At 40.9% G+C, this 57,671-nt stretch carries 56 protein-coding genes, 2 tRNA genes and 1 rRNA gene (1 of these 59 running past the window's edge); 10 read left to right on the top strand and 49 right to left on the bottom strand.

The annotated features are described in order from the left end of the window. The 9 genes from H569_RS0109200 to H569_RS0109160 all read right to left on the bottom strand — a co-directional run. Window positions 1–751 carry the 5' portion of an NAD-dependent epimerase/dehydratase family protein gene (locus H569_RS0109200; RefSeq protein ID WP_027364765.1) on the bottom strand. The gene continues 185 nt to the left of window position 1, outside the view, so 751 of the gene's 936 nt are visible here — the first part of the coding sequence; its start codon is at window positions 749–751; its stop codon lies off the left edge, out of view. A 125-nt stretch (window positions 752–876) separates the two neighbouring features. Beyond that, a complete protein-coding gene (locus H569_RS0109195) occupies window positions 877–1,503 on the bottom strand; it encodes a sugar transferase (RefSeq protein WP_027364764.1) in 627 nt (208 codons plus the stop codon). Window positions 1,504–1,505: 2 nt separating this feature from the next. Next, a complete protein-coding gene (locus H569_RS0109190) occupies window positions 1,506–2,564 on the bottom strand; it encodes a GNAT family N-acetyltransferase (protein ID WP_051273515.1) in 1,059 nt (352 codons plus the stop codon). A gap of 28 nt (window positions 2,565–2,592) precedes the next feature. Further along, window positions 2,593–3,084 carry a YdcF family protein gene (locus H569_RS21305; protein ID WP_157833494.1) on the bottom strand — a complete coding sequence of 164 codons (492 nt, stop codon included), beginning with the start codon at window positions 3,082–3,084 and terminating at the stop codon, window positions 2,593–2,595. Window positions 3,085–3,223: 139 nt separating this feature from the next. Next, complete coding sequence (locus H569_RS0109180) at window positions 3,224–4,441, bottom strand: glycosyltransferase family 4 protein (protein ID WP_034630107.1); 1,218 nt, start codon at window positions 4,439–4,441, stop codon at window positions 3,224–3,226. Between the two features lie 183 nt (window positions 4,442–4,624). Further along, window positions 4,625–5,566, bottom strand: a complete 942-nt coding sequence (locus H569_RS0109175; RefSeq protein ID WP_081410949.1) for an SDR family oxidoreductase — start codon at window positions 5,564–5,566, stop codon at window positions 4,625–4,627. 90 nt (window positions 5,567–5,656) lie between these two features. After that, window positions 5,657–6,289 carry a YveK family protein gene (locus tag H569_RS19840; RefSeq protein WP_051273512.1) on the bottom strand — a complete coding sequence of 211 codons (633 nt, stop codon included), beginning with the start codon at window positions 6,287–6,289 and terminating at the stop codon, window positions 5,657–5,659. A 48-nt stretch (window positions 6,290–6,337) separates the two neighbouring features. Continuing rightward, window positions 6,338–6,910 (bottom strand): SH3 domain-containing protein, encoded by a 573-nt coding sequence (locus H569_RS0109165; RefSeq protein ID WP_027364760.1) that lies wholly within the window; start codon window positions 6,908–6,910, stop codon window positions 6,338–6,340. A 361-nt stretch (window positions 6,911–7,271) separates the two neighbouring features. Further along, complete coding sequence (locus tag H569_RS0109160; RefSeq protein WP_027364759.1) at window positions 7,272–8,537, bottom strand: S-layer homology domain-containing protein; 1,266 nt, start codon at window positions 8,535–8,537, stop codon at window positions 7,272–7,274. 169 nt (window positions 8,538–8,706) lie between these two features. Here H569_RS0109160 and H569_RS0109155 point away from each other — a divergent pair, with 169 nt between their 5' ends. Then, window positions 8,707–9,621 carry a sulfurtransferase gene (locus H569_RS0109155; RefSeq protein WP_027364758.1) on the top strand — a complete coding sequence of 305 codons (915 nt, stop codon included), beginning with the start codon at window positions 8,707–8,709 and terminating at the stop codon, window positions 9,619–9,621. A 71-nt stretch (window positions 9,622–9,692) separates the two neighbouring features. On the opposite strand, the gene H569_RS21300 is transcribed toward H569_RS0109155, so the two are convergent. Further along, on the bottom strand, window positions 9,693–10,700 hold the full coding sequence (locus H569_RS21300) for a glycosyltransferase family 2 protein (protein ID WP_157833493.1): 1,008 nt from the start codon (window positions 10,698–10,700) through the stop codon (window positions 9,693–9,695). A 67-nt stretch (window positions 10,701–10,767) separates the two neighbouring features. After that, window positions 10,768–11,547 (bottom strand): class I SAM-dependent methyltransferase, encoded by a 780-nt coding sequence (locus tag H569_RS0109145; RefSeq protein WP_114679280.1) that lies wholly within the window; start codon window positions 11,545–11,547, stop codon window positions 10,768–10,770. A 255-nt stretch (window positions 11,548–11,802) separates the two neighbouring features. Here H569_RS0109145 and H569_RS0109140 point away from each other — a divergent pair, with 255 nt between their 5' ends. After that, window positions 11,803–13,287: an O-antigen translocase gene (locus tag H569_RS0109140; protein WP_157833492.1), complete on the top strand. Its 1,485-nt coding sequence runs from the start codon at window positions 11,803–11,805 to the stop codon at window positions 13,285–13,287. A gap of 19 nt (window positions 13,288–13,306) precedes the next feature. Here H569_RS0109140 and H569_RS0109135 read toward each other — a convergent pair whose 3' ends face one another. The 25 genes from H569_RS0109135 to H569_RS22490 form a co-directional block, all read right to left on the bottom strand. Then, a complete protein-coding gene (locus H569_RS0109135) occupies window positions 13,307–14,353 on the bottom strand; it encodes a class I SAM-dependent methyltransferase (protein ID WP_051273508.1) in 1,047 nt (348 codons plus the stop codon). 74 nt (window positions 14,354–14,427) lie between these two features. Beyond that, a complete protein-coding gene (locus H569_RS0109130) occupies window positions 14,428–15,345 on the bottom strand; it encodes a glycosyltransferase family 4 protein (protein ID WP_238492512.1) in 918 nt (305 codons plus the stop codon). A gap of 164 nt (window positions 15,346–15,509) precedes the next feature. Then, the gene (gene rfbB, locus H569_RS0109125; protein ID WP_027364753.1) at window positions 15,510–16,517 is read right to left on the bottom strand and encodes a dTDP-glucose 4,6-dehydratase; all 1,008 of its coding nucleotides are present in this window, start codon (window positions 16,515–16,517) and stop codon (window positions 15,510–15,512) included. After that, entirely contained in the window at window positions 16,514–17,368 is an 855-nt protein-coding gene (gene rfbD, locus H569_RS0109120) for a dTDP-4-dehydrorhamnose reductase (protein ID WP_027364752.1), read from the bottom strand. Before rfbD ends, rfbB begins: the two co-directional genes overlap by 4 nt. Continuing rightward, window positions 17,365–17,826: a dTDP-4-dehydrorhamnose 3,5-epimerase family protein gene (locus H569_RS0109115; protein ID WP_027364751.1), complete on the bottom strand. Its 462-nt coding sequence runs from the start codon at window positions 17,824–17,826 to the stop codon at window positions 17,365–17,367. The genes rfbD and H569_RS0109115 overlap by 4 nt, the downstream gene beginning before the upstream one ends. Window positions 17,827–17,854: 28 nt before the next feature. Then, the gene (locus H569_RS0109110; protein WP_027364750.1) at window positions 17,855–18,922 is read right to left on the bottom strand and encodes a glucose-1-phosphate thymidylyltransferase; all 1,068 of its coding nucleotides are present in this window, start codon (window positions 18,920–18,922) and stop codon (window positions 17,855–17,857) included. Next, entirely contained in the window at window positions 18,919–20,028 is a 1,110-nt protein-coding gene (locus tag H569_RS0109105) for a glycosyltransferase family 4 protein (protein WP_114679279.1), read from the bottom strand. Before H569_RS0109105 ends, H569_RS0109110 begins: the two co-directional genes overlap by 4 nt. Beyond that, window positions 20,025–21,320: a glycosyltransferase family protein gene (locus H569_RS19830; RefSeq protein WP_034630134.1), complete on the bottom strand. Its 1,296-nt coding sequence runs from the start codon at window positions 21,318–21,320 to the stop codon at window positions 20,025–20,027. Before H569_RS19830 ends, H569_RS0109105 begins: the two co-directional genes overlap by 4 nt. 48 nt (window positions 21,321–21,368) lie before the next feature. Then, on the bottom strand, window positions 21,369–22,706 hold the full coding sequence (locus H569_RS0109095) for a nucleotide sugar dehydrogenase (RefSeq protein WP_027364748.1): 1,338 nt from the start codon (window positions 22,704–22,706) through the stop codon (window positions 21,369–21,371). A gap of 17 nt (window positions 22,707–22,723) precedes the next feature. Next, window positions 22,724–24,136: a polysaccharide biosynthesis protein gene (locus H569_RS19825; protein ID WP_051273506.1), complete on the bottom strand. Its 1,413-nt coding sequence runs from the start codon at window positions 24,134–24,136 to the stop codon at window positions 22,724–22,726. 158 nt (window positions 24,137–24,294) lie between these two features. Continuing rightward, window positions 24,295–24,370 (bottom strand) — tRNA-Glu (locus H569_RS0109085). A gap of 40 nt (window positions 24,371–24,410) precedes the next feature. Further along, window positions 24,411–24,486 (bottom strand) — tRNA-Lys (locus tag H569_RS0109080). 128 nt (window positions 24,487–24,614) lie between these two features. Continuing rightward, the gene (locus H569_RS0109075; RefSeq protein ID WP_027364747.1) at window positions 24,615–25,901 is read right to left on the bottom strand and encodes an adenylosuccinate synthase; all 1,287 of its coding nucleotides are present in this window, start codon (window positions 25,899–25,901) and stop codon (window positions 24,615–24,617) included. An 11-nt stretch (window positions 25,902–25,912) separates the two neighbouring features. Further along, complete coding sequence (locus H569_RS0109070; protein WP_027364746.1) at window positions 25,913–27,301, bottom strand: NAD(P)/FAD-dependent oxidoreductase; 1,389 nt, start codon at window positions 27,299–27,301, stop codon at window positions 25,913–25,915. A 296-nt stretch (window positions 27,302–27,597) separates the two neighbouring features. Further along, window positions 27,598–28,929 (bottom strand): replicative DNA helicase, encoded by a 1,332-nt coding sequence (gene dnaB, locus H569_RS0109065; RefSeq protein ID WP_027364745.1) that lies wholly within the window; start codon window positions 28,927–28,929, stop codon window positions 27,598–27,600. A gap of 170 nt (window positions 28,930–29,099) precedes the next feature. Further along, entirely contained in the window at window positions 29,100–31,016 is a 1,917-nt protein-coding gene (gene lonC, locus H569_RS0109060) for a Lon family ATP-dependent protease (RefSeq protein WP_027364744.1), read from the bottom strand. Window positions 31,017–31,063: 47 nt separating this feature from the next. Continuing rightward, window positions 31,064–31,510: a 50S ribosomal protein L9 gene (gene rplI / locus H569_RS0109055; protein ID WP_027364743.1), complete on the bottom strand. Its 447-nt coding sequence runs from the start codon at window positions 31,508–31,510 to the stop codon at window positions 31,064–31,066. 3 nt (window positions 31,511–31,513) lie between these two features. Then, window positions 31,514–32,497: a DUF2232 domain-containing protein gene (locus H569_RS0109050; protein WP_027364742.1), complete on the bottom strand. Its 984-nt coding sequence runs from the start codon at window positions 32,495–32,497 to the stop codon at window positions 31,514–31,516. A gap of 214 nt (window positions 32,498–32,711) precedes the next feature. Then, window positions 32,712–32,942 (bottom strand): 30S ribosomal protein S18, encoded by a 231-nt coding sequence (rpsR, locus tag H569_RS0109045; RefSeq protein ID WP_027364741.1) that lies wholly within the window; start codon window positions 32,940–32,942, stop codon window positions 32,712–32,714. Between the two features lie 12 nt (window positions 32,943–32,954). Continuing rightward, window positions 32,955–33,371 carry a single-stranded DNA-binding protein gene (locus tag H569_RS0109040; protein ID WP_027364740.1) on the bottom strand — a complete coding sequence of 139 codons (417 nt, stop codon included), beginning with the start codon at window positions 33,369–33,371 and terminating at the stop codon, window positions 32,955–32,957. A 33-nt stretch (window positions 33,372–33,404) separates the two neighbouring features. Beyond that, the gene (rpsF, locus tag H569_RS0109035) at window positions 33,405–33,701 is read right to left on the bottom strand and encodes a 30S ribosomal protein S6 (protein ID WP_027364739.1); all 297 of its coding nucleotides are present in this window, start codon (window positions 33,699–33,701) and stop codon (window positions 33,405–33,407) included. 201 nt (window positions 33,702–33,902) lie between these two features. After that, a complete protein-coding gene (locus tag H569_RS0109030; protein WP_027364738.1) occupies window positions 33,903–34,088 on the bottom strand; it encodes a DUF951 domain-containing protein in 186 nt (61 codons plus the stop codon). A 25-nt stretch (window positions 34,089–34,113) separates the two neighbouring features. Beyond that, window positions 34,114–35,508: an aminopeptidase gene (locus H569_RS0109025; protein ID WP_034630103.1), complete on the bottom strand. Its 1,395-nt coding sequence runs from the start codon at window positions 35,506–35,508 to the stop codon at window positions 34,114–34,116. A 51-nt stretch (window positions 35,509–35,559) separates the two neighbouring features. Next, window positions 35,560–36,255 carry a CvpA family protein gene (locus tag H569_RS0109020; RefSeq protein ID WP_027364736.1) on the bottom strand — a complete coding sequence of 232 codons (696 nt, stop codon included), beginning with the start codon at window positions 36,253–36,255 and terminating at the stop codon, window positions 35,560–35,562. Between the two features lie 59 nt (window positions 36,256–36,314). Beyond that, window positions 36,315–36,752 carry a hypothetical protein gene (locus tag H569_RS22490; protein ID WP_157833491.1) on the bottom strand — a complete coding sequence of 146 codons (438 nt, stop codon included), beginning with the start codon at window positions 36,750–36,752 and terminating at the stop codon, window positions 36,315–36,317. Between the two features lie 752 nt (window positions 36,753–37,504). Between H569_RS22490 and yyaC the strand changes: the two genes are divergently transcribed. Next, window positions 37,505–38,098 (top strand): spore protease YyaC, encoded by a 594-nt coding sequence (yyaC, locus tag H569_RS0109010; protein ID WP_027364734.1) that lies wholly within the window; start codon window positions 37,505–37,507, stop codon window positions 38,096–38,098. Window positions 38,099–38,167: 69 nt separating this feature from the next. Here the strand turns inward: yyaC and H569_RS0109005 are convergent, their stop codons facing one another. The 13 genes from H569_RS0109005 to rpmH all read right to left on the bottom strand — a co-directional run bounded on the left by H569_RS0109005 (window position 38,168) and on the right by rpmH (window position 48,213). Beyond that, window positions 38,168–38,398, bottom strand: coding sequence for a YkuS family protein (locus H569_RS0109005; RefSeq protein ID WP_034630101.1), 231 nt, complete (start codon window positions 38,396–38,398; stop codon window positions 38,168–38,170). 17 nt (window positions 38,399–38,415) lie between these two features. After that, window positions 38,416–39,075 (bottom strand): phosphoribosyltransferase, encoded by a 660-nt coding sequence (locus tag H569_RS0109000; protein WP_027364732.1) that lies wholly within the window; start codon window positions 39,073–39,075, stop codon window positions 38,416–38,418. A 428-nt stretch (window positions 39,076–39,503) separates the two neighbouring features. Continuing rightward, a complete protein-coding gene (locus H569_RS0108995; protein WP_027364731.1) occupies window positions 39,504–40,196 on the bottom strand; it encodes a DUF554 domain-containing protein in 693 nt (230 codons plus the stop codon). Window positions 40,197–40,228: 32 nt separating this feature from the next. Further along, a complete protein-coding gene (locus tag H569_RS0108990; protein WP_027364730.1) occupies window positions 40,229–41,098 on the bottom strand; it encodes a ParB/RepB/Spo0J family partition protein in 870 nt (289 codons plus the stop codon). Then, entirely contained in the window at window positions 41,091–41,852 is a 762-nt protein-coding gene (locus H569_RS0108985; protein ID WP_027364729.1) for a ParA family protein, read from the bottom strand. Before H569_RS0108985 ends, H569_RS0108990 begins: the two co-directional genes overlap by 8 nt. Before the next feature lie 133 nt (window positions 41,853–41,985). Continuing rightward, a complete protein-coding gene (gene rsmG, locus H569_RS0108980) occupies window positions 41,986–42,702 on the bottom strand; it encodes a 16S rRNA (guanine(527)-N(7))-methyltransferase RsmG (RefSeq protein WP_027364728.1) in 717 nt (238 codons plus the stop codon). A gap of 5 nt (window positions 42,703–42,707) precedes the next feature. Then, window positions 42,708–44,597 (bottom strand): tRNA uridine-5-carboxymethylaminomethyl(34) synthesis enzyme MnmG, encoded by a 1,890-nt coding sequence (gene mnmG / locus H569_RS0108975; RefSeq protein ID WP_027364727.1) that lies wholly within the window; start codon window positions 44,595–44,597, stop codon window positions 42,708–42,710. 9 nt (window positions 44,598–44,606) lie between these two features. Further along, on the bottom strand, window positions 44,607–46,007 hold the full coding sequence (gene mnmE, locus H569_RS0108970) for a tRNA uridine-5-carboxymethylaminomethyl(34) synthesis GTPase MnmE (protein ID WP_027364726.1): 1,401 nt from the start codon (window positions 46,005–46,007) through the stop codon (window positions 44,607–44,609). Between the two features lie 86 nt (window positions 46,008–46,093). Next, window positions 46,094–46,714: an RNA-binding cell elongation regulator Jag/EloR gene (gene jag, locus H569_RS0108965; RefSeq protein ID WP_027364725.1), complete on the bottom strand. Its 621-nt coding sequence runs from the start codon at window positions 46,712–46,714 to the stop codon at window positions 46,094–46,096. Next, complete coding sequence (locus tag H569_RS0108960) at window positions 46,711–47,427, bottom strand: YidC/Oxa1 family membrane protein insertase (protein ID WP_051273501.1); 717 nt, start codon at window positions 47,425–47,427, stop codon at window positions 46,711–46,713. The genes jag and H569_RS0108960 overlap by 4 nt, the downstream gene beginning before the upstream one ends. A gap of 41 nt (window positions 47,428–47,468) precedes the next feature. Further along, complete coding sequence (yidD, locus tag H569_RS0108955) at window positions 47,469–47,675, bottom strand: membrane protein insertion efficiency factor YidD (RefSeq protein WP_027364723.1); 207 nt, start codon at window positions 47,673–47,675, stop codon at window positions 47,469–47,471. 3 nt (window positions 47,676–47,678) lie between these two features. After that, complete coding sequence (gene rnpA, locus H569_RS0108950) at window positions 47,679–48,026, bottom strand: ribonuclease P protein component (RefSeq protein WP_027364722.1); 348 nt, start codon at window positions 48,024–48,026, stop codon at window positions 47,679–47,681. A gap of 52 nt (window positions 48,027–48,078) precedes the next feature. Next, window positions 48,079–48,213, bottom strand: coding sequence for a 50S ribosomal protein L34 (rpmH, locus tag H569_RS0108945; RefSeq protein WP_027364721.1), 135 nt, complete (start codon window positions 48,211–48,213; stop codon window positions 48,079–48,081). Between the two features lie 288 nt (window positions 48,214–48,501). Here rpmH and dnaA point away from each other — a divergent pair, with 288 nt between their 5' ends. From dnaA to H569_RS0108910, 7 genes are all read left to right on the top strand, one after another. After that, entirely contained in the window at window positions 48,502–49,830 is a 1,329-nt protein-coding gene (gene dnaA, locus H569_RS0108940) for a chromosomal replication initiator protein DnaA (RefSeq protein ID WP_027364720.1), read from the top strand. 191 nt (window positions 49,831–50,021) lie between these two features. Beyond that, the gene (gene dnaN / locus H569_RS19820) at window positions 50,022–51,125 is read left to right on the top strand and encodes a DNA polymerase III subunit beta (protein WP_051273499.1); all 1,104 of its coding nucleotides are present in this window, start codon (window positions 50,022–50,024) and stop codon (window positions 51,123–51,125) included. 37 nt (window positions 51,126–51,162) lie between these two features. Then, complete coding sequence (gene recF / locus H569_RS19815) at window positions 51,163–52,299, top strand: DNA replication/repair protein RecF (RefSeq protein ID WP_051273497.1); 1,137 nt, start codon at window positions 51,163–51,165, stop codon at window positions 52,297–52,299. A 3-nt stretch (window positions 52,300–52,302) separates the two neighbouring features. Next, window positions 52,303–52,557 (top strand): extracellular matrix regulator RemB, encoded by a 255-nt coding sequence (gene remB / locus H569_RS0108925; RefSeq protein ID WP_027364719.1) that lies wholly within the window; start codon window positions 52,303–52,305, stop codon window positions 52,555–52,557. 26 nt (window positions 52,558–52,583) lie between these two features. Continuing rightward, window positions 52,584–54,482, top strand: coding sequence for a DNA topoisomerase (ATP-hydrolyzing) subunit B (gene gyrB, locus H569_RS0108920; RefSeq protein ID WP_027364718.1), 1,899 nt, complete (start codon window positions 52,584–52,586; stop codon window positions 54,480–54,482). 131 nt (window positions 54,483–54,613) lie between these two features. Next, entirely contained in the window at window positions 54,614–57,052 is a 2,439-nt protein-coding gene (gene gyrA, locus H569_RS0108915) for a DNA gyrase subunit A (protein ID WP_027364717.1), read from the top strand. Window positions 57,053–57,508: 456 nt separating this feature from the next. Further along, window positions 57,509–57,671, top strand: a 16S ribosomal RNA gene (locus H569_RS0108910); the annotation flags it as partial.

Below are 57,671 nucleotides of genomic sequence, written 5' to 3'. Positions count from 1 at the left end.
CAAGAGCCAATTGGTGCATGGAAACACATTCATCGCCACTTATATTAAAAATCTCACCGATAGCCCCGGGGCGAAGCAAACTCATAACCACTGCTTCAGAAAAATCATCAATAAATGTATAGGTTCGACTGTCAGACCCGTCTCCATAAACGGTTATAGGTTCGTCTCGTATTGCCTGAAGCAAAAATTTGATCGGTACGCTTACCCTGGTATTCCTCGGCCCGTAGATATCAGCCACCCTTAATATAACCACCCTAAACCCGTGACTTCTTGACAGAGTGGCGCAAAGGTTTTCGCCGGCCAGTTTAACCGCGCCATGGATGAGTACCGGTTCCAAGGGATGGTTTTCATCAATGGGAGTATATTTCCCATTGCCGTAAACAGCAATGGATGAAATATAGACCAGCAAGGCGTTATGGCGTAGGGCAGCTTGAATTAAGTTCAACAGCCCGGCCAAGGCAGCTATTACCGCCCGGTTTTCCATTGATTGGCGGCGTAATTCCATGGGAAAAGCCAGATGGACAATTGTATCGACATCCTTTACGGCCTTGGCCACCGTATCTTCGGAGGATACGTCGCCATACACAAGATCAACCTGTTTAAAAATCCCGCTCAGGTTGGCTTTTCTGCCGGAAGATAAAATATCAAGTCCCCGAACCCAGGAACCCTCTTTCAACAACTTTTCGCAAAGATGGGAGCCTAGAAAACCGGCAGCTCCGGTTACCAGCACCTTGCGTCCTTTTAATCTCATTTTTTATATCCCTCATATTATTCAGGTATTCAGAATTCAGTAGTCAGAATTCAGAATTCTAAAATACTTCGAAATGATAAACCATTCTCTCATTCTGACTACTGACTCCTGACTTCTGACTCCTATTAAAATTTCATAAATGGATCATTCTCTTTTCGATCTGCTTTGGCAGTGCCACCACGGCGAAACAGCACCACTGCAACCGTTATTACCAGTATTTTCAAATCTAGCCAAACTGAATAATTATCGATATACCATAGATCCAATTCAATACGCTGCGGCCAGTAAAGGGCCAAACGTCCCTTTACCTGAGCCCATCCGGTAATGCCCGGTTTAACGGTTAACCTTTTTTTCTGCCTTTCATCGTATAGTTTAAGATGGTGCAATGGAGCGGGCCGGGGGCCAACTAGACTCATCTCGCCGCGCAGGATGTTTAATAACTGGGGGAGTTCGTCAATACTGGTTTTTCTAAGGAGCTTGCCAACGGCTGTGATCCGCGGATCATCTTTTTCAACGAACATCCCGGACCCCATATTCACAGCGTTGGGAACCATGCTCCGGAACTTATACATCCAAAAGATTTTGCCATCTAAACCCAAACGCATCTGCTTAAAAAGGACGGCGCCTGGCGAAGTAATTTTTATAGCCAACGCAATCATTATCAATAAAGGGCTAAGAAGCAACAGTATAAACAGCGAACATACCAGGTCAAATACCCTTTTAAAGGCCTGGTTAATTTTTGTAACTGACATATTTAATACCTCCGGTAACCGGGGAAATAACCTTCATTTTCCCGAGGTTTTTTCGAAGCCATGATTTCTTCCAACCTGCTTACAGCCCCGTGGTTGTGTACCTTTTTCCCAACGTAAAAATCCAATACCCCGTTACTGGCAAACGATAATTTATAACGAAAAATGCCATCTTCATCCTGATAGCCGCCACCAAGTAAGAAATATTTAATTCCTTTGCTTTTTGCCCACTTGATTACTTCATGTTTCAAAATATTATTGGGGCGATATTCATAAAATTGTTCCAAAGTCCCCCCAAGAAAAGAATGGATATAAGATTCGTTGTATAGCAGCAGCTCTGTGGATATCACCCGCCCATTCATTAATGTGTGGGCGTATAAAAAATTACCTCTTAACTCCCTGTGCAGGTATTCATAAAATTCGGTATTGAAGTAATAAAAATTTCCAGCTTGGCGCCTGGTAAGGGTATGGTGATAAATAGCTAAAAAATCAGTAAAATGCGCCGGTGCTTCCTCCAATATCACCTCCAACCCTTCCCGGTAAGCTTTGTTAATGTTTTTACGGTTGTTGCGCTGGTATCCCGACCAAATTTCCTCAACTGAACCCCTAAGATCGACACATACTACCGAGGATACTCTTTCAACTTCCACATGATTTTTCATTAAGCGGTGGTTGCCCAATACGGGATGAAACCGGATGAACTCCGTGATGATGTGTTGACTGTTACAGTATTTTGCAAAACACCGGTAAAAGTTGCTTAATACATTATCGCCGGCTGTCGGAGTGGCCAGTGGTCCCCCGTAGCCGTAAGCACTGGTTATGTCATACAGATCCAGCGGCAGTTTATCTGTAAGTCCGGGAATTAAATTGACCTTTCTTAAAAAAAATGGATAAATAACTGTTTCCGTTCCTTCGTGGTAGATAAATAAACGTGCCTCTCCCATGCTGCCAAACAATGCCAAGTATTTAGGCTGGTAATGCAAATCGGGTATGATATCCCTTAACTTATCAAGTTCCTGCAACCACTGTTCTCGATCCCGCAAGCCCAACACACAATAATCCACATCCTTGCACCGCCTTAGTGCTTTTTACCTACCAATATCTAAACCAATAATATATAAACTTGATATATTCCCTCCTTACTATCGCTCTGTCTCTCTCACTTTTACATTGACCATCCACATTAAAACCCGAATCCTTTGTTGGACTATAAAGCAATTTCACACCGGTATTTTTAAAAACCCTTTCAAAAGCCAGCTTGGTGCGCCGCATATGATATGGTGAAGAAACTATAATGGCGGATTTGAAATTTTGTGCCAATATAATTTCCTTGGAAAAAAGGGCATTCTCATAAGTACTCTCGGCATGTTCCTCTAAAAGAATGTCACTGTCATCAACACCTGCCTTGACTGCTCTTTTAGCCATTTTGGAAGCTGAGGAACCGCAGCCGGACATAATAATTTTAGGCGCCAAGCCCAGCCTGTAAAGCTCCGCCGCGTAAAGCTCCCTTTCCGAATCCCCTCCAAGGGTTACCAGAACATCAACCTTAGTAAGCCGGTCTTGAACAACCAGTAATCTAGCCAATAGAGGCCAAGGCGGATAGATGAGGGTAATAATTATACCTAGCAGGAAGCACAATAAAATGGCAATACACCAAACTTTTATATTAATGCGGATCACCTCTCCAAACGTTGTCATAGCGGTAAAGTGCCTATGTAAAATATCACCGGCTCATAGTAGTGTTGTAATTCAAAATTTGCTCATAAACAGCCATAACTTTGCGGGCCACTTCTGATTCATTAAAATACAGCTGCATATGTTGTCTGCCCGCATTCCCCATATTAAAGCGAAGTTCGGAATCCATCAGCAGTTTGCGCATCGCCTCGCCCAAAGCTCTGCTATCTCCCGGCTGCACGAGGAATCCTGTGCGGCCTTCCACAATGACTTCCCGGCAGCCCCTGATATCAGTGGCCACACAAGGTAAGCCCATCGACTGGGCCTCGATCAGGGAGCGGGGCAGTCCTTCCCGGTAGGAAGGAAGTACATAAACATCTGTAATTGCCAGCAAGTCATTAATATCACTGCGCTGGCCAAGAAGAAGAATCCGGTTTTGCAGTCTATAATTGTTTATTTGCTGCTTAAGATCGGCTAAAAACCCCTCATCCGGGCCTATAAACAGTGCCTGCCAGGACATATCACCAATCTGATGCAACGCTTCTACCAAATTGTGATATCCTTTTTCACGGTTTACGCGGCCTATCATGGTGATCACCGGATCCGTTCCCTTTATGGCCAGGCCTTCCCGGATCTGTTGCCGCCGTTCAAACGGATACCGGTCGGGATTAAACTCATCAAGATCAACACCATTTCCAATGTGAATCAAATTGCCCAGGCGGGGTTTAATGCCAAGCCTTTGCGCATTCATAATGTCCTCCCGGCTCTGGGACATCATAATATCCGTAACTCTGGCCAACTTTTTTTCAATCTCCTTATAAAGAATGTATTTTACCTTGGTCATTCCAGGGTGAAACGGAAATCCGTGTACAGTATGCACAACATTGGCAATCCCGGCCAATCTGGCTGCTATCCTGCCCACTACACCGGCTTTGGAAGTATGGGTGTGTACAATATCGGGTCTTACAGCCCTAAAATAGCGAAACATCTTTAAAATAGCCGCGGAATCGGATAGGGGGTTAATTTTTCTGTCGATGTAAATCTCTTTTACGGGAAACCCCAGGCTGAGCAGCACTTTACTTTCAGAAGAAGGACTGAAAACAAACCCCACTTCCATCCCTTTATGCCGAAAAAACCGGCATTGGGCCAACAAAGCCCTATAAGAGGTAATACCTATAGTGGTTACATGAATTACCCGGGGAACACCAGCGATTTTTTCTAAAAAGTCAGTACCCATAGGCTGTTCTTCCGTGGAATATGGCCTCATAACCACTCCCCCAACTGCCGTCCATTACGTTATCATATGGCTTGCAACCAGATAATGTTACTGAGCTGCTTCTCTGGGGGCAAAATGAGAAAATCCGAACCCGGTGGGATTTCCTTCCCAGCGGACTCGGACTTTTCAAGCGTTATCTTTCACCATTTCCGGCATTAATAAGCTTCCCGTATACTAAACGGCCCCGGCATTTTTCGAAAACCAAGCAACGGTTTGTTGAAGGCCGGTTTCCAAATTAACATTAGGACAATATTTAAGAATTGCTTCAGCCTTTTTAATTGATGCCAGGGAATGCTTTACGTCACCTGGACGGGAATCGGCATATAATGCCTTAACGTTTTTGCCCATAATCTTTTTTAGCAAGTCAAGTAACTCATTTAGATTAATCCTTTGACCACGAGCTATATTAAATACTTCGCCCGCCACTCCCTCAGCCTTGGCGGCCAAAATATTACCTTTAACTACATCAGAGATAAAAGTAAAGTCGCGGGATTGTTCTCCATCCCCATATATAACAGGGGAATCGCCTTTCAGCAAGGCCATTATAAATTTGGGGATCACGGCAGCATACTGGGAATTAGGGTTTTGCCGCGGGCCAAAGACGTTAAAATACCTTAACCCTACTGTTTCCAGACCGTACAGTTCATAAAACAAACGCCCGTAAACTTCGTTGGCCATTTTCGAGGCCGCATATGGAGACATCGGCTTTAACAGCATTTTTTCCTCTTTAGGCAGGTTTTCATTATTGCCGTAAACAGAAGAAGACGATGCGTAAACCACCCTCTTTACACCCTTATCCCGGGCTGCCAGAAAAACATTTAAGGTCCCTTCGATATTCACCCTATTCGTGATGTAAGGATCCGCCACCGATCTGTGCACAGAGGGAAGAGCGGCTTGGTGAAATACCACATCCACACCTTCCACAGCCCTTAAAACATCTTCTCTCTTGGATAAATCCCCTACCACCAGATCAATTTTTTTAATCACCGGCTCTATATTTTCAAATTTTCCTGTTTCAAAATTATCCAAAATACGCACTTTATGGCCCTCAGCTACCAGAGTGTGCACCAAATTTGACCCGATAAAACCGGCACCACCGGTAACCAAACATCTCAATTCCGTATCTCCCCCCATTACACATTCACCTTTTTTAACTCTAAGCTCAACCATTCTTCACCGCGGTATTCAACAATAGTTTCTTCTGGATTAACTGGTTGCATTATTAACTGGGAGGTCCTGTTCTCTATCTTCAGCTCTAATAGAAGCTCTTAACAATGCTACCCCAACAATCAATAGCAAACCAATTACACCTGCTAATATAATATTTAATTCATGGTTTGGCCACACCGGTTTATTAGGCGGTGAAGCAGGATCAACAATTTGAATATTATCCAATACCATTAATTCGGCTACCTTTTCCAGTAATACTCGTGCCACCTCATTGGCCAACATGGCTGAAAGTGTTGGATTCGTACTTTCTACCGTTATTCTTAAGAATTCCGTGTCACCCAACAACTCAATATTAACTCTTTTCTTTAAATCTTCAACCGACATTTTAAGGTTATTTTGCTTAATCACTTCTTCAAAAATCATTGTACTTTTTGCTAATTCACAATAAGTCTTAACCAACCTTTGGTTTAACATAATAGATCCTACTCTTACCTCATAAGGTACAGAAGTTGTAGGCTGTTTAAAAACCATTAAAGTTGTAGATGCCATGTATACAGGCGACAAAACATATAAACTAATTACTGCACTAAATATCATTGCTAAAATAGGAACTGCCACAAAGGCCAATTTTAACTCACCAAGTGCCTTTGTAAATTCTTTAGCCCTCAAAAAGGTTACCTCCTCGAAACAACAATACCAATAATGCTAATCTTGTAGTTAATCCGTTAAATAATTCAAATACCTTTTAGCTACCCATCCGGTAAGTCCGTTATCCATCCTTACTTTTACCCAATCCAAACCTTCAGGCGCTTCTATTTCGGTTAAAATTTGACCATACTGTACAGTGTCAAGTATTTCAGCACTGTTTTTGGAATCTGAACGAACATTAAGTTCGGGGACCATCACAAGCACCTTTTTTTCTGCTTTTGAACCCGTGGTCGGCAATTCTGTTGATTGACTAATACCTTCTGTTTTATCATCAGTAATTGTTTCGTCTTGAGGCTCATTTTGTTCGGGCTTTTGTTCTTCTGCTGTTTGTTCTTTTAAGGATTGTTCTTCAGGGCTTTTTAGCTCTTTTATCTTTATTTCGGCTGGTTTTGGCTCATAAGAATATTTTTGCAAAATTGGAGAGGGAACACTTAATAAGGTCCCTACTACTGCGCCAATAGTAAAACAAGTCAAAACTATCCATATTTTAGCATTGGGTCTTTTTAACTCCAGCTGTACAACGCTGAATAAACAAAAAAGACAGCTTAAAGTAATCAATATCATAATCAGCCATGACCACATCTACAAACCCTCTCCTTAAAAAAACTCCCCTTGAAATAAAGATGGTATCAACCAAATTTACACTACCCTTACGGGTTACCACAACTCACAACGATATCACCAGCCTTTCTCTTTATCAGCACTAAAATCGCACGGCCTTTAGTGTTAAAACCCATACCTCCCAAAAGTAGCAAAGAAACTCAACAATACTAAATAAGGCCACCCGTGTGTATCATTTTCTATTCCTGTTATTTTATGTTTCTGTTTTTAAAGTGTTCCAAAAAAAGAGAGCAGGTATTGTTTTAATAAACAAACCCGCCCCACTATTTATCGGTATTTATAAGGTATCTAATTTGATTAGTTAAACTATCCAAGAGACATCTTAAAAACACTTCAAGCTTACCCCCTCACTAACAGTCACAACTTTTAAGCCACGTTTTTTAATCTCTTGAAATAGATAATTCAACCTCTGCTGGTTAATGCCATGATTGGCAGGGGTTTGACCTGCTTCCGCAACAGAGTGGGTATAAAAAATTACCCATCCTCCCTTAATAACCGCCTGGTCCAGCAGATCTGTCAATTCATCATTTGATAACCCGGAATCCAGCATAATTCTTTCCAGATTAAAACGGTTAATTGGCGGCACGTTAATTTTATTGCCAAAACATTTAACAGCGGATTCGTAATATTCACTAACTACCGGGTAAGGATCGGTATCAAACCCAAAAGGATACGCAAAACTTGCATACTGCAAGCCATTTTTCTGCAACCATTCTTTTGGTTGTGATAACTGCTGACTGATTTCACGATCTCTTAAATCCTTAAAATGAAGATGATTTTTTGAATGAGAACCGGTCTCCCACCCGGCCTGTTCCATTTCTTTCAACTGTGCTATCGTCATCATGCCACGGTTTCCCACGTTAGACGGCAAAATATAATTAACCCCCGGGTACCCATAACTCTGGTGCAATGGAAAAGCATTATTAAATATTGATTCTGAGCTGTGATCGTAACATATTGTCACAAACCCGGTACCCTTTCCCGATTCGTATATCAACCGTACCAAAATTACACTGGCTTCTGCCCTGGTAACCGGATTCCAAGGCCGAAAGGTTCCATCGGGATAGCCGGACATTAAACTACGCTCCTTAACAATACCGACATATCCCCGGTATGATGGCGGAATATTAATACCATCGTCATAACCTGTATAACCCGATTTTACAGAAAGCTTAAGTGCCCGGACTATTAACCTTGCCACTTCCACCCTGGGAATCGGCTCTCCAGGCTTTAGCATACCATTAACGCTTTCCTCCGGTTTTAGTATACCGGATGCCACAGCAGTCTCAATATACGGAAAGGACCAGGATGTGTTGTCAACATCGTCGTAAGAGGGTTCCACCGCGCCGCATACGGGAATTTTTAAAGCTACTATAAGACACTTAATAAATTCCTCCCGTGTCACATTAGCTTCCGGACGAAAACTTCCGTCAGGGTAACCTCCCATGACAGAGGTATCAGCCAGATTTATAATATACCTTTCTGCCCAATGTCCAGATACATCATTCAGCGGTTTAGCAACAGCAGTAGGGACTAATGTAACAATTAAAAAAGATGTCACCATTATTAACCAGGTGGTTCTTTTCATTTTTACCTCCCCATTTATTGGTAAATTGCTAAAGGCTAATTAATAATATATATGTGTAACAACCTAAAATTTATAACATATTATAGGTTAACCTATTAAAAAAAGAATTAATTTTAGATGGAGGTGAAAAATTACTTATCTGTTATAATATAACAAGGAGGGTGCTTTATTGAGTGTTAAAAAGTATATTGTTATGGGGGTAATATTAACCCTATTAACAATTTTACTTATTGGGTGCAGCAATAAAGATCAGTTAAATTCAACAGCTAATATAAAGGAAGAAGCCATACCTTACACCCATCCCGAAGCCATGATCAGTGCAGACCAATTAAAGAAAATATTAGGCCAGCCCAATTTAACCATTTTGGACACTAGGACGAGAGACGTATACGAACAAAGTCATATACCCGGAGCAATCTGTTATGACTTCAGGTCTGTTTTGGACCCCAACCGCAGGGGCAGATTTAACTCCCCTAAAGCATTCAGTTTGAGAATACGGGAATACGGTGTAAATAGTTCAGACCATATCGTACTTTATAGTGATAATTACAACCACGCAGCTTTATGGTTTTTTTTAAATATGTACGGGTTAAACGTTCAGATATTAAATGGCGGGTTTGGGCAATGGCAGGCAAAAGGATACGAAATTGAGACCGGAAGAGTAAGAAGGGGTAATTTAGGATCATTCAGTTTATCGGATGAACAACAAAAAGCTAACTTCATAATTGAAACCATTGATGTAGCGAACGCACTGCAACAACCGGAAAATGTTGTTATAATAGATGCACGTTCAGACGAAGAATATGGTGGTAGAGGTCATATACCGGGGGCAATAAACATACCCTGGGATCAGCTCATCAATGAGGATATGACTTTCAAAAACGCCTCAGACCTGAAAAAAGTTTTTCTGGATAAAGAAGTCACTCCAGAAAAGCAAGTGATAATTTACTCCAATAATGTCTTTAGAGCTTCTTTTATCTATTTTGCTTTAAATAAACTGCTTGGGTATACTAACGTTAAATTATATGATGGGTTTTACCTGTACTGGTACAGGCACAGACCTCTTGCAACAGGAAGCACCTAAAGGGAAAGGAGAGATAACCTTTCCCTTTTTTGGGTTGACATTGCTGGAATCCAAAAACGTTAGCGGCTTTTTTAACAAATCAACACATCTTTAAGAAAACTTTTCATACCCCGAAGATAACGGTGGTAATGACCCTTTAAAAAACAATGCAGTAATGGATAAATACGCTTAATACGGCTGATCTGCTTTGCATGTTCCCTAACTCGCGCAAATTCCAAGCGTTGTTCACACTCTGTTATAAATTTACTTAACCTGGTACGATTTTCCGGGAGTAAACTTTGTTTTTTGGCAATCTCGATTAAGCGCTGCAGCATTACCTCCCAACGGTACCTGTCTTTGGCGTAATCCGCAGTTCCCGCAGCTTTAAGACCTGTTACCCACGTATTTACCCACCCACCGTCCAAAAACGGGTCATTCCCGGAATTGTGTGCATGTCGACGGTAATACATTAACGGTTTATCTATTGGGCTGCTGTCCATCACTGCATAGGCAATAAAGGCGATCCAGTGGTCATGTCCCCATCCTTCTGATTCAAAAATGGGTAGAACAAAATCTTTCAGACACGACCGGAATGCCATGGTACATCCGTTAATCCCAACTCCACGCACCATCTGATGAGGTAATCGCTTTTCTAAAAGTTTCATTTTTTTTCGGCAACCAAACAAGGTGTGACCGGTAGGTTTCAGCACAGTATTTGTAAGAATGGCATCACTATATACCAAACCGACCTCGTCACTTTCCACAAAAGGGGACATCATTGTAAAAATCTTTTCCTTAAACCAAACATCGTCCTGGTCGCTTAGAAAAATAATATCCCCGGTTGTATATTTAATGGCCTTTTCAAAATTCTTCACGCAGCCCAATCTTTTTTCATTTTGAATAATATGTATCGTCGACAGCCGGCCGGCTGCTATACTGCCAACTATGTCAATCGTGTCATCCGTTGATGCGTCATCACATATAATTAGCTCATCCGGGAGTCTCGATTGATTTAGTATGCTTTCCAACTGCTGACCAACAAATTGAGCACCGTTAAAAGTACATAGAGCCACGGAAATCCTATAGTTCCGACCGCTCATGTTACCCCCATGCAATACCATCGCTCCTTCCCCGGCGGTTTTTGTTACATTGAATAAATAATTATGTTTATTTTTGAGCAATCAAAGACCAACCAAATGGAAATTTTTTTTCTTTATCTAATTGATCAATCCACAAAAAAACCATTTGGGTTAGCCGAACCGCCAAGAAACAAACCAGCCTTAATGGTAAAAGTACAAAACCCTTAAATTTTATTTTGCCTTTTTTAATGCCGGCACTTGGAAATAACGACATTATTCTGGGGATTTCATAAGCCCACCTTGTAAACATACCACCCATAGGGGTAATTATAATTTCACTGAATCCTGCTTGATCACAAATAGACTTTAAACCGTATGATGTATATCTAAAAAAATCGTAAGGCACCTGGTGCTCCTCATGAGCCATAGGAGCGGTCAAAAATAATTTTCCTCCGGGCTTTAAGACACGGAACAATTCTTTTACTGCTAATCTGGGATATTCCAGGTGTTCCAGAACTTGGGTGTTCAGGATCGCATCAAAGGATGCATCATCAAATGGAAGATTATCTAAAGGAGCTATATAATTGAGATTATTATAATTCCACCTGTCTTCTCCAATTGCCAGGTCAACGGATACGTATTCGCAGTGTGAGAAGTATCTTTTATAAGCGCATTCTCCCGCTCCCGCATCCAGTATAATCGCGCCTGGAGACACGCTTTCAGAAACAAATTTTACAAAGTTCGTTACATGCCACCTGCCAATATCCCTTATTTTGGACATATTAGTAAAATCCTCATTAACCGGGATACTGAAAGTGTCTTCAGGTGTACCGGCGGCAGCTCCTGCTGTTTTATTGTGAAAAATCATTGATCATCCTCCTTATGAATAGTTACATGCTAATTTATTAATATGGCTTTATACATAAGAAGGTTCATTCATCAAGCAAGGTAACAACTAAAAACACCTTGACGAGGCCAAACAGCACAATGTATATACTATACGTTTTGGGCTAGTGTCACCTACCCGTAACAAGCAACATAAGATATCTTGGAGAAATGGCAAGGGATTTCTATAGCTTAAGGAGCGGTACCTAATGTTATTACGATGGATTGGTCCTATAATATGACCAAAGTCAAAAACAATTCAACAGGCCGAATTTTTAAGGCTTCTATCCTTATGATCGGCACCTCGGCGGTTTCAATATTAGTTGGTATAATTAGAAACAAAATGGTGGCTGTAATGCTGGGACCCGAAAGCATCGGCCTGATGGGTTTATTGCAGTCAATTCTAAATACAGCGGGAACAATCGCTGGAGCAGGTCTAGCCATAAGCGGCGTTAGGCAACTGGCTGAAGCTCAGGCTATAGGCGATAATCAAAAAATTACCAACACCAGCAACGCCTTGTTATGGACTTCAGTAATACTGGGGCTGTCGGGTGCTTTGTTATTGATAATGCTTCGCAAACCAATCGCCAGTCTGGTCTTCGGTCATAACAATTATGCCTGGGCTATAACATGGATTGGCATCGGTGTCTGGGCAAGCATTGTCTCCAGTTCCCAAACGGCTGTACTCAACGGCTTGCGCCGTTTAGTGGATCTTGCCAAGACATATATCCTTGGGGCCCTGGGCGGTTTGCTCATAACCGTGCTGGCAGTTTGGCATTGGAGAGAAAGCGGCATCATTGCGGCAGTAATTAGCACACCTCTGGCTCTCTTTGCTGCTTCATGGTGGTTAACTCGGAGGATTAAGGCAATTCATTTCAGTTTATCCTGGAAAGAAATGTTAAAATTATTGCCCGGCCTGTTTCGAATGGGCTTTGCCCTCATGAGTGCCAGCCTGGTTAGAGCCATAACTCAACTGGCTGTAAGGGTTCTTATTACCCGAACATTAGGTATGGTTGCCACCGGATATTTTCAGGCAGCGTGGAGCATTTCCATGCTATACCTGGGTTTTATCCTGGATGCCATAAGTAAAGATTACTATCCCAGGCTTAGTGCAGTTGCACATGATTACAAAAAAACAAACGCAATGGTCAATGAGCAAATCAAAGTTGTTCTACTCATGGCCGGTCCGGTTATCCTTGGCATGCTGACTCTATGCCCACAGGTAGTTGGTTTAATTTACTCCGGTACTTTTAAGGAGACAGCTGGTATCCTGCAATGGCAGGTTATCGGCGACCTATTCAAGTTTGTCAGTTGGTGTATGATTTTTGTTTTGGTGGTTAAAGAACGCAGTCGTTTGTTTTTTGTTACAGAACTCTTCTGGAATCTCATGTATTTGGCCTTAGTTTATATTGGAATGTCCAACTGGAACCTGAAAGCCACAGGAATTGCTTACTTTTTAACCAATGTATTATATTTTTGTTTAATCTGGATCATTGTTTTTCGCTTAAATCACTTTGTCTGGAGAAAAAAGAACTTACTACTGCTGGTTGCATTGGCAATGTGCGCCGCTACTATTTCAATAGCCAGGTTTATACCGGGCATTTTTTCACTGGTGCTTGGATTAACATTAACAGCGGCGATGAGTGGTTTTTCGCTGTTTAAAATATCACGTTCTCTGGGTGGATTACCATGGAATAAGGGGGAAAACCGCAACAGTCATTAGATACTGCACAACAGGCGCATTATTTCTCCCCCACCATGGTGATTTCTTCACCGGCATCAGGTTTAAACTTCAAAATCACCCATTCCGCAAGCTGCATCCCCCGGGCCCAAAAGCGAAAGGTGGATGACAAGGGACAGCCCCATACATATTTACCAGTCCGCTGAATCAATTTACTGGCCATGAAGAGACCGTTTGCTTCCCTTATTGTGGTAGATATTTTGTATTTTTTAAAACCGGCTTTTTGGGCGAGATACTTCAGTGACGGGACAGAAAAAACATGTAAATGCCGTGGTGGATCCAGGGCCAACCATTTGTCATTAAACATTTTGTGCATCCAGCTTTCATTATTTGGCGTAACCACAACCAGACGTCCGCCGGGCTTTAAGATACGGTAACACTCTAAAAGCAGTCCTAATGGATCATAAACATGTTCGATGAGGTGGCTTAAAATAATGGCATCAAAATAATTATCCTGATAACATTGCTCTTCCAAAGTTCCAAGGCGCACTTGCAATCCTTTGGACCTGGCGCTGTCAACGGCGATAGGATCAATATCCACCCCTTCTGCGAGCCACCCCAGGTCCCTCATAAACATAAGCTTTTGCCCGCTGCCGCATCCCACATCAAGCAATAATCCATTGGGCTGTGAAGGCAGATACATAACGCTGAACTCCAGATTCTCACGCCGGCCCGGATGGAAATACAACATCATGCCCAACAATTTCTTCCAGATAGTAGTTGAATTACCATAGTAATTAAATCTCCGTGCCAAATAACCTTCTTTCGCCCATTGATATACCCGCCTGTACCAGGTCATGGAATTTTTTGAATTTTGGTGAGTGTAATAATTTTTATAAGCCTTACCGATATCTTCAGATATTGGCATCGGGTCCAGCCACACCAAACCGCATTTATGATTCGAGCACTTTCTAAAATGCCATTCTCCGGGTGCGTCAAAGAGACGGTCCTTCAACCCATGGTACAAGGGTTGACCCCGGTTGCCGCACAAGTAACAGTTAAAACAAGAATGAGTGCGTATATAGTTATCGTTTTGTTGCACCACCATAGTGTAATTCCCCCGCTCAAAAAGCAATGTTTTTTAAATAAAAAAACCGGCGGCAGGTTTCATAGTCCATAAGTTTACCAAATAGTTAATATTTTGATTAACTTATCAACGTTTACAGCCATAGAGTATTCGTTTTCAACAGTTTTACGCGCCTGCTGCAGCATATCCAGATGTGCAGCAGGAAAACTGATTATTTTTTCAATTTTAGACACCCATTCTTTAGTATTTTTTGCCAGATAACCATTAATACCGTCCATGATGATTTTGTTGTTAACCCCGACCGGTGAGGCAACTGCCGGAACACCCGCCGCCATATATTGCAATAGTTTTAATCCACATTTCCCACGGGTCCACGGATCATCGGAAAGCGGCATTACCCCGATATCGAGCGAACGTATATCTTCTACCTCACTTTCCAGAGACCAGCGCAAATATTCAACTTTTACTCCCGGGCATTCAAAAGACCTTCCACCTATAATCCGGAAAACAATTTCCTTTTTCGCAGCGATTTCTTGTAAAACAGGGATTATTAAATTTAAGTACGGTGAAGTACTGGGTGTACCGATCCAACCAATGACAACCGGAGTACTTTCCTTATCATGAAACAGGCGCATGGAATATTTGGCAAGATCAATTGAAGTGGGCACCACATGGACTCGTTGATTATACTTACGTGCGAACTGACCAAGATAGTCATTGCCCGCCACAATACTATCGCATTGGCTGATAATCTTCTGCACTCGCCCGGGGTAAGCAAATTTTTCAAATAATGTTTTTTTCCGAACCTCTGATACAGTATAAATGGCATCATCGAAATCAAATATAACCCTTTTTCTCAACCATTTTCCCAATTTACACAGTAAAACTTCAGGAAATGGGTAAACGTGGGGCAGTGCCAGTTTTTGTATAAATATCACGTCATAGAAAGGTACTCTAAAGAGAGCAACAATTCTGGATAAAGCTGATAAGATAAAATAAATAATTTTGTGCAAGCTTCCTTTGGCGGGCGAAAATTTGCTATAAAGAAAAGGGGTTAAGGCACTGTGAGTGCCAGCTTTAATATTTTTTTGTTTAAGGTATGGTATATACTGGTAAACCCTGTATCTTGCCGACGGTCCATTGATGGGGGTATTGGTTAAAAATAAGACTTTCATCGCTAAACCCTGCCATACCATTTTTTATAGTAATCCTGATAAACACCTGTTTTAATCCGCTTCCACCAATTTGGCTGCTTTAAATACCAGTCAACCGTAAACATTAGAGCATCATCAAAAGAATATGCGGGCCGCCAACCCAGTTCCCGGGTCATTTTTGTACTGTCTATGGCATACCGCTTGTCATGACCGGGCCGGTCTTGAACAAATTTAATGAGCGTCTCCGGCTTGCCAAGTAAGCGCAAAATTTTTTTTACCAATTCCAGATTGCTCAGCTCGTTATTACCTCCGATATTATATACCTCGCCACCCAGCCCTTTTAAAATTACAGTCTCCAGAGCCCGGCAGTGGTCATTGACGTAAATCCAGTCCCGCACATTTAAGCCGTCACCATAAACAGGAATCGTTTTACCTTCCAATGCATTGGTAATTATAAGCGGTATAAACTTTTCCGGAAACTGATACGGGCCGAAATTGTTTGAACAGCGGGTAACCGTTACCGGCAGCTTATACGTTGCGTAATAAGACCGGCATAAAAGGTCGGCCGAAGCTTTACTGGCCGAATACGGGCTATTTGGACCAAGGGGGGATTCCTCGCTAAATTTACCTTTAGACGCCAAAGAGCCATAGACTTCATCAGTGGATACCTGAATAAATTTCTTGATTCCATAACTTCTTGCCAATTCCAATAAGACGTAGGTACCTACAACATTGGTTTTTATGAATGGTTCAGCATCTTGAATACTGCGGTCGACATGCGACTCCGCGGCAAAATTAATTAAAACATCTATGCCGTGTTGAAAAAAAGTCTCCATAAAATTTTTATCTGCTATATCACCACAGTAAAAAGTGTACTTAGCCTGATCATTTAAATCCATTAAGTTTTCCAAATTTCCCGCGTAAGTTAGCTTATCAACGTTGATAACTTCCCAAACCGGTTGTTTTGAAATAATGTACCTTATAAAATTTGTGCCAATAAAGCCGGCGCCACCAGTAACCAGTATTTTCACAGCTTTGATTTCCCCCTTTTAACCAGGTACCGGGATAAAGCATACTCCCACCCTGGCAACAGGTAGCCTATGGTTTCTTTTAAAGGAAACGGATCCAATACTGAAAAGCCGGGCCTGTGGGCCGGGCGATTCATTTCTTTGGTTTTACAAGGGATTAGTTTAATTGAGTTATTACATTTTTTAAATATATTTTCAGCCAAACCAAACCAGGTGACAGCGTTTTGATTGGTGATATGGTAGGTACCGTAACAACCGGTTTCTACCAGATCAGCCACCGCCCGGGCTAAATCTTCTGTGAAAGTGGGGCAGCCAAACTGGTCATCGACAACTTTTATCGTTTTTTCACTTTGCCCCATTCGCAACATCGTGTCCACAAAATTTTTGCCGTTCAAACCAAATAGCCAACTGGTTCTAATTAAATAAAATGACTTTAAAATTTCTCGAACTGCATTTTCTCCCCACAGCTTGCTTGCGCCATAAACATTTAAAGGATTTGTTGGATCATAAACTCCATAAGGCCGGTTTTGACTGCCGTCAAAAACATAGTCCGTACTGATATGCACCAACACGGCCTTATTTTTTTGGCAGGCCAGGGCTAAATTACGAGGGCCTAATCCGTTAATAAAATAAGCCTTTTGCGGTTCAGACTCAGCTCTGTCCACATCTGTGTAAGCAGCGCAATTTACCACAATGGCTGGCTTATAATGGCCAATTGCTTGTTCAACATGCTCTAAATTTGTTATATCCAGGCTTGCGTGATCTTTGGCGATTACTTTGCTTTGGCGAGACCGGAATTCAGCAACCACATCCTGCCCCAACATACCTGCCGCACCGGTTACAAATACTGTCACCTGTGCAATACCTCCCAAGAATAGGGAATAGACGGATCGTTATAAGGTAGCCTGTATTCATCCGGCTGTTGATAGTTATAAACTTCGGTAGGCAAATTAACTATTAATATCGTTTCGTTGCCTTCAGCGGTAAAGCCGTGATAAACTTCGGGTGGAATTCTTAGCAGCATGGGATTAAGATATCCCATATGAAATACATTTACCTCGCCAAAGGTTGAACTGTTTTTACGCGCATCATACAGTACCACCCGGGCCATGCCGCTGACACAAACGAAATGGTCCCACTGCCGCTGATGATAATGCCATGCCTTTACTACACCTGGATAAGCCGCGGTAACATAAACCTGCCCAAAGGTCATAAACTCAGGCCAATCACGGCGCAGCATCTCCATAAGGTAACCGCGCTCATCAGGTATAGCTTTAAGCTTTTTTACAATTACCCCGTCAATTAAGTTCATGCTCTTACAACAGCCCCCTTCACGAAAGTTAAACCATAACTTGCGAATCATCTCCTACAAAAAGGCGTATTGCCCGCCTTTGTGCACTGCCTTTTTGAACATGAGTGTTATAACCTATTAAACTGTCTTCGATGCGGTCCACATGATAAAGATGGCAATTTTCCAAAATTACAGAATGCTCAACCCCAATTTTTTCAAAGAAGCAATTCCTGCCGATGGTGGTAAAGGGACCAATAAAGGAATCTTTAATTATTACACCTTCATCTATGCATACCGGGCCGCGTATAGTGCTGTTAATTATTTTACTGTTTAATCCGACTTCAACCCGCCCGGTGATTCTACTTGTTTTATCGATAAAACCTTTGTTAACCCGGCGCATGTATTCATCCAATACCACCCGGTTGGCTTCCAAAATGTCGTCTTTTTTACCAGTGTCCAGCCACCATCCCTCCAGGCGGCGAGCTTCTACCCGGTATCCCAAATCAATTAACTTTTGTATAGCATCGGTTATTTCCAGCTCACCTCTCCATGAAGGGTTAATTTGGTCGATGGCCGTAAAAACGCTGGACTTAAATAAGTAGATCCCAATTAAAGCAAGGTTGGAGGGTGGTTTTGGGGGTTTTTCAATTAACCTGACAATTTGGTCGCCATCACCCAACACGGCAATACCAAATTGCTGCGGATTTTCAACTTCTTTTAGCTGAATGATTGCTTCACTGCTTGATTTCTCAAAACTGTCCACCAGGTGTTTTACACCGCCCTGAATTAAGTTATCCCCCAGGAACATCAGAAAAGGCTCCCGCCCTAAAAAATCCCGGGCAGTTTTAACTGCATGGGCCAGCCCCAGAGGCTCTTGTTGGATAATATAAGTAATTTTGCACCCCCATCGCTCACCATTGCCTACTACCTCACGTACTCTCTCCCCCGTTTCAGGGGAAATAATTACCCCGATATCAGTTATTCCAGCCCCTAATATTTGTTCGATAACAAAATATATGATTGGTTTATTGGCTATCGGTATCAGCTGCTTTGCCGTGGTATGTGTAAGAGGCCGCAGGCGTGTTCCTTTTCCTCCGGATAATATAAGTGCCTTCACTGGCTCACCCCCTTACCTTCCTGGTAAACCGCTTTCCAGACTCTGATGGTCTCCTCAGCTTGACGAGTCAGAGTAAAATTTTTACAAACTACTTCCCGGCCTCTTAAAGCCATGTTTTTTTGCAATTGGTGGTTTAAAATTACCTTTTTAATAGCCCGGGACAATTCTTCCGGGTTACCGGGTTCTACCATTAAGCCATTATATCCATCTTCAATAACCTCCGGTACACCTCCAACATTCGTGGCAATCACGCACCTGCCGGCCATCATCGCCTCCAGCAGGGCATTGGGAAACCCTTCCGTATAAGAGGGCAAAACAAATAAATCAAATTTATAAATCACCTCTGTCACATTCTCGACCATACCCAATAAATAAACCTGCTCCGTCAACCCCAAGTAATGAATTTTTTCCGTCAGTGCTTTTCTAAGCGCACCATCACCAACTATTAAATATTTAAAAATTATTCGCTCACCTAGATCCGATTTAACTTGAGCCAGTGCTTCAAGCATTACATCATAACCCTTTTCAGGCCTTAAATTGGCCACAGTGCCTATTGTAAAACAATTTTTTTCCACTAAAGGCGGTGGGGCCTTAATACCGGGCACCCCGTTGTAGATAACGTCTATCCATGGTGGATAATCGCGGAATATTTGCAGTAGTTTATTTTTCCCGGCCAGGGAATTGGCTACGTAACAATTAACCATTTTTTGGGTCAGCCTTTCATATAGAGGTCTGACACCAGTAAAATGCCCGGCTCCCACAATGCCCACCACAACCCTAACCCCCATTGGTCTGGCAATAAAACGGCAGAGCATACTCGCTGTAAAACCATAAACTTGAATCAAATCAATTTTAGTTTTAATTATTATCAGAAAAAACCGCCATGCTACTGCTATAAAATTCAACTTACCGGGCCACAAACCAAGGAAGTGATAATTTACCCCATTATTACAGCACCATTGAGTAACGTATCCCCCGCAATCCAATACCACTACCGTAATTTTCATACCGCGTTCTTGTAAATATGGTATCAGTCTGATGGTATTTAATTCTCTCCCCCCCCTTCCGGAAGAAGATAAGAAAATTAAGACACACAAATTAATCACTCCCCAACTAATTGTGTCCCGTTGTGCTGTTTTTCGCCCCCAAAACCATGACTGATAAATATAAACAGCAGAGACAGCACCTGAAACCGAACTCTATAAATTCCACCCATATTTGACCCGCCAAGGGCGTAGATTAAAGTAAAGCTTGAGATGAGAATTAACAAAAAAATACACTCACCCCGCCTATGCCGCCACAAGCTGTAAATACCCGGCCATACAAACAGATACAAGATATACAGCATAAACATTTCAGGCAAACTAATAATTTTTAAAAGCCCTCCTGATTGCCATGGCAACGGCCCGAAGACAAAGTAAAACAACCCCAATGGCAAATATATTAAGGCTTTTAAAGGTGAACTAAAGTCAACCTCTTGTGAGTAAGCTGAATCGCCTATGGCTCCTGCATTATGCTGTTCCCCAATAGATTCCAGGCTTTGACTGGCTAGATAGTCTTTTCCCAAAAACCCGTAACCCATTTGTAACAGGGAAACACCTACAACAAAAACTAATAAAAGAGTATAAACAATTCTTTTATTCCATGTAAAATTGACCGCTGAAAAAATGTAGGCAAGCGCCATGACAACGCCCAGTAATATGCCTACATAAAATCGTAAAGTAACCAAAGGTAACAGCGCCAAAGCTATGGCAAATAACTTAATGAAATGAAATTCCCGCATAATTTCCATAATCTTTTTTACAATATAAGTAATCAGAAAAACACAGAGGCTTTCTTTTAAATTAAGTGCTGACCATACTACAAAGGAAGGGAAAAAAGCCGTTAACGCAAAGGTAAACTTGGCTGCTCTTCTACCGCTTAAGTTGAGGGAAATAAAATAGAGGTTTAGTGCTGCTCCAATAGCTATAATGCTGTTAATCAATCGTACAATATCCGGATAATAACCGGTGGCATAAAAAATAAAGGCGTTAAAATAGTAATATCCATAATTAGCTTTGCGGATGATATAATGGTCACCGGCATTCCAAGTTTGGACGATTTCATTGCCTATACGCGCATAAGTAATGCCATCGGCCCTTAAAAATGGATTATCAAATGCCTGGGTGGCAATAATGAAAGCAATTCTTAATAATAGAGCACCCAGAGCTAATTTCCATATTATTGAACGATCCTCAATTTGAATACGGTAACCCTCGGCTAAAAAGAAAACTGCTACTGCAATAAGTGCCACTATTGAAAAAATAACCATTTTGTCATACACCAAAAGACCGGCCAACAATGCCAGGGCAAAAAATAGAGCCAGTTCAAGGCCGCGATTTTTTAAGCGTTCTTTCATCAAGTTACAGACCACCTTCTCGTTAATTACCGGAATAAAAGAAATGGCTTAAATTTTAATAATTTTTTCCCTGCCCTTTTGCACTTGCCTTGTGGCATTACGGGTATCAATAACCAACCTGGCATTATCAATAACGAATTGATAATCAACACTGGAGTGGTCAGTTATTATTAATACCAGATCAGCTTCAGCAATGTTTTCCCTGGTTAACTCAATACAATGCAGGAGACATTGATTATCCGGCAAGGGTAGCTGTGGTATATAGGGATCGAAGTATTGAACAATTGCTTTTCTGGCTTGTAAGTCCTTGATGATTTTTAAGGCTGGGGACTCCCGTACATCATTAATATCTTTCTTATAGGCAACCCCTAAAATTAAAATTTTAGAGTTGTTCAGGCATTTACCGTAATCGTTTAAGACCGTGATGATTTTTTGGATAACGTATTCCGGAATCCGGTTGTTTAATTCTTCCGCCAATTCAATAAATCGCGGTTGAAAGCCATAGGCCCTGGCCTTCCAGGCCAAGTAAACAGGATCTACGGGTATACAATGCCCTCCTACACCCGGACCGGGGTAAAATATTTGAATACCGAATGGTTTTGTACCCGCAGCGTCCAATACTTCCCATATATCTAAGCCCATGCGGTCGCATAAAAGCATGAATTCATTGACCAGAGCAATATTTACCGCTCGATAAGAGTTTTCGAATATTTTAGTCATTTCAGCTGCATCAGGTGAACTAACCATGACCAAAGTTTTTAAGCTTTGCTTGTAGAACATAACAGCTACATGACTGCAAAGGGGCGTTATACCACCCACTACCTTGGCTACATCTTTTGGATGATACACTTTATTGCCTGGGTCAACCCTTTCCGGAGAAAAAACCAGAAAATAATCAACTCCTGCTTTAAGTCCACTGCCTTCCAACATCGGTAAAACTATTTCCCTGGTTGTTCCGGGGTAAGTAGTGCTTTCCAAACTAATTAATTGGCCGGTTCTAAGGTTTTGGGCTATTTCATGAACGGCTGATTTAATGTAAGATAAATCAGGCTGGCGCATTTCTGAAAGCGGGGTGGGAACACAAACTATTACTACATCTGCTTTTTGCAGCAGGCTAAAATCAGTAGTTACACATAACCGTCCTGACTTGATCAGCTCACCCAGGTCTTTATCCGTTACATCCTGGATATAATTTTGACCTTCTTTTAGCATATTAATGCGCGATGTATTAATATCAATGCCGATCACTTTAAAGCCTGCTTTAGCTTGTTGCACTGCCATCGGTAACCCCACGTAACCCAAGCCAATTACAGCAATGCCAGCCGTTTTGTTGATAAATTTTTCAATAAGTTGTTCGGCCAATTTCTCCTGCTTAATGCCTGACATTCGCAGACACCGTCCTTTTAATTCTGTTTTAGGCCCACAACGTTAATCAAACAAGCAATTAGCTCCTGATTTGAATAATTGCACTGATCTATAGTCTCCAACATATCAATCAGTTGAACAAAATTATTCTTTTTCGGAGCTATCTTGAAAATTCGCTCATGTTTCGTGGGCATAACCTGTTCATCATCTGAATAAAGACTCTCTTCATATTTCTCCCCCGGACGAACGCCAGTATATTGTATCGCTATATCTTTTCCCGGTTCATAACCGGACAACCTAATTAAGTTTTTAGCGAGATCAGTTATATAAATTGGCTTACCCATGTCTAATACAAATATTTCACCTCCCCGTGCTAAAGCCCCGGCCTGAATAACGAGATGCACTGCCTCATAAGTAGTCATAAAGTAGCGCTTCATAGCCGGGTGGGTTACGGTTACCGGCCCACCGGAGGCAATTTGTTTTTTAAACAAAGGAATTACACTACCCCTGCTGCCAAGCACGTTTCCAAAACGAACTGCTACAAATTTAGTAGCACTTAAACCGTTCATCCATTGAATAACCATTTCCGCCGCCCTTTTAGTGGCTCCCATAACACTGGTTGGGTTCACTGCCTTGTCGGTTGAAATAAGCACAAAAATTTCTGTATTGTTTAAATGAGCAGCTTCAGTTAGTATTCTGGTACCCTGAATATTGTTTTTTACAGCTTCCTCTTCATTTTTTTCCATCAATGGCACATGCTTATGGGCCGCTGCATGAAAAACAACTGCAGGGCGGAATTGATTAAAAACTTGGTTAACCCGCCGGCAATCCCGGATATCAGCAATAATCGCAGCTAAAGGCACATCCGGATATTTTTTCTTCAGCTCCTGCTCAATTTCATAAATACTGTTTTCACCATGCCCAAGTAAAACAAGTATTTTTGGTCCAAAGACGGCTATCTGGCGACATATTTCCGAACCAATTGATCCTCCGGCACCAGTGATTAGAACTACCTTGTCTGTTAGGTAGTTAGCTATCTCACTAATATTTAATGTCACTGTACTGCGACCAAGTAAATCTTCAACCTCGATATCTCGAATATCGCTAATTTTAATTTTCCCGGTTATCAAATCATAAATCCCAGGTAAAATTTTTAATTGAACTTTTGTTTTTTGGCATATCTCTACAATTTGCCGTATTACTTCACCAGGCACAGATGGCATAGCTATAACTATGTAATCTATTTTTAGTTTTTTTACTATGTCATTTATGCAATGCCTATTCCCCAAAACGGGGAGACCATATAGAACTTTAGTTTGTTTCTCGGGGTCATCGTCCACAAAGGCAACCGGCACCCATTCACCATTTACCCTTTGCTTTAGCACTTCCGCCACAATTCCCCCGGCTACACCTGCGCCGACTATTAACACCTTTTTCTTGTGCCCAGCCAAAATTTCGTCCCTCTCTTTTGGAATATATTGCGCTTTACCTCACCTTACTTTATTTTGCATAATATGGCAGCATTGGCGAAAAGGTGCGTGCACAAGCTATTAATAAAAAAAGCGCATAAAAAAAACACCTTCCAAACCAATAGAAGGTGTTTTTTTTTTGGTGACCCCACCGGGATTCGAACCCGGGTTACCGCCGTGAAAGGGCGGTGTCTTAGGCCTCTTGACCATGGGGCCATACCGGTTGCCGGTAGCTACTGATGTCTGAATGCTAAAGTGGTGAGCCATCCGCGACTCGAACGCGGGACACCCTGATTAAAAGTCAGGTGCTCTACCGACTGAGCTAATGGCTCACAAATCTTACAGTTCTATATAATACATTAGATTAACTGATGTGTCAACAATCTTATAATTCCAATTCTGTAAATTGGATTAAGCCCGGGGCGACGCATCAGCGCCGCCCCGGGTCGTCTCAATGCTGCTAAAAAATCTCTTTTAGCACCAGGGTTTGTGCCCTGCCCGGTCCCACACCAACTATGGCAACAGGCACGCCTGATAATTCTTCAAGCTGTTTCATGTATTCCCTAGCGTTTTGGGGCAGCTGATTATAGTCTTCAATTGTCGATATATCCTCCTGCCAGCCGGGAAACTCCTGATATACCGGCTCACACTGGGCCAGAACCTTTAAACTGTCCGGGAATTCTTTAAGGATCTCACCTTTATATTTATAGCCGGTACATATTTTTAACGTTTCCAGTCCAGTCAGCACATCGAGTTTGGTAATGGCCAGGTAGCTTAGACCATTAACCCTGGCAGCATAACGGGCAATAACAGCGTCATACCAGCCGCAGCGACGCGGCCGGCCGGTGGTAGTCCCAAACTCATGTCCACGATCTCTGATCCGATTTCCCAACTCATCTTGCAATTCAGTCGGGAAAGGACCTTCACCAACTCTGGTTATATACGCTTTGGCTACTCCAACAACGGTATTGATCTTGGTGGGACCTAATCCAGCGCCAAGGCAGGCGGCCGCAGCTATGGGGGAACTGGAGGTGACAAACGGGTAAGTCCCGTGATCTATATCCAGCAGTGTTCCCTGGGCACCCTCAAACAGCACTTTTTTGCCCTGGTCCAAGGCCTCATTAACCAGAATTGAGACATTGGACACATACTTTTTCAACTTTTCACCATAACCGCTGTAAAGTTCTAAAACCTGTCGGTAGTCATGCTTTTCTTTAAAGTTATAGACCTTGGAAAGAACATTATTTTTATGCTCAATAACATCTTTGAGCTTTGCTTCCAGCTCTTCCCGGTCTACCAGTTCAACTATGCGTATACCGATACGTGAAGCTTTATCGGTGTAAGCAGGACCGATACCCCGGCAGGTTGTTCCAATTTTTTGTTTACCCTTGCGATCTTCTTCAGCCATGTCCATACTCTTATGGTAAGGAAAGATCACGTGTGCACGCGGGCTGATCCGCAGGTTGGCGGTACTTACACCTTGTTTTTCCAGCGCATCAAGTTCTTCCAGCAAAACTTCCGGGTCGATGACAACCCCGTTGCCGATAAGACAAATTTTATCGCTGTAAAGAATGCCGGAGGGAATCAGGTGCAGCTTATAAACTTTATCTCCCACCACAACCGTATGGCCTGCGTTGTTACCTCCCTGGTAACGAACCACCATTTCGGCTTGCTGGGCTAAAAAATCAGTAACTTTGCCCTTGCCTTCATCGCCCCATTGTGCTCCAACCAAAATAACCGTAGACATCGGTATCCCCCTTACTGTCTTCTAAGGATTTCCCTGGCAACCACTACGCCTGCAACTGAGGCCTGCGCCAGTCCCCTGGTCACCCCGGCCCCATCACCTGCTGCAAACAGGTTTTTATACTTTGTCTCCAGCCAGTTGCTGAGTGCCAGCCGGGAAGAATAGAATTTAACTTCAACGCCATATAGCAATGTATAACGTGAATTTACCCCGGGCGCAATTTTGTCCATTGCTTTGAGCATTTCGGTGATGCCAAGCAAATGCCGGTAAGGAAACACCAGGCTTAAGTCACCCGGAGTGGCTTCTTTTAGTGTCGGCTGCACCAGACTTTTCTTCATTCTAGCCTCAGTGGAGCGGTGGCCTTCCAGCAAATCTCCCAGACGCTGGACAATTACGCCGCCGCCAAGCAGGTTGGCCAGGCTGGCCACATATTTGCCGTAGGAGATGGGCTCCCTGAACGGTTCGGTAAAAGTTTTACTGACCAGTACGGCAAAATTAGTATTACCGGTTTTATTAAAAGCATGGCTGTGCCCGTTAACCGTAACCAATCCGTCGTTGTTTTCCAACACAACTTCACCATATGGATTCATACAAAAGGTCCTGACCCGGTCATCAAAGGTCCTTGAATAATAAATTAATTTGGACTCATAAAAGACCCTGGTTAACGGCTCCATTACCTCAGCCGGAACTTCTACCCTTACACCAATGTCCACCGGGTTAACCGTCGTCGGCAATCCGAGCCGGAACGCTTCCCGGGCCAACCATTCCGCACCTTCCCGGCCAGGCGCCATAATTACGTAATCCGCAAAAATTTCTTCTCCGCTTACAGTGCGAACCCCTTTGGCCTGCTGCCCTTCAACAATAATATTATCCACTGCCGTTTGGGTGCGAATTTCCACGCCTTTTTTCAGAAGACAATCCTGCATGTTTTGCAGAATCTCCTGGCACCGGCCCGTGCCCAGGTGGCGGATGGCCACCGGAATTAATTTAAGCTCGGCCTTGGTGGCTCTGTGCTGAAAATCCCTGATTTCCTCTTGATGCTCCAGGCCAAAGACTTCATTGGGGGCCCCAAACCGCAAGTAGATATCGTCAATATATTTAATCATCTTATTAAGTTTGTCTTCGCCAATATACTGTTCCATGCTTCCACCAATTTCCGATGAAAGGGTTAGCTTGCCATCGCTGAACGCCCCGGCGCCACCCCACCCGCAAACAGTGGAACAAGGATTGCAGTTAAAGCAACTGCCGCCTTTTTCTCTGGAAGGGCAGCTCCGGTTCTTGATATCACGGCCCTTCTCAAGAATCAATACCCGCATTTTATCATTTTTTTCCGTAATCTCCAGGGCTGAAAAAATGCCAGCCGGGCCTGCGCCTATAATGACAACGTCATATTGTTGCGACACTAATACTAACCTCCTGTTGGCCACTCATTATATTTTGTGCTGCCGGCATAAAAATAACCCAAACGGCTGCCAGTGTTTGAGTCAATAATTAATAAGCTTAACTAGATTATTAGTTCATAAATAATTCTCCGATTGATGTGATAAAAGCACAGCACTACAATAGTATCAAATGGAGGCACTGTTTGTCAACTATGAATTCATAACAGTCATAACAGGAGTCAGGAGTCAGCATAAGAGAACGATTTATCGTCTCGTAGTATTTTTGAATTCTGACTACTGAATTCTGAATAATTGAATCACGGCTCATCTGTTCGGCGGGCCAGATCCATAAATTTGGTATATTGTTTAAGAAACGCCAATTCCACAGTTCCCGTTGGACCGTTTCTTTGCTTGGCTACAATTATATCCGCAATGCCTCTCTTTTCAGTCTCAGGGTTGTAATACTCATCACGGTAAATAAACATCACCACATCGGCATCCTGTTCAAGGCTTCCGGACTCTCTCAGGTCGGATAATTGAGGCTTTTTATCCTGTCGTTGTTCCACCGAGCGGCTTAACTGGGCCAGCGCCATAACCGGCACATTTAATTCTTTTGCCAGCGCCTTTAAAGAGCGGGATATTTCCGCTATTTCCTGCTGCCGGTTTTCTGCCCGCCGGCTGCCCTGCATTAATTGCAAATAATCAATGACAATCAGCGAAAGGCCTCTTTCTGAGTGCATTCGCCTGGCCTTGGCCCTTAATTGCCGGATCGTAAGCACGCCGGAGTCGTCAATAAAAATTGGCAGCTGGGCCATGTCTCTGGCCTTTTGGGTCAACTGGGCCCAGTCGATGTCACTGATAAACCCGGAGCGCAGTTTGTGTTGATCAACCCTGGCCTCAGCGCAGATCATGCGTTGAACAAGCTGTTCCTTGGACATTTCCAGGCTAAATATACCAACCGGCTTTTTTGTCTTCAGCGCTGCATGGTAGCCGATACACATGCCGAAACTGGTTTTGCCCATGGAGGGCCTTCCTGCCACTATAATTAAATCACCGGGCTGGAGTCCCTGGCAGATTTGGTCGAGCTCTTTGAATCCTGTAGGAACACCGGTTATTTCACCTTTGTGTTTTTGCAGAAATTCAAAATGTTTAAAGGTTTCTAATAGAATGTCCTTTATTTCAGTAAAAGCGGTGAAAGTACGGCGCGACCCCAGTTCCAGCAACATCTTTTCCGCTTCTTCCATCAACCGCTCGGCATCTTCGCTGCCTTCATAGCCCATATCAGCAATTCGAATTGATAGATTAATCAGGTTTCGTAAAAGGGCTTTTTCCTCAACAATCCGGGCATAGTATTCTACATTGGCTGCTGTAGGTGAAATATTGGTCAGTGTGGCCACGTAAGTAGCACCGCCCACCTTCTCCAGTTCGCCCTTGCGTCGTAATTTATCCGTAAGCGTGACCAGGTCGGCAGCTTGATTGTTTTCTTCAAGTTCCAGGATGGCATTATAAATAACCCGGTGAGATTCCAGGTAGAAATCTTCCGGGTTCAGAAAACGGGCCACCTTGGATATAGCTTTGTTTTCCAAAAGTAATGCGCCAATCACAGATTGCTCGGCATCTATATTATGGGGGGGTACCTTGTCCCACATTTATTGATCACCTGTCATATTTAGGTATTCAGAAGTCAGAAGCCTGAATTCAGGAGTCAGAATACAGAATGCCCCGGGAATATCTTTACCAATAAATTATCAGCCTTTTGCAAAATATGTTTCGTTAAATTACTGACCCCTGACTCCTGAGTAGGTTCTAATCAATTAACTTATTGCACCGGCTTTTTAAAAACGTACCTAATTATTTCCTCCACCGAAACCACTGTAACAACATCAACCCCCCTGGTATCAGCAGGCACATCCTTTTTGTTTTCCCAGGGGACATATACTGTTTTAACACCACACTGTTTAGCACCATATATTTTCTCGGGTACACCGCCCACGGCTTTTACTTTACCCTGAATAGAAAGCTCACCGGTAACAGCAATGTCCTGGGGAATTGGAAATTTTTCCAGAGCGCTGTAAACTGCCATGAAAATCGCCACACCCGCAGAGGGGCCGTCAATGCGCCCGCCGCCCACCACGTTTACGTGCACGTCGTAATCATGCAGATCACGCCCGGTCAGCTTGCGCAAGACGGAGGCAGCATTAAAAACCGAATCCTTGGCCATGCTTCCCGCGGTTTCATTAAACCGGATAACTCCGCCACCCTTGCGCCCGGCCGGAAAGACCATGGCCTCAATCTCCAAAGCCGACCCGAGAAAGCCGGAAACACCCAGTCCGAAAATCCTGCCAACTTCACCTTCGCTGCTGGCCCTTCTGCAGACATAAGGCGTCATCCGGCTGACCTGGATAACCTCATAAACATCATCCAGCGCAATTACAGGTTGATTGTTTCCACCGGCTTTGTAGCAGGCGATGGCATAAGCATCCGCCAGGAAATTTACAGCCTTTCTTCCCTCTATGGTGTATTCAGCGATAACATCGGCAACTCCGTTTTCAAGGGAGACACCAAGCCTTTTGGCGGCCTGGTAGATGATTTCCCGAATGTCTGCCGGAGTTAAGGGCTCAAAATATATTTCAGCGCAGCGGCTGCGAATAGCCGGGTTTATTTCTTCCGGTTCCCGGGTAGTGGCCCCGATCAAAATAAAATCGGCCGGGGCGCCCTCCTCAAAAAGCTTTTTAATATACCTGGGAAGATTAGTATCAGCCGGATCATAATAAGATGATTCAAAGTACACCCTTTTATCTTCCAGCACTTTGAGCAGCTTGCTCTGTAAAATAGGATCAAGCTCCCCAATCTCATCAATAAAAAGCACACCGCTGTGCGCATCGGTAACCAATCCCGGTTTCGGTTCCGGGATGCCGCTGTCGGCCAGGTCGCGCCTGGCGCCCTGGTAAATGGGGTCGTGCACCGAACCCAGCAGCGGGTTGGTAGACTCACGCGGATCCCAGCGCAGCGTGGTTCCGTTTACTTCAATAAACGGCGCATCCTGATTAAACGGGCTGTTCTGCAAAGCACGTGCAGCTTCAAGCGCCAGCCTGGCCGCTGTCGTCTTTCCAACACCAGGGGGGCCGTATAGCAAAATGTGCTGAGGGAATGGAGATGCTAATTTTGACAAAAGAGACCTCACCGGGCGTTCTTGCCCAACAATTTGCTCAATAGAAGACGGCCTCAGTACGTCCAGAGCACGCCTGGTCAGATTTTTTTGATCAAGTTTTTCAAGTATGGCCAATTTTTTTAATGTTTGGGCGTTTTCGGGGCCGGTGTTCTCTTTAATGATTTGCATCTTTATTTCACGTACGTATTCTTCGTGGCGCTGTTGCATGCGTTCATTGATTTTTTTATCCAGGTCGTCTTCTACTGTTCGCCTGGCTATGATGTCGGCCAATTCTTCACCGATTTCATCCAATATGGCCGGTATCTCTTCCGTACTTGGGACTGTATCGGGAGTGGGATCTTCAAAAACCAATTTTTTCAACGCCAGTACCTGTTCCGCCAGGTTTTCTGAACGCATCATTTTTAAAACATTTAATTTCCCGGCCCGCAAAACAATTTTATCTGACCCGTATAAATCAGCAAGAACACTATAAAAAGCATTAACTTGCCTCTTTAGCTGCTCAAATTCCCTGAATTTTGGCCCCAGGTCGGTTTTATTTTTGATTTTTTCAAGAATACCTTTCATTATGTCTGTTCTCCTTGTTGTCGATTTGCTGCAACTAAGCACCAAATTCACTCCGCTACAACGTTTACTGTGATTTGAGCCTGCACTGCGGGGTGCAGCTTAATAACTACGGGGTACTCGCCAAGTGCTTTGATCGTGTTTTTTAAGATAATCTTTTTTTTGTCTACTTCCAACCCGTAATTTTTTTGCAGAGTATCGGCAATATCCTTATTACTGATAGCACCAAAAAGTTTTCCTGCTTCACCCACCCGGGTGCTTATTATAATCTTTAGACCATCAATCTTGGCCCCCAGTTCCCTGGCCTTGTCTTCAGCCTTTTTCTTTTGTTCATCCATTGCGCGCTTTTGCATTTCCAGATTTTTTAGCTGGCCTCCTGTTGCCTCTACAGCCAGGCCTCTGGGAATTAAGAAGTTCCGCGCGTACCCTTCAGCTACTTTGATGATATCGCCCTTTTTACCAAGCTTTTTAACATCATCAAGGAGTATTACCTGCATCTATTATCCTCCTTTGGATCCCTCGTCGCTGTCCGCTGACAGGCGCCTCAAATTTGCCACGGGGTCTACTACGCCGAGGGAGAGTATTATTGCCGTGGCGAGGGGTAGATATAAGAATAGGGCAATGGTAATGATAATTTTCACTACCTTGGGCACTTTCCAGGCTTGTAAAAAATAAGTTAATACAGCCGATCCAAGGACAAAGAAAATAAACGCTGAAATATAAAGCATATTTTTACCGATTATACCAACTACTCTTAACGAAAATTCATCTCCGGCCATTGCCATAGCCAGACCGGTAATCACCAGCCATATTGAATACCAGGGCAACCTCCATTCTAAAAACTTGAATTCAGGTGCAGCATCATAACCAAGTTTTCGTACCAGGCGCCTGGTGATGAAATAAGTAAAGATGGTAATAAAAATAGTCCAGATTGCTATCGTACCCGGAAGTAATACTTGAACCAAATGGATTATTTGCTCTGCAACCTGGAGAAACTGCTGCTGCCCTATTTCATCCATCATCCCGTTTTGGCGGTACATTTCGGCCACTTGCTCCATGGCGGACCGAAATTCGGCCGTTATGTTGGCAATGCCGGCCCCGGCCATTACAAAGCTTACAAACAAATTTAAAGCCGCCACTGCCAGCGCCCAAAAGAATAAAACAGCCATGCTGCTGTCAACCGAAACTTTATTTTTTAAAAGCAAGCCAATAATAACACCCACGGGGCCAAATTGTATAACCAACATAAGTGCTGAGCCGGCATGTCCAAAAGCAACTATTAGCATGATGGTTGATAAGCCAAGCGACAGCAGCCCGTATAGCAAATTGTTTTTGATTATTAGATAGGCCAGTGGCACTGGTAAAAATAATGTAACCAGATAGAAGGCCGGAACAATATACAAGCCAAGCATTCCAAGTAGCGCAAGTAAACCGGCCACAACTATTGTTTCAATTAAAGCCGGATAATTGTCCTTTGAAATCAAGGAATCACCTCAATGGTGGAATCAAAAGTAATACTTCTGCAATAAAATGATCATTTCCTTCCGCATCAAACGGTTTTTAGCCTGTTAATTGTTGCCCGGCGTGCCAGGTCACAAAAATAAAGTAAGGGGAACCATATTTGTTCCCCCCTCAATAAATATTGGCTATTGTCCAGGGGGCATTCCTCAAAGAGTTGTGTCCCCTTTCCTTATTACTTTATTCAACCGTAAATGGCAATAAGGCAATATTGCGAGCCCTCTTAACGGCAACAGTAAGCATTCTTTGATGCCTGGCGCAATTGCCGGAAATGCGGCGGGGCAATATTTTACCCCTTTCAGTAATATATTTTTTCAAGCGGGGTACATCTTTATAATCGACTTTTTCCATTTTGTCGACACAAAAGCTACATATACGCTTCTTACCCCGGCGACCACGTTCACGCTTCATCCAGACTTCCTCCTAAAACGGAATTTCTTCCTCGTTGAAGCTTATCTCACTACCGAAACTATCTGCTTCAGCAATGCTGCTCCCCTTTGGCTGCATTCCCTGTGTTTCCTTGGGTCTATCCAAAAATTTTACTTCATTGGCAACTACTTCGGCTGCTACACGGCGAATGCCCTGATTGTCATCATAAGATCGAATCTGTAATCTGCCTTCAACCGCCACCAGCCGCCCCTTACCCAGGTGATTGGCACAAGTTTCAGCTAGCTTTTGCCATACAACAACATTGATAAAGTCAGTTTCCCTTTCACCCTGCCTGTTCGTAAATTGACGGTCAACAGCCAGGGTGAACCCGGCAACGGGCGCGCCACTCGGGGTATAACGCAATTCCGGATCCCTCGTAAGCCTGCCGATAAGGATAACTTTATTCATCATTTTAACCAATCACCGCCTTGGTAATTATTTTATCTATTTTTCATCTTCGTCTTCGCGAACTATGATATGGCGCAAAATTTCATCCGAGATTTTAAGTACGCGGTCAATTTCAGCCGCAGATTCCGGCTCTCCGTTGAAATTCATTACAACGTAGAAACCATCGCGTACATGCTTGATTTCGTATGCAAGCCTGCGCTTGCCCCACTTATCAAGCTTAGTAACCTCGGCACCGTTATTTTCCGCTAAAGACCTAACCTTGGCAATAGCGGCATCAAGAGCTTCTTCTTCCAGGTCTGGCCTGAGAATGAAGACTAATTCGTACCGGCGCACGATGTTCACCTCCTCCCTTTGGACATAAGGCCCTACTTATCAGTAACAGGCCGGGTTAGCAGCAAAACTATATAAACCTGGACTGCTACATGATGTAGAGCAGGGTAGGCCAATTAAATCTTTATGGCTAAAAAATTATAACACATTTACCTTAATGGAGCAAGAAAAGAAAGAACAAATCTCTGATTTGGGACATTACTCCTATGCTTGAGTTATAATTTTTTTTACACTTTTTTCAAATTTTGGACGTGGGATCATAACCACTCTTCCGCAGGTGGTGCATTTGATTCTAAAATCGATTCCGGTTCTCATAACTTCCCACTCGTCACCGCCGCAGGGGTGGGATTTACGCATTTTAACGATGTCCCCTACGTTATACTTAACCAGCAACCTTAATCACCCCGAAACTTTTCTAAGCATTATAAAACGCCTCATATCCTTTTACTGTCATATACAAATCAAGCTTATGACTGACTTCAAACGGCGAATGCATTCCCAACAGCGCCACTCCGCAATCCACCACATCCATTCCATGCTCTGCCAGCATGTAGGCAATGGTTCCTCCTCCGCCCTGATCTACTTTACCTAATTCTCCTGTTTGCCAGATCACGTTGTTTTGATTAAAGATTTTTCTTACCAGCGCTAAATACTCGGCATTAGCATCGTTGGCGCTTTTTTTGCCGCCTGAACCTGTGTATTTTGTAATGACAGGCCCGCAGCCCAGAAAAGCTGAATTATTTTTTTCCATAACATCTTCAAAGTTAGGATCCATAGCTGCGTTGACATCGGCAGACAGGGCCCAGGAGGCACTCATAGCTTTTTTAAACATTAATTCATTAAAATTGCCCGTAGTTTTTTCTATTAAATCAGCTATAAATTCTGCAAAGAAACTTGACTGCATCCCGGTGTTTCCGACGCTGCCGATTTCTTCTTTATCGGCAAAAAGTGCAATTGCCGTGCGTGCAGGTTGATTTAACCCAATAATTGCAGCCAGTTGGGCATAGGCGCAAATTCGGTCATCCTGCCCGTACCCGCCAATCATTGACTTGTCAATGCCCACATCCCGTGGTGCTGCTGCAGGAACAAGGGACAATTCCGCACTGATAAAATCCTCTTCTACAATTCCGTATTTCTGGTTTAAAATTCCCAATATCTTTAATTTTACCTTATTTTCCTTATCTACCTGGTTTTCTGTCAAACTTCCACATATAGCGTTTAAGCTTTCACCCGGAACAGCATCAATTAACTTTTTCTCCAATTGTTCCTTGGACAGGTGCGGTAGCAAATCTGTTATAGTAAACACCGGTTCGCTTATATCCTCACCTATACAAACGTTCACAACCGATCCGTCATTTTTAATAATTACCCCGTGTAGAGACAATGGCAATGCCAGCCACTGGTATTTCTTTATCCCCCCATAATAATGGGTGTCAAACAGAGCCAGCCCACATTTTTCATAAAGGGGCAACGCTTTTAAATCTAAGCGGGGGCTGTCTAAATGAGCTCCAATAATATTTAAGCCCGTTACTAAAGGGTTATTACCTATTACCGCCATTGCAACAGCTTTACCCCTAACCATTCGGTAGACCCTGTCACCTGGTTGCAAAGGGCGGTTAATAGTGTCCAGTGCTACAAAACCTCTTCCTTCAGCAAGCTGACTAATGGCCAGTGCTGCCTCTCTTTCTGTTTTAGCTTGGCCGATAAAATATTTGTAGTCTTCTGCAAGATTCATGGCAAAACTTTTTTCTTGTTCATTTATGTGCTCATAAATTGTTTTTCTTTTATACACCAGATAACTCATATCCATTATCAGACCTCCAGCCGATTTTTCTTTTATTATTGGCCAGTTTAAACATAATTACTTAATATCATGAACAGGCCTTGCGGGAATAGATAGATTGAATGTCCTTAATAATTCTGTTGCATAAGGATATATTTTTGAACCAGCAATTCCCCTTTTAACAAAGCTTTGCTCACCGCTGATCTCAGCATCACCATTTGTGATCAAGGGCCGGGCAAGCAGCACCAAAATCAGTATAATCAGCACACCTCTGGCCAAACCCATCACTAACCCTCCAACGTGATCGAGGGGACTTAAAAATGTTTTTGTGACGGCGCCTGAAACTATGCGTAAAACTATTTTAATAATTATTAAGCATCCGAAAAGCAAGCCTATAAATGAGATTACCTCTAGCAGCGTGGTAGACAGGTAGTTAACCATGGATTGAATATTGCCTGGCGTATCAAATTGTAAGACCGGGCTTTGTTGTTGACTGCTGAAAGGCGACAACAATAAGTCCAAAACTGAAATCTTTTGATTAAATTGTTCAAGCAATGATACCGGTATCTTCTCTAAAAAAAATGCTGACACAGAGCTTCCCCAACCTAGTTGTAAATCGAGGTAATTCGCCAGGGACTTATACCAAGTGAATGCTACCACCAGCCCCACTATTATTCCTATCAATCTGGACATGCTGTGGATAAGTCCTTTATTTAACCCTTGCCAGCCCGAAACCATTAAGATGATAACAAATATCCAATCCAACCAATTCATCAATCAGGCTACCTTTCTAAAATTATAGTAATTTTCGCTTATCGAAGCTTTTTTCCTGCTTATATATTTCCTTTAAAAATAATCAGCGGTGACAGTAGTAAAACTATAATTACAAAAAGCCCCGCATAACCGAAAATTGGGTAGATGGTGCCAACCAGCCGATCAAAATCCATCATAGCCAGCGGAATAGCCAGAAAAGTTATTACAATTCCCATTAATTTATATTTTTTACTACCCGGCTCGGCTAGCCTGGATGCTAGCCCGTGTGTGTTAGCAACTGCTGTAGTGAGTATTGCCATCCAAATTAAAACCCCGATGGGGTATTTTAGGGATTTATTAATTATACCAGCCATAAATAGTGTAGGAACTTTATACTCAATAATTTCCGGATATAATGTCATACCTGCCAAACAAACTACGCCAGCCGTGAAACCCAATCCCAACCCGCCTGCAATTCCTGCTATTATAGCCTGATTAGATGAAATTTTTTTACCCAAAGTTGTTAAAACTGCCAGCACCAAAACCATATTATAGGAAACATACAGCACTCCGGACCATAACCAATGTCGCTGCACCATTGAAGCGGTTGTTATCTCAAACATGAAACCTGTAACTTTGTAATCATTTATTAACAGAAAACATAAACAGACAATTGATAGAATTTTTACCGGTACTAAAATAGCGTTTATCCATAATACACCATGCAGGCCGCCCATTGTAACCAGACAGTTTATCATAACCAGCAATATTACCCCATACCACCGTGAGGCGTTCAGATGCTCACTAAAAACCGCTCCGCTCCCTGAAAGCATAATACTTAATCCACCCATCAGCATTAGCAAGCTTAGCGCGTCAATTACTTTACCAGCTTTTTCTCCTATCAGTATATTGATCAGGTCCAAATAATTTTCTGTTCTTAGTTTTACTGAGAGTAATAAGGTTACCGCACCCAGATAACTGAATAGCAATGATACAATAATAACTTCCCGCAGCCAGTCCTTTCCATGAACTACAAAAAATTGTATTATTTCCTGCCCTGATGCAAATCCCGCCCCTATTACCGACCCAATATACATTGCTACAATTTTTAATATTGATATCTTTTTTTTATTTGACAGACAATTCACCTCCAACATGAACATATTTATATCTATTTAAATTGATTAATTATTTTTTCTTTTGGATGGAATATTCATATGAGAGAGGGGGAATAAATATAATAATTGTTTTTTTTGAGGAGTGATTTTAATTGGCTCTGTTAAATAATAATCTGCCTGCAACAGCTAAAAAGAGCCGGATTCATGTAGAAGATCCGTTGGCTATAGACAAGCTTTACCATGTATTGCTGGATAAATTAAGGAAGCATAATGCATCTGGATATGATTGCATAATTTTACTATGTATCGGAACCGACCGTTCAACGGGTGATTGTTTGGGTCCACTTGTCGGCAATATACTGAGCCATGAGCCGCAAGAATTTATACATGTTTTCGGTACCCTTGATAAACCTGTACATGCAGCAAATTTACAGGAAACAATTGACCATATTAACCAATTATACCGGGCACCTTTTATCATTGCTCTTGATGCTTGTTTAGGTGGTATTGAAAATATAGGCTGTATCACAGTCGGCGATGGGTCCCTACAACCAGGTGCTGGTGTTAATAAAAATCTTCCCAAGGTAGGTAATATGCATGTTACCGGTATTGTCAATGTCGGTGGTTTTATGGAATACCTGGTTTTGCAAAATACCAGATTAAATTTGGTAATGAAAATGGCTACCACAATAGCAAGCGCAATTAAATTAATAACACGCACGCATATTGTAGAGGAGGCATTATAGCGCAATAAAGATAAAGAAACAGCCCGGAGCATTTTAGTTGCCGGGCTGTTTCTTTATTTCTTTTAACTTTTACATTAATCCGCGCAGCTCATCAGCAATTTCCCTTACACTTTTTCCACTGGCGTCAATAACCTTTTTCTCTGTTCTAATATCCTGCATATTCATAAAATTTTTTTCCATGCCCGATATAATGAGTGCATCTGCGTGATCGGCCATTGTTCGATCCACTACTCTAAATCCTTCTTTTACTAAATCATCACGTAGCCTTTTTAAATCATCGTCCAATGCTACAGTTAACAAATTCAACACCTCCGGTATTAACTTTTCAATTTTTTTCTGCTTTTATGCAAAAGATTAATTACTTCTTCATCGGAGACCTGGTCAAAAATTCTATAAAATTGTCCAACGGCATAAAACGTTTCTGGAACTAATGGACAAACAATTTCATCTACATCTTCACTGAGTGTTTGAAATACCTCTAAAGGGGCAACCGGTACAGCCAATATGGTTTTTCGCGGGTTTAATATTTTTTTAATTGACATAATAGCTGCACGGGTGGTAAAGCCGGTTGCTATGCCATCATCAATAATAATCACCGTTTTTCCTATGTTAATTGGATAATCTGTGTTACCGCGATATTTTAACATTCTTCTTTTTATCTCATTTATTTCTATCCGGACCATATCGTCTATATCTTCTTTACTTACAGATTGCAACAAGTTTTTATTACCAGTTAGAATAACTGTTCCATCCTGAGTCACTGATCCTATGGCAACTTCCGGATTAAAGGGTGCACCAATTTTTCTAGGAATAATGATATCAAGTGGCAGATTTAGCGCTTCTGCTACCTGAGCAGCCGTAACCACACCTCCTCTGGGTATGGCTATAATTACACCATCTATAATATTTTTTGCCTTTAACTCTTGGGCAAGGACTCTCCCGGCATCAACTCTGTCTTTATATGTTTTATTTTCCACACCAAATACCTCAGTTTTAAATTTTTGAAATATTCTATAAGGTTCACTTACGTCGTTTCATCTATACTTGTTTTTTGCATATAGCCTTAAAACTACCAGACAAATTTTTACGTTATACGAGGAATTTAATCCCGAAAAGATGTATAGTTTCACCGGACTGTTTATGGCAGGCGCGTTATGCTATAAATAACTACATAGGTAAGGGGTCACACCTTTTTAGGGTCAGAGGTATATCCCCAATGACGTTTGAGATCGGGGGAATATCCACAAAGATTCGTATTCTTTATATTTTCGCTGTAGGGGCAGACAGGGTCGTCCACCCCTACAATAAATAATTACAAGTATTAGCAAAGCAACACCGGCCATCAACCACAATATTTTCTGAGGAAAAAAATAAAATATACTGAGTAAAAAACCTCAGTATTTAACTACATCAAATTATATTTTTGTGCAAAGTAGGCAAGTGGTATTACAAATAGTATGGCTGGAAGAAGATTTCCTATTTTTATTTTTTTAATTTCAAGGATATTTAATGCTATACCTATAATTAATAAACCGCCTGTTGAAGTTAATTGATTAATGACATAGGGATTTAGTATGCCTTTTACTGTTGAGGCCAGTAAAGTAATGGTCCCTTGATATAAAATTACTGGCACACTTGAAAACAAAACTCCTATTCCCATAGTTGATGCAAAAAAAATTGCGCTTACACCATCAAGCATAGATTTGGCAAATAAAGTATTAGGGTTACCTTGAATGCCATCTTCAATAGCACCTACCACCGCCATTGCACCCACACAATAAATAAGACTTGTGGTTACAAAAGCCCGTGCCACGTCTCCCCCATTTCCCCCAACTTTATTTTCCAACCAAATGCCGAGTTGTTCTAACCTGTGCTCTATTCTTAGTAATTCACCACAAACTCCGCCTAAGGCTAAACTAATAATTATTACTAAAAGATGCGAACCCTGCAGTGACATTTGTGTTCCAACCAATAAAACAGACAGGCCAATACCTTGCATCACAGTGCTCTTAATTGTGTCCGAGATACCTCTTTTTAAAGAAGCACCTACTACGGCTCCAGTAATTATGGCTGCAGCGTTAACGATTGTTCCTATCATTTTTTTCTCCTAAAATGTTTCACGTGAAACAATTAATTGATTTTTATATTTTCAATAATATTTATAAGCTCTTTTTGATTATGATAATCTATAATCAATTTGCCACTACCATTTGCATTTACCTTTATTTGAACCTTCTTACCTAATTTTTGTTCCAAAAGAAGTTCCAATTCTTTTATTTCATTATTTACCTCGCTACTTTTTTCTGTCCTGCTTGGTTCTTTGCCCGTGCTTTCTAAATATTTTTTAACCAATTCTTCTGTTTTTCTAACGCTTAATTGTTGCTTTAATATTTTCAGTGTTAATTTTATCTGGGTTTCACTATCTTGTATTGGGACAAGGGCCCTGGCATGTCCTACAGTGATTAATTCCTCAGCCAGCATATCTTTTATTTCCTTCGGCAAACCCAATATACGCACCATGTTGGCAATAAACGACCTGCTTTTTCCAACTCTTAATGATAATTCTTCCTGGGTTAAATGATAATTATCCATTAAACTTTTATAAGCACTGGCTTCTTCAATAGCATTTAAATCTTCTCTTTGTATGTTCTCAATTAGAGCAGCTGCTGATGCTTCTAGATCAGAATAATTTTTTATAATTACCGGCACTTTCTCCATCTTAAGTTTTTGACATGCCTGCCACCTTCTCTCCCCTGCAATAATTTCATACTTACTGTTTTGTCCAGGCCGTACAATAATCGGCTGTATTAGACCATGTGTTTTAATTGATTCCATTAATTCATTAAGATTTTTTTCATCTATTCTTTGTCTTGGTTGTTTTGGATTAGGGTATATATTGTTGATTAAAACTTCCACCAATTGATTATCCAAATATGTTTGGTTATCCTGTTCTGGTATTAGCGCAGCCAGTCCTTTGCCCAGTCCTCTCTTTTTAGTCAATGCCCATCACCTCTTGAGCCAGTTCATAATATAACTCTGCACCTCTCGATCTCTTGTCATATATCATTACAGGTTGACCATGACTTGGTGCTTCGCTTAACCTAACATTTCTTGGTATGATACTTCGATAAACTTTATTTTTGAAGTGCTTTTTAACTTCGTCAACTACCTGTATGGATAAGTTAGTTCTACCATCAAACATAGTTAAAAGTACCCCTTCGATTTCCAGATTTTGATTCATTCGCTGCTGAACAAGGCGTATCGTGTTCATTAATTGTCCCAACCCTTCCAGTGCGTAATATTCACACTGAATCGGCACCATAACCGAATTAGCAGCAACTAATGCATTAATAGTTAATAACCCCAGGGATGGCGGACAATCGATTATAACATAATGATATTTATCGCTATTTTCACTTAAAATATTTTTTAATAAATTTTCCCTTCCCTCTATTCCTACCATTTCAATTTCCGCACCCGCCAGCTCAATAGAAGAAGGTATTAAATCAAGTCCATCTATCACGTTTTTAATTATAATTTCATCCATACCGGATCCACCAAGAATTAAATCATAGATACATTTTTCCAGCGCATCCTTATTGATACCCAAACCGCTGGTTGCGTTGCCCTGTGGGTCAATATCAACAAGTAATACCTTATTCCCTAACATTGCTATCCAAGCAGAAAGGTTAACAGCTGTTGTGGTTTTACCCACACCTCCCTTCTGATTGGCTATGGCGACAATTTTACCCACAATATGCACCCCTCAGATGTGCTTTAATTGATATTTAATTCCACGCAATCATCATTTCTTCCTTCCATCTCACATGACTTATAAAGATCTACCATTGTTATAAATAAAAACAAACAGGATTTTTACCTGTTTGTTATAATGGATCTTTCTTTGGAATACCCGGGCGTCGAGGATATTTCGCTGGAGTTCCTTTTATTTTTTCTATCGTTACTATAGTCCTTCCTTCATTGCTAATAGGTAACTTCTCTTCTCTTACTTTTATAATCTTGCCGCCCAAAGTTTTGATCGAATTCGCTGCATTATTTATTTCTTCTTTTACATTTGGTCCTTTGGCTGCGATAAAAATTCCACCTATTTTTATCAAAGGCAAGCAATACTCAGCAATTAATCTTAATTCACCAACAGCTCTGGTCACTGCAACATCAAATTTTTCCCTGTAATCTACCGCCATTTCTTCAGCTCTGGCATGAATTGCCGTTGTTTTTTCCAATTTTAATGCTGCAATTACTTTTTTTAAAAAGTTAACTTTTTTATTTACCGCATCTACTAATACTAAATTAATATTTTCTGGCCGGCATATTTTTAGTGGTAATCCCGGAAACCCGGCTCCACTCCCTATATCAACCATAAATATATAGCTATATTTCTCTATTTCTTTCAAAAGTAATAATGAATCTACAAAATGCTTTTCCGCTGCTTCAAGTTTACTTGTAATAGCAGTTAAATTGTATTTGTTATTTTCTTCGACCATTATTTGATAATGACTATAAAAAAGTTCTAGCATATCTTCAGTTAGAAAAATTCCTAATTTTAAAGAACCCTTTATGAGTTCTTCTTTAAATTTATTCATTTCATTTATGCCTCGCTCGCAATCTTCCTTTTTTCTTTTTCAAGGTAGATCAATAAAACAGAGATGTCGGCAGGGTTGACTCCAGATATTCTTGAAGCCTGTCCAATTGAAACCGGTCTTACCTTGTCTAATTTTTGAATTGCTTCTACTGCCAACCCCTTTATTTTCTTATAATCAATATCCAGCGGTATTTTTAGGTTTTCCATTTTTTCAAATTTTTTTATTTGTGATTCCTGCTTTTTTATATATCCTTCATATTTTATTTGTATTTCCACTTGCTCCCTGATCTCATCATCTAGATCCGGATGCTCAACAGAAATTGATAGTAAATCGCTATATTTAATTTCCGGCCTCCTTAATAGATTAGCCAGTGAAATGCTGCCCTGAACCGGAGCTGAATTCCTCTTTTCTAATATTTCCTTTAATTCCGGCCCCACTGTTATCATTGTTTTTTTTAACCTTTCTATTTCATCTGTCACTGATTTCTTTTTATAAACATATCTTTGATATCTTTCCGGAGTTACCAGGCCAACTTGAAAACCTTTTTCTGTTAACCGCAAGTCCGCATTATCCTGTCGTAACATCAACCTGTATTCAGCTCTTGAAGTTAATAATCTATATGGCTCCGTGATATTTTTAGTTACCAAATCATCGATCAAGACGCCAATATAACCTTCTGATCTAGACAATACGAATGGTTCTTTATTTTTCAAATACATTACCGCATTTATTCCTGCAATTATTCCCTGCGCAGCTGCTTCTTCATAACCCGATGTTCCATTTATCTGCCCGGCCGTAAACAAACCTTTTATTTCCTTGGTCTCCAGCGATAATTTTAGCTGGCTTGGCACCATATAATCATATTCAATAGCATAGCCAGGCCGAATAATTTCAACCTTTTCCAACCCGGGCAACGACCTTAACATGCGCATTTGAACATCTTCCGGTAGACTGGTTGACATGCCCTGAACATACATCTCGTTAGTTTTTCGTCCTTCTGGTTCCACGAATACCTGGTGTGCAGGCCGATCGGAAAAACGAACCACTTTGTCCTCAATAGAAGGGCAATACCTGGGGCCAACTCCTTGTATAAATCCGCTGTAGAGAGGAGACCGGTGTAAATTTTCTTTAATTATGCCATGAGTAGTTTCGTTAGTATATGTAAGCCAACAGGGCATCTGCTCTCTTTCATGTACATTAGAAATAAAAGAAAAATTTAGCAGTTGATCATCACCGGGCTGAACAGTCATTTTTTTAAAATCGATACTTCTCCTGTCAACTCGTGCCGGTGTTCCAGTTTTAAATCTCCCTAACTGAAAACCAATCTCTTTTAAGCTTTCTGAAAGTTTAATTGATGGAAAATTTCCGCTTGGACCACCGGGGTAAGCTAAATCACCGATTACAATTCTACCATTTAAAAATGTTCCAGTCGTAATAATTACTGCTCCGGCCTCAAAAACAGCACCAGTTTGTCCAACAACACCGGTAACTCTATCACCTTTAACATTAATTTTTTCCACCATAACTTGTTTAACATCCAAGTTTGGCTGGTTTTCCAGAACCCAGATCATATTAATTTGATATAATTTTTTATCCGCCTGGGCCCGAAGAGCCTGGACAGCCGGTCCTTTAGCCGTATTTAACATACGCATTTGAATTGACGAGCGGTCTGTATTGATACCTATTTCACCACCCAGAGCATCAACTTCCCGGATCAACTGGCCTTTTGCCGGGCCGCCCATAGCTGGATTACAAGGCATCATTGCAATATTTTCCATATTAATAGTTAAAAGTAGGGTTTTCATTCCCATTCTAGCTGACGCCAATCCAGCCTCACAGCCTGCATGACCGGCTCCAACAACAATTACATCGTATTTTCCGGCCAGGTATTCCATAAGTTTTCCTCACTTTCCAATACAAAATTCTGTAAATATTTTATCAATAATATTTTCTGTTATTACTTTGCCGTTAATTTCCCCAACTGTTTCCCATGCTCCCCTTATATCAATTGCAATAATATCAAGCGGCATACCCATATCAATAGCTATTAAAACATCCTCCAAGTGCCTTAGCGCTTTTTTTAACTGGTTTTTATGCCTGATATTACTAACCATAGATCCATCCTTTGGTATAGACTTGCCACCTGTAACCATTTCAATTATTTTTTTTTCTAAATCTTCAATTCCCTTTTCTTCAATAGCAGATATTTCAATTAAAGGCCAATCGGGCAATACCTCTCTAATCTCTTTATGAACATTTATATTATCTTGAAGATCTATTTTATTAAGTACTTTTATACCACGTTTTTTCTCTACCATTTTAGCAATTCTTTCATCTTCATGGTCATATTCCGCATTGGAGTCAAAAACTATAAGAATCATTTCAGCTTCTTCAATAGCAGATTTAGTTCTTTCTACTCCAATTTTTTCTATAATATCTTCCGTATCCCTTATACCTGCAGTATCAATGATTCTTACCGGTACACCGCCTATATTAAGTACTTCTTCAATAATATCCCTGGTGGTTCCAGGTATCTCAGTAACAATAGCCCTTTTTTCTTTGAGTAAAACATTCAATAATGATGATTTTCCTACATTTGGCTTACCGGCAATGACCGTCTTTAGTCCATCACGGTATACCCTACCTGTATCTGCCGTATCGATTAACTTTTTTACTTCATCTCTGATTAACAACACAGATGACCTGATTTTTTGTAAATTATATTCTTCTATTTCATCCTCGGGGAAATCAATATTAGCCTCAATAAATGCAGTAATATCCAGTAATTTATTTTGGATGGAATCTATCCTCCGGGATAATCCACCTCTCAATTGTCCGACAGCCATTTTTAAGGCATCTCCAGTTGTTGCCCGGATCACATCAATTATTGCTTCTGCCTGGGCCATATCCAATCTTCCGTTAAGAAAAGCACGTTTAGTAAATTCTCCTGGTTCCGCTAATCGTGCGCCCTTTGTCAATACAAGTTCCAGTATTACCCTTGCAGGCAATGATCCACCGTGACAATTGATTTCAATTACATCCTCCCGGGTGTAAGTATTTGGAGCCCGCATAACGCTAAGTAAAACTTCATCAATTATTTCATGCTTTCCGTCAGCGGAGTTGGTGTCTTTATTATAAATGTACCCATATATAATTTTAAAATTTTCTTTTTTGATATCTCTATCTTTAGCAGGTTTAAATATTTCTGTCGCTATTCTAACAGCATCAGGTCCACTGATTCTGACAATACCTATACCGCCTTCACCCAAAGGAGTTGATATTGCGGCAATGGTGTCGTCAATCATGTCGCACCTCCAATCTTCCTACCTCTTTGTTAAATTTTTAAAAAACCCAGCGTAGATTCTAAATCCTCGCTGGGCTTATTTTTTCACTATTTTTTTGGTGATATTATTATTTTTCGATATGGTTCATCGCCCTCACTAAAAGTGTAAATATCCGCCCGGTCCTGAAGTGCCGTATGAATTATTCTTCTTTCCATTGAATTCATCGGCTCCAACACCACATTTCTTCCTCGCTGCTTAGCTTTATCCGCAAGCCTGTATGCCAATTTTCTTAATGTTTCCTCTCTGCGCTTTCTGTAATTCTCAATATCAAGCAAGATTCTTTTTCTTTTTTCAAAATTTTTATTAGCCGACAGGTTTACAAGATATTGGAGAGCATCCAGTGTCTCTCCCCTTCTCCCAATCAATATTCCTAAATCCGGACCATTTATATTAAATTTAATTTTTTCATCATTTTCTTCAGCGTTAATTTCCACCTTAAGATTCATTGCTCGCATAATATTTTCCAGCAGTTCTTTAGCCCTCAGTGAAGGATTTTCTTTTTTAATTACTTTTACTTTTGCGGGCTTGCCACCTAATAAGCCAAACAATCCTTTGGTGGGCTCCTCCAAAATTTCTATTTCCACCTGGTCCTTATTCAGGTTAAGTTCCCTTAAAGCAATCTCCACAGCCTCGTCTACCGTTTTAGCGCTTTTTTCAACACATTTCACTTCGAAGGAGCACCCTCCTTTACCTGTCCAATTTGTTTATTTACAAGGTATTGTTGTGCGAAACCCAAAATATTAAACATTGTCCAATATAAAGCCAACCCAGCCGGAACGGTTGTACATATCCAACCAATAAATACAGGCATTGTATAAAGCATCATCCGCTGTGTTTGGTCGGTAGAAGAAGTAGTAAGTTTAGATTGTAAATAGGTTGATGCTCCTGCTAACAAAGGAAAAATTAGGTTTGGTATCGTTGAAGCTGACAATGGAAACAAAGGATAAACCTTGCTTAAATCTTTAACCCAAAAAAATGATGCATGGGCGTGATTAATAAAATCAAAATGGTAAAGTGCCCTATATAATGCTATAAGAATCGGCATTTGAATTAATATTGGCAAACACCCGGCCATTGGGTTAACATTGTGTTCCTTATACAATTCCATAATCTTTTGCTGCATCTTTTGCGGGTCTTTGCCTTTATACTTATCCTGAATTTCCTTAATTTTTGGCTGAATTTCCGCCATACGCCGCATAGATACCATCTGCTTATGAGTAAGTGGAAATAACACAACTTTAATTAAAATTGTTAGTAAAATAATTGCTAAACCATAACTTGGCAATCCTATTGTAACTGTAGCATTGTAAAGCCAGTTAATCAATGCAGTCATGCCATTAATAAGTGTATGCCATAGTTCTCCCAAACCATCGCCTCCCATAATTAAACGTTAATCCAATTCTACAGTGTTTATTTAGGGTTTTAAACAGGATCATATCCACCGGGGTGAAAAGGATGACATTTAGATACTCTAATAATAATTTTTAATGATCCTTTATAAACGCCATGCTTGTATAAAGCTTGTACGGCATATTCCGAACACGAAGGATAAAACCTGCAAGAGTTACCTTTTAAAGGTGAAATAAACTTTTGATAAATTCTAAGCATTTTAATTAACAAATATTTCATTTTTTAATTCTTCCTTGCGGTTTTCTTTTTTATTCTGTACACCAGATTTTCCACAGCATCCTGTACGGAATTAAAGTCCAATTTCTCGATTCCTTTACGCGCGATAATAATATAATCATATCCGCTGTCTAACCCGTTACGGCATTTTCTACAAACTTCCTTTAACCTTCTTCTGACCTTATTTCTTACCACTGCCTTACCTATCTTCTTACTCACGGAAAAACCGAATCTGCTATAATCAAGACGATTTTCCAAGGCAAAAATAACTGCATATCGGTTGGCCAGTGATATGCCCCTATTATAGACATTTCTATATTCTTTGTTTTTTTTAAGTAAGTATTTTTTTTTCATATTGCCAGTTCAATTACCATCCACAATTAGCAAAAGGCCACCTGTAGCGGCCTTATGCTGTAAGTCTTTTTCTACCTTTTAACCTTCTATTTTTAATCACTTTACGCCCCGCTTTTGTAGACATTCTCTTTAAAAAGCCATGAACTTTTTTTCTTTGTCTATTTTTTGGCTGGTATGTCCTTTTCATCTAAACACCCCCTGTTAACACTAACCAGTTTAATATTATCTTAAGTCGTTTGGAAAATACTAGGCGTACGTAGTACATTATATAGTATGCCCTGTTTTAGAGTCAAGCATATATTTATTCTTGCTTATCTTTTTTAAGCACAGGTTAGTTGAATACAACAGTAAAATTTGGTATTATTTTGGTTAGCCCCTTTATCTAGTTATCCACACCTTGTGGATAACTTTGTGCATAATTTGTTAATTAATACCCTATTTTTTTATTAAACTGTTTGAGGGGGAACACTTTTTGATTAGTGCCGATGTTATGACCATCTGGGGAAAAACAGTTAATGAATTAAAAAGCAGGTTAAATTCCCAATCCTATGATACTTGGATCAAAATAATGAAACCCGTTTCTATAAAAAACAATATATTCTACATTATTGTTCATGATCAATTTTCCAGGGATTGGCTTAATAATAGTTATGCCCCTTTATTTAAAGATATTATCAGCAAAATAGATAACTCTGTAATAGATGTACAGTTTGTTATGCAGGATGAAATAATCCAAGACAATTCTGAAACAATTTACCGTAAAGCTGTTTATGAGCTTAAAAATGCCCCCTTAAACCCTAAATACACCTTTGATAATTTTGTAGTTGGTGATAGCAACAGATTTGCCCATGCTGCCTGTTTGGCTGTAGCAGACTCACCGGCTAAAGCATATAACCCCTTATTTATATACGGAGGGGTAGGTCTTGGCAAAACACACCTAATGCATGCCATAGGCCACTTTATCAGTGAAACTAACAAACTACAGGTTGCATATGTAACTTCAGAAAAGTTTACCAACGATTTGATTAGTGCGATACGTGAGGAAAAAACCGTTGAATTTAAAGAAAAGTACCGGAACATTGATACATTACTTATAGATGATATCCAGTTTTTAGCTGGTAAGGAAAGAACACAGGAAGAATTTTTCCACACTTTTAACACACTTTATGAAGCCAGCAAGCAGATAGTTATTTCTAGTGACCGTCCTCCTAAGGAAATACCAACTCTTGAAGACAGGCTGCGCTCCCGATTTGAATGGGGATTAATAACAGATATTCAACCGCCTGATTATGAAACCAGAATAGCTATTCTGCAAAAAAAAGCGAACATGGAAAACTATAATGTCCAAGACGATATTATTACTTTTATCGCCGGCAGAATTAATTCTAATATTAGGGAACTGGAAGGTGCTTTAATCAGGGTGGCAGCTTACAGTTCTTTAACGAACGAAACTATTGATCTGGATACTGCAAAAGAAGTTTTAAAAGATATTTTACCAGACAAAAAACCTGTTGAAATAACGGTACAGCTAATCCAGCAAAAAGTAGCTAATTTCTTCGGCATTAAAATTGAAGATTTAAAATCAAAAAAAAGAAATCGTGCCGTTGCATTGCCACGCCAAATCGCGATGTATTTATGCCGTGAATTAACTGATTATTCCTTACCAAAAGTTGGTGATTTTTTCGGTGGCAGAGATCATACAACGGTTTTACACGCTCAGGATAAGGTTGCAACAGAAATCCAAAGGGATCCCACCTTTGCCCAAACTGTCCACAAGTTAATAGAAACCATTAAACAAAACTAATTTATAAGTTCGTTAATGTAACTTTTCAGCTTTAAATTAACAATATTAAAATGGATTTATTAACATAGATTTCAACAACGGCATTCCGTTATTTAATTCCGTTTTATCGTTTTTTCCACTGTTTTCCCCCTACTATTACTATTACTACTGTTTTATTTTATAATAATTTCTATTATTAAGAAGGTGATGTTATGCACTTTTCAATAAACAGGGACCAGTTATCTTATGCAATTAATATCGTTCAAAGGGCTGTTTCCAATCGAAACCCCATGCCAATATTTTCTTGTGTTCATTTAGAAACTATTGGAAATATTCTAAACGTAACGGCAACTGACCTTGAATTTGGTATCCGCTGCTCCTTGCAAGTCGATTCATTATTAGACGGAGCAGCAGCATTACCATCAAAATATGTATCCAGCCTTATGACCAAACTTCCTGTCGGCAATATTGATGTAAAGTGTGATATTTCTTCAAACACCACTACTTTTAATTATGGGAATTCAGAAATGGTTTTAAACGGTTTTCCTGCTGAAGAATTTCCATTATTTCCAGAATTACCCAATAAACCAACTTTACGCCTAAATCAAAATATTTTCAAAAGAATGTTAAAGAGAGTGCTTTTTGCTGTTTCTAATGACGAAAGAAGGCCGGTCTTTACCGGTGTCAATATAACTGTAGATGAAGATGGAACTTTATCAATGGTGGCCACTGATATTAGAAAACTGGCTGTAAGTCAGGAAAAAGCCGTTGATTCAAATGGCCAAATTATAAATATTATTGTTCCCGGAAAAACTCTTAACGAAGTTTTTAAAATAATTGACGCAGTTGATGATTATTTTGAAATTTATCTTACCGATAACAAGGTTTTTTTTACTGTAAACAATATTTGTATTATGTCTCGCCTAATTACAGGCCAATTTCCTAATTACAGGATAGTTATTCCATCAAATTTTGTTTGCGAGTTAAAATCTAAGGTCAGTGATTTGCTTGACGCTGCTGAAAGGGCTTCGTTATTAATAGATACAAGGAGAAATGTTTTTAATATTCGTTTCCAACCAGAGCAATTATTGCTTTATTTTTATACTGAATCTGGTAGAATCCGCGAGGAAATTACCACTGCTTTTTCGGGAGATCCAATGGATGTAGGATTTAATATCAGATTTTTTATAGATCTCTTGCGTTCCATGGATACTGAAGAGGTAAATATTAAAATTAGTGGCCATGAAAGTCCCGCAATTTTTGAACCTGTGGGTGATCAAAGTTATTTTTCCATCCTGGTGCCCGCCGTGGCCTAATAAAGGTGCTGGTGTAACTAACCGGGAGGGCTCATAGTTGTTTTTAAATGAATTGCTGCTAAAAGATTTTCGGAATTATTTGGAAATAAATTTTAGCCCTGATCAAGGGATAAATATTATAACCGGACCCAATGCCCAGGGAAAAACCAATTTGTTAGAAGCTATTTTTATAAGCGGGATGGGTTTTTCCTTTAGATTGAAGGACAAAGATGTTGTAAGATGGGGTAGCGAACAATCCATATTGAAGTCATCATACCAGTTAGACGGTTTTACGGTTGATGTACATATCCAAGTTAAATTTGACGGTTTTAAAAAAATACTAATAAATGGAACAGAAAATGATCGCAAGAATTTACCAGGTCACTACGGAATCATTTTGTTCAGGCCTGAAGATTTACACATTATTAAAGGCCCGCCTTCCCAAAGGCGGGATTTTATCGATTACGATATTGGGTCTATAAACCCTGTATATCGCAAGCTTATACAACAATATAAAAGAATTATATTGCATAGAAATAATCTGCTCCGGCGTGGAGGGTATCGCCAAGATGAATTTAAGATATGGAATGAGGAATTTTATAGATATGGCGCGGAAGTTCTTTACAGAAGAATAAAACTTTTAAAAAACTATTTTCCGCTGGTTCGAGACATTTATGCTGTTATCGCTGGCAAAAATGAAATTCTTGATATGAAATATTTATCATCAGCTAAAATTTCAGGTTCAACAAGTATAGATCAAATTATTAATGATTTTATTATTGAAGGGAAATCAAGGGAAAAGGAAGAAATATATAAAAAACAAACCTTGTTTGGCCCACACAGAGACGATATAACATTTTTATTAAATAATAAGGATATTCGTAATTTCGGATCGCAAGGGCAAGTAAGGTCGGTAGTGCTGGCTTTAAAAGCTGCACAAATGGAATTATTTAAACGTCAATCAGGACAAAATCCAATTATGTTGCTGGATGATGTTTTAATGGAGTTAGATGAAAATCGCCAAAATTACTTAATTAAGCTTATTAGCGGCAATAATCAAGCATTTATCACAACTACTGAAATTCCCAAAACAATTAGCCGTCATGTGGACAGGATATACTTTATTAACAGGGGAACTATAGAGGAAAGGGGACACACCTCATTGAGGAATGTCCCCAATTTAAGGGAGGAATAGCGGATGTTTTTACACCTCGGAGGGGACGTAATTGTTCCTAAAAGGGAAATAGTTGCCATTTTAGATATTAGATCAAAAGCTTCCGCTATTACCAGGGAATTTTTGGAGATAGCCGGCGACGAAGGTTTTATTATAAATATTTCAGAACCCGGAAAAGAAAAAACTTACGTAATTACTAACAATGAAATTTATTTGTCTCCAATTTCTTGCACTACCTTAAAAAAGCGAGCTTTGTCCCCAGTATCAAGTGAAGACTAACCAGTTTGGAAACGGAGGATCTGTGATTGTTGGAGAACAACAACAGATACAGTGCGGAAGAAATTCAAGTATTAGAGGGGCTTGAAGCTGTTAGGCGCAGGCCCGGGATGTACATTGGCAGCACCAGTTTAAGAGGGCTTCATCACTTGGTTTATGAAGTGGTTGATAACAGCATTGACGAGGCCATGGCAGGTTACTGCAAAAAAATTGAAGTAATTGTTCACTATGATAATACCGTTACTGTAATTGATGACGGGCGCGGTATACCTGTGGACACTCATCCCAAAATGGGCTTACCTGCCGTTGAGGTAGTTTTGACCATGCTTCACGCCGGCGGAAAGTTTGGCGGTGGCGGTTACAAAGTTAGTGGCGGTCTGCACGGTGTCGGTGTATCTGTGGTCAATGCACTGTCGGAATGGCTTGAAGTAGAGGTGCGCCGGGAGGGTTTTATCTGGCACCAGCGTTATGAGCGGGGTGTCGCAGTTTCTAAATTAAAGAAAATAGGAAAATCAAAAAATACAGGTACCAGAATTACTTTTAAACCCGACCCGGAGATATTTGAAGAATTAGTGTTTAATCAGGAAATATTAATTCAGAGAATTAGGGAACTTTCTTATTTAACAAAAGGTATCAAGATAACCTTTATTGATGAACGCACAGAACAGCAGTTTGTGTACCAACATTCCGGCGGAATAAAAGATTTTGTGCTACATTTGAACAAAAATAAAAACGCTTTACATAAACCCATTTATTTTGAAGACGTTAAAGACCAGATTATGGTTGAAGTTGCCCTGCAATATACTGACGGTTATGTGGAAAATTTATTTTCCTTCGTAAATAACATTCATACCGTTGACGGCGGAACCCATGAAACCGGGTTTAAAACTGCACTAACCCGGGTGATCAACGATTACGGTAAAAAATATAATATTATTAAAAACGGTTCAAGCTTACTCGGTGAGGATATTCGTGAAGGTTTAACTACTGTAATCAGTGTTAAAGTTCCGGAACCTCAATTTGAGGGTCAGACTAAAACAAAGCTTGGTAACAGTGAAGTAAGAGGCATTGTTGACACTGTGGTGGCAGAAAAACTAAGTACTTTTCTTGAAGAAAACCCACAGGTGGCACGTAAAATCTTAGATAAATCAGTAAATGCAGCCAGGGCCAGGGAAGCTGCCAGGAAAGCAAGGGAATTAACAAGGCGCAAGAATGCTCTTGAAAGTTCAACGCTGCCTGGAAAATTAGCTGATTGTTCCGAACGGGACCCGTCACTTAGTGAAATATTTATAGTTGAAGGTGATTCTGCCGGTGGTTCTGCTAAACAGGGGAGGGACAGGCGTTTTCAGGCGGTTTTGCCCCTCAGGGGTAAGATTTTAAATGTTGAAAAAGCCAGAATGGATAAAATTTTAGCCAATGAAGAAATTAGAGCCTTAATAACCGCTTTGGGGACCGGTATCGGGGAAGATTTCAATATAGAAAAGGCCCGTTATCACAAAGTAATTATTATGACTGATGCCGATGTTGACGGAGCTCATATTCGAACTTTACTATTGACTTTCTTTTACCGGCATATGAAGCAGTTAATCGAAAATGGTTATGTTTTTATTGCCCAGCCACCTTTATACCGGGTGCGCAAAACGAAAGAAGAACATTATGTGTTCAGTGATAATGAATTAGACCAATTATTAAAACGAATAGGGCGTGATAAAATTTCAATACAAAGGTATAAAGGCTTGGGGGAGATGAACCCGGAACAATTATGGGAGACTACAATGAACTTTGATTCGAGAACAATTATGCAGGTCCAGCTTGAAGATGCTATTGAAGCTAATAATATATTTTCCATGTTGATGGGGGATAAGGTTGAGCCAAGACGTGAATTCATTCAAGAAAACGCAAGGTATGTCAGAAACCTTGATGTATGATGCAAAGTTTCTACTTTGGCGGGAACAGCGTTTCCCGCTCTTTTAGTTTAAGCCTAGTCGGTATTGCCTAAGCCAATTACGGCAATTATACTAATAAAGTGTAATAATTTACAGTTTGAGGTGAAATATCCGTGCCTGCTTTAACCGGAAAAGTGGTTCCTATTGATATAAACGATGAAATGAAACATTCTTATTTAGATTATGCTATGAGTGTAATTGTGGGCAGGGCTTTGCCAGATGTAAGGGACGGTCTGAAACCTGTTCACCGTAGAATTCTTTACGCCATGCAAACACTGGGGGTTACACCTGACAAACCCCATCGCAAATCGGCGTACATTGTCGGTGAAGTTATGGCTAAATACCACCCCCATGGTGATGCTGCAATTTATGACACATTGGTAAGATTGGCCCAGGATTTTTCTTCCCGTTATCCTTTGGTAGACGGGCACGGCAACTTTGGATCGGTAGATGGCGATGCAGCAGCGGCCATGCGTTACACTGAGGCACGCTTGTCCAAAATAGCAACTTTAATGCTGTCTGATATTGAAAAAGAAACTGTTGATTTTGCACCAAATTATGATGAAAGCGGCAAGGAGCCTGTTATTTTACCTTCCCGCATTCCAAACTTACTGGTAAACGGCTCTGCCGGAATTGCGGTGGGTATGGCCACTAATATTCCGCCGCATAACCTTACCGAGGTTATTGATGGAGTCGTTATGTTAATTGATAACCCTGAGACAGACATTAATGACTTATTGAAAGTAATTAAAGGACCTGATTTTCCTTCCAGTGCTATAATTATGGGGCGAGAAGGCATTAAATCTGCTTATAGGACAGGCAGGGGCTCAATAAAGGTTAGGGCCAAGGCTGAAATTGAAGAAACAGGTAAAAAAAGCAGCATTATTGTGACCGAGCTGCCATATCAAGTAAATAAAGCCAAACTGGTTGAGAAAATAGCCGAACTGGTTAAAGATAAAAAAATCGAAGGTATTACTGACCTTAGAGATGAGTCTGACCGGCATGGCATGCGGATAGTTATTGAATTACGCCGGGACGCCAATCCGCAAGTCATACTAAACCAGCTTTATAAACATACCCAAATGCAAGATTCTTTTGGGGTAATATTGCTTGCGCTGGTTAATGGGCAGCCAAAAGTTTTAAACCTTAAAGAATTACTTTACCACTATTTGGAACACCAAAAGGAAATAATTATCAGGCGTACCAGGTATGATCTAAACAAGGCCGAGGAAAGGGCCCATATTGTAGAAGGATTGCGTATTGCTCTCGCCAACCTTGACGAAGTAATTAAAATAATTCGTGGTTCCAGGACTGTGGACCAAGCCAGAAAAAACCTGATGGATAGATTCAGTTTTACCGAAAAACAGGCCCAGGCCATTCTGGACATGCGTCTTCACCGTTTAACCGGTCTTGAAATAGATAAGCTGGAGGCCGAATATAAGGAATTGATCAAAAAAATTGATTATTTTAGGTCAGTACTGGCAGATGAAAAAATGGTGCTGGGCATTATTAAACAGGAAATACTGGAGATTAAAGAAAAATACGGTGATAGACGCCGTACCGCCATTACCGATGAGAGTATAGATTTTGAGGATATTGACCTGATTCCCGAAGAAGATATAGTTGTAACCATTACTAATGAAGGATATATAAAGAGAATGCCTCTTGAAACTTATCGCAGCCAGAGAAGAGGCGGCCGCGGTATTCACGCAATGGGCGTTAAAGATGACGATTTTCTCAGACACCTTTTTATTGCTACAACGCATCATTATTTTTTGTTTTTTACTACTAAAGGCAAAGTTTACCGGCTTAAAGGATACGAGATTCCTGAAGCCGGTCGGCAAGCCAGAGGCACTGCCATAGTAAACCTGCTTTATGTGGACAACGATGAACATATAACCACGGTTATACCTATTAAGGAATACTACTCCAATCATTATCTTTTTATGCTGACCCGCAACGGCATAGTTAAAAAGACTTCATTAAACGAATATGATACATCCAGGCGGGATGGCATAATTGCTTTAAACCTGGACGAAGGTGATTCGCTTATAGACGTATTAATGACTGAAAATGATGAAGAGATAATAATTGGAACCAAGTTTGGTATGGCCATTAGATTTTCCGAAGGTGATGTTCGTCCTACAGGCAGGGCATCCCGAGGGGTAAAAGGCATCACCCTAAAGGAAGATGATGTAGTGGTATCCATGGATAGGGTGCGGGAAGGTAGCGATTTATTGGTTGTAACCAGCAAGGGTTATGGTAAAAGAACCAGACTCGATGAATATAGAACCCAGACCAGGGGCGGCATGGGAGTAACAAATATTAAATGTACACCCCGTAATGGCCATGTGGTTTCGCTTCAGGTTATTGCACCTGATGAAGAAGTATTGATGATTAGTGCCGATGGGATAATGATTAGATTAAAGGCTGATAATATTTCATTGTTCGGCCGGGCCACTCAGGGTGTGTTGCTGATGAAATTAAGCGAAGGAGATCACTTGGTTGCGGTGGCAAGGGTTGTTGCAACTGATGATGGCGGGGATGAGTAAAGGGGCACACCCCTTCGAGGAATGTCCCCAATTTAAGGGTTAAGGAAAAAAAATACTGAAAGCGTGCTAAAGGAACTGATTTAGCGCGCTTTTTTTGTTGACAAGGGATTAAACGTCTGCTATATTATAAATCGTGATTATTGCCGGTTAAAACAAACGCTATTAATTTACACTTGAAAATAACCGGTTATAATGATAACATATAAAAGTCGCTGTGAGCCGGCAAAAAAAGACGGAAACAAGATCAAAAAATAGAACTTGACATAACGGCCCAGTGATGATAAAATTAAAAACGCCGCTGAACGAGCGGTGGAAAACCGAACCAGGTCCTTGAAAACTAAACAGAGTTGAGATGCGATTGTGCGCGAGCGCAATCAAGCAAAAGAACCTCGTCAAAGCAAAAGCTTTGAAGAGTAATTCCAAACGAGAGCAAAGATTAAACTCTTTATAAAAAAATACATGGAGAGTTTGATCCTGGCTCAGGACGAACGCTGGCGGCGTGCTTAACACATGCAAGTCGAACGGAGAATAGCAAGAAGCTTACTTTTTGCTAGACTTAGTGGCGGACGGGTGAGTAACGCGTGGATAACCTGCCTGATAGCCTGGGATAACGCCGGGA

It is taken from the genome of Desulfotruncus alcoholivorax DSM 16058, assembly GCF_000430885.1.
GTDB lineage: Bacteria > Bacillota > Desulfotomaculia > Desulfotomaculales > Desulfallaceae > Desulfotruncus > Desulfotruncus alcoholivorax.
The sequence above is the reverse complement of the archived record's forward strand: the minus strand, read 5'-3'. Positions and strand labels throughout refer to the sequence as shown.

Coding starts and splice junctions, on each gene's coding strand:
- rsmG (WP_027364728.1), bottom strand. CDS start 42,702: ATGAATAAATTTAAAGAAGAACTCATAAAGGGTTCTTTAAAATTAGGA.
- H569_RS0109020 (WP_027364736.1), bottom strand. CDS start 36,255: ATGAATTGGTTGGATTGGATATTTGTTATCATCTTAATGGTTTCGGGC.
- rpsR (WP_027364741.1), bottom strand. CDS start 32,942: ATGAAGCGTGAACGTGGTCGCCGGGGTAAGAAGCGTATATGTAGCTTT.
- dnaB (WP_027364745.1), bottom strand. CDS start 28,929: ATGTGGGACAAGGTACCCCCCCATAATATAGATGCCGAGCAATCTGTG.
- H569_RS0108960 (WP_051273501.1), bottom strand. CDS start 47,427: ATGGGAGGCGATGGTTTGGGAGAACTATGGCATACACTTATTAATGGC.
- H569_RS0109040 (WP_027364740.1), bottom strand. CDS start 33,371: ATGATGAATAAAGTTATCCTTATCGGCAGGCTTACGAGGGATCCGGAA.
- H569_RS0108995 (WP_027364731.1), bottom strand. CDS start 40,196: ATGATAGGAACAATCGTTAACGCTGCAGCCATAATTACTGGAGCCGTA.
- H569_RS0109145 (WP_114679280.1), bottom strand. CDS start 11,547: ATGATTTTTCACAATAAAACAGCAGGAGCTGCCGCCGGTACACCTGAA.
- rpmH (WP_027364721.1), bottom strand. CDS start 48,213: ATGAAAAGGACATACCAGCCAAAAAATAGACAAAGAAAAAAAGTTCAT.
- H569_RS0109135 (WP_051273508.1), bottom strand. CDS start 14,353: ATGGTGGTGCAACAAAACGATAACTATATACGCACTCATTCTTGTTTT.
- H569_RS0109075 (WP_027364747.1), bottom strand. CDS start 25,901: ATGTCTACGGTTATTTTGGTTGGAGCACAATGGGGCGATGAAGGCAAG.
- H569_RS19830 (WP_034630134.1), bottom strand. CDS start 21,320: ATGAAAGAACGCTTAAAAAATCGCGGCCTTGAACTGGCTCTATTTTTT.
- rnpA (WP_027364722.1), bottom strand. CDS start 48,026: ATGAAAAAAAAATACTTACTTAAAAAAAACAAAGAATATAGAAATGTC.
- H569_RS0109140 (WP_157833492.1), top strand. CDS start 11,803: ATGACCAAAGTCAAAAACAATTCAACAGGCCGAATTTTTAAGGCTTCT.
- H569_RS0109160 (WP_027364759.1), bottom strand. CDS start 8,537: ATGAAAAGAACCACCTGGTTAATAATGGTGACATCTTTTTTAATTGTT.
- H569_RS21300 (WP_157833493.1), bottom strand. CDS start 10,700: ATGAGCGGTCGGAACTATAGGATTTCCGTGGCTCTATGTACTTTTAAC.
- H569_RS0109180 (WP_034630107.1), bottom strand. CDS start 4,441: ATGAGGCCATATTCCACGGAAGAACAGCCTATGGGTACTGACTTTTTA.
- H569_RS0109195 (WP_027364764.1), bottom strand. CDS start 1,503: ATGTCAGTTACAAAAATTAACCAGGCCTTTAAAAGGGTATTTGACCTG.
- rplI (WP_027364743.1), bottom strand. CDS start 31,510: ATGCAGGTAATACTCCTTGATGATGTTAAAAAGCTTGGTAAAAAGGGC.
- yidD (WP_027364723.1), bottom strand. CDS start 47,675: ATGAAATATTTGTTAATTAAAATGCTTAGAATTTATCAAAAGTTTATT.
- remB (WP_027364719.1), top strand. CDS start 52,303: ATGTTTTTACACCTCGGAGGGGACGTAATTGTTCCTAAAAGGGAAATA.
- H569_RS0109025 (WP_034630103.1), bottom strand. CDS start 35,508: ATGGATATGAGTTATCTGGTGTATAAAAGAAAAACAATTTATGAGCAC.
- H569_RS0109095 (WP_027364748.1), bottom strand. CDS start 22,706: ATGTCAGGCATTAAGCAGGAGAAATTGGCCGAACAACTTATTGAAAAA.
- H569_RS0109115 (WP_027364751.1), bottom strand. CDS start 17,826: ATGAACTTAATTGACGGGGTAATTGTAAAAAAGCTTAAAGCTATACCT.
- lonC (WP_027364744.1), bottom strand. CDS start 31,016: ATGAAAGGTATTCTTGAAAAAATCAAAAATAAAACCGACCTGGGGCCA.
- H569_RS0109165 (WP_027364760.1), bottom strand. CDS start 6,910: ATGTGGTCATGGCTGATTATGATATTGATTACTTTAAGCTGTCTTTTT.
- mnmG (WP_027364727.1), bottom strand. CDS start 44,597: ATGGAATACCTGGCCGGAAAATACGATGTAATTGTTGTTGGAGCCGGT.
- dnaN (WP_051273499.1), top strand. CDS start 50,022: ATGCACTTTTCAATAAACAGGGACCAGTTATCTTATGCAATTAATATC.
- mnmE (WP_027364726.1), bottom strand. CDS start 46,007: ATGATTGACGACACCATTGCCGCAATATCAACTCCTTTGGGTGAAGGC.